This window comes from Paractinoplanes rhizophilus, assembly GCF_042664765.1.
In the GTDB taxonomy this organism is placed as follows: Bacteria; Actinomycetota; Actinomycetes; order Mycobacteriales; family Micromonosporaceae; genus Actinoplanes; species Actinoplanes rhizophilus.
In genome coordinates this window covers 279,243-336,913 of record NZ_JBHTBJ010000003.1, presented here as the reverse complement: position 1 = coordinate 336,913, position 57,671 = coordinate 279,243, and the positions used below count along the sequence as shown (strand labels likewise).

The following is a 57,671-nucleotide window of genomic DNA, read 5'->3' as shown; positions in this document are numbered from 1 at the left end:
GTCAGGCGTCAAGACTCCGAAACTGCCCACACCGAGCCAGAACCTTGTAAACCGCCGCAGATTCTGCGCCAATGGTCTGACCAATCGTCTGAGGAACGGTGTCCGAAGCTGGGAGATCAGGGCGCCAGCCAACGCTGGGCACGAGGGCGACTTCGAGGATGGCTCTCAACAACTGCGGTTCGATCACGGACCTAGAGATCCGGCGCGCAGGACACGACGCGGCCAACCTGGGAGCTGGTACCTCATCTGGAGCGCAGCAGGTCGCCGGCGGTGCGGATCTGTCGATGTAAGACATCGTCTGCAACTGATCGCCGAAATCCGTCCGGGCCAGCGGCAATGAGGCGGAGTAGCCAGGTTGCGCTCCAAAGCCGGTGCCAGCCGAGTGCCCAGTACTCCGCGCTGGAAGGCCACCGCGTGGGATCCGGGCGCGCCGGGTACCACCGTTGGCGATGTAGGCCTCGATCTGTTTGTGCAGCCGTCCGGGGTTGGGTGTCTGTCGTGTTCCTTGCCAGGTGGCGAGGTCGAGGATTTGCGGTCCGGTGAAGGCCATGCCGAAGTCGAGCAGTCGCCAGCCGGACGAGCCGACGTGTAGTGAGGTCGGGTGGAGTTCTCCGTGGACAAAGCCGAACGGCGGCGTTTCTGCTCCGGCGGCCAGCGGTGCGGCATGTCGGGCTAGATCCGTCAGGATTCGTACGACGTCGTCGGCGACGTGAAGGCGTTCGTCCGCGTCGAGTTGCCGGAGCAGCTCCAACATGGCATCCGGTAGGCCCGCGAGCGTGGGACCATCCCAGCGTTCCAGCCCATCGACAGGCAAGCGGGCGCGGTGTAGCCGGGCGGCTACCGTCGACGCGAGCCGGTCGGTCGGCTGCGCGACGGGATCGCCAAGGTCTTCGAGAAGCATGACCGTGGTGTCGTCGAGTGCCGTGGTGGCAAGGACAGCGGGTACTGGGATCCCGCGGTCGCTCGCTCTGCAGAGGAGCCGCGCCTCGGTTGTGAACGGCCGTCGTGCGTACTTGCAGATCACGGTGTTGCCGTCGAGGAGACGGACGCGTTCGACGGTGGACAGCAGCCAGGTCTGCATCGGGTGCCGGCTTGCGGGTGGCGCCAGTCCGGCACCAGCGCACAGTGTGGCGATCACCGCGTCGAGGTGGGCCGAGGTCATGATCGCGCTGCCTGTCGGCGGCGGGCGACAGCGGTGGCGGTGCCGAGCGCGTCCAGGACTTTTCCGAGGTCGGCGGTCATGCTCGCCGGCACCGCTCCGATGGCTGCCCGTCGGCACTTGCTGAAGTGGGTGAGCAGGTTCAACAGGGGTGTTCTGGTGGTGAAGAATGCGGCCGTGTCCCCGGAGAGGTGGGCGCGGCGTAACAGCGAGGTCAGCGCCACCACTTTGTCGGCGGTCGACAGCAGGATCAGGTTGACGTCGTCCGGGTCGGGGATGGTCGGCTCGTCCCGGTCGAGTGCGTCGTGCTCGAACTGCATACCGCGGATGAGTCGGCGAACCTCGGGGCCGTACTCGGTGCTCAGGAATCGGTCGAGGTCCAGGTCCGGCGGCGCGAACTCGGGGGCATCGTGCAAGAGGGCAGCGGCGATGATCTGCGGTGCTGCGATCGGCTGGTGGACCCCAATGGTGACGGCCACCCGGACGGCGTGTGCCAGGGCGGGCCGGTCGTCGATGATCTGCCCAGAACACCATCGGCGGGCGACGAGCAGGGCGCTGTCCACGAGGGCGTGACGTGGTGGACTGAGGATGGTCATCGGCGGGATCTTCCTGAATGGGCCGATACGATGGCGTGGTGGCGGAGCCTCTGCAACGCTGGTGCGACGAGACCTGCGGCATCTGTCCCGGCCAGGTCCTGGGACCGGGGGATTTCGACGTGGTGGCCCGCCCGCGTACCGAGCTGGCCTACCGGCCGCAACTCGGCTGGCGAGCCACACCGTCCGGGGTCCCGGTCTGTGTGCACCCATTCCGGGTCGGGATGCCGCCGGGCGCGTACGCCTCCGCGGGCCGACCGCTGCCGAACCTGCACACCGAGGCCGTTCCGGCGCCCCCGCCGGAGGCGCTGATCCTGCCCGAGGCGCTGGACGACCTCAGTGGCTGGATGGTGGCGCACCTGCGGTCGACGGACCGAGACGAGATGTTCTCGGTGGTGGCGCAGCTGGAACGGGAGGCGGGCGAGCGGTTCGCACCCGGCGAGGTCGTCACCGTCCTGCGCCGGGTGTTGTCCGTGGAACTGGCCCGCTCCTAGGCTGCGGTCGCAGTGGTGAACATCGTGTCGAAGTCGATGTCGTGGCCGCGTCCGCCGGCGGCGATGCCGACGCTGCCGTAGAGGCCGTTCAGATGCGCGATGCGCCGGTCGACCTCGACGGTGTCGAGCCAGTACCGCAGCGGCTGCCCACCCCAACCGGCGGCGGCGTAGAAGGTGTCGGTGTCGCAGCCGCGGTGGTAGGCGAAGTCCTCGAGGGCGGTGTCGTGCGGGAACAGCACGCCCAGGTCCCGCTCGATGTGGGACATGACGGTGTGCTGGGCCAGTACGGCGTGGACCATGTCGTCGACCGGCAGTGGCAGCAGCAGTTCGGAGATCTTCTCGTCGCCGCCGGTCAGCTCGTAGACGGCAGCCTTGAGCGCGAGTGCCCGCATCGCCTCGACCAGCAGCGGCTGCCCGTCGCGATCGAGGTCGAACTTGGAGATCGCCGGCATCCCGGTGTAGGTGGCCCAGCAGGGGCTGTACCTCATGCTGGAGGTGGTGAACCGTTCCCACAGCGGGTGGGCCTGCATTTGCTTCAGGATCTCGGCGCCGCGCCGGCCGACGGTGGTCGGGTCGAGCTTCGTGCTGGTGTCCATCGCTACTCCTCACGAACGGTGATGCGAGCGCGCCGGGCCGGTCGACCCGGGAAACTCGCTGATACACCGATCGTGTCCAGGCAATAGCTTTCGGTGAAGAGGCGAGTTGGCCTACCCGAAGGACGGCGGTAGGACGCCATGGCCTACAACCGGCGGAGAGCATGTCCTGATCGCTGCGGGAGGCGGTAGCTTGAGCAGGGATTCGTCGCGACGGGAGGCAACCGTGGTCAACGGGGTGCAGATCGCTCGACGGCGTACCCAGCTCGGCTTGACGCAGGAACAACTCGCCGAACGGGCAGGCATCGCGCTCGACACGCTCTGCCGGCTCGAACAGGGTCGCCGGACCAGCGCCCGGCTGAGCACGCTCGACAAGATCGCCCGAGCGTTGCAGGTCGAGACAGCCGCGATTCTTATCTGTCCGACACTGCCTCGATCATCGAGCACCGCCCATGCACCGGTGGCTGGAGCCGCGGGGGTGAGTGAAATGAAGCGCCGCGACCTGCTGCGCCTGGTCAGCGCCGCCACCGCCGCCATCTCGTTCACACCGCTGAGGCAGCGGCCTACCGAGGCGGCAAACAGACCACTGGACGCGACCGGACTCGCCGAGCTGATGCGGACAAACAGAAAGCTCTGGGCAGACTTCGCAACCGCGTCCTCAAAAACGAGCCTCTATCCGAGGGTTCATCGGCAGCTAAGCCAATTGATCACGGCCCTTCAGCGCCCGCAACGCGTCAGCGTCCGCCGAGACCTGCACGCGGCCACCGCGGATACGTTCCAGCTCGCCGGTGAGGTGATGTTCGACGCCGACCGGTACAGCGACGCCGCGCAGTGCTACACCCTCGCCGCCACCGCAGCCCGGGAAGCCAACGCCTGGGACCTATGGTCCTGCGCCCTGACCCGGCACGCCTACATCAGCCTCTACGAGGAGCGTTCCGCCGACGCAGTCCCGTTGCTCGAACTCGCCGTTCAGGTCGCCCGACGCGGCGATCCGGCGCGGTCAACGCGGCACTGGGCCGCCGCCGTCCTCGCCCAAAGCCTCGCCGCGATCGGAGACCACGCGGGCTGTGAACGCGCCCTGGAAAATGCCGAACGGGTGACCGGGCTCAGCCATCCATATCCCGGCGGCTGGCTCCGCTTCGACGGCAGCCGGCTGCCGGAGGACCGCGCCGCTTGCTACCTCAAACAGCAGCAGTCTCACCGCGCCGAACCGCTGCTCAATCAGCTACTCGCGGCTGGACAGCCGGGCCGGCGCCGAGGAATCACGCTCGTCGACCTCGCCGTCGTGGGCACCCAGCACAAAGACCCATTGCGCGTGGTCACGCACGGCTTCGCTGCTCTCGACCACGCCCGCAACACCGGCTCCGGCGTGATCGTCCGCAGACTCCACAATCTTCGTCCGCACCTGGTCCCGATGCGGTCCGACCCCCACGTCCGGCACCTCGACGAGGAAATCGCCCAGCTCACCGCCGTCCTGTAACCCTCGCCTTACCCAGGGAAGGAAACACGTGGTGCCCGACGAACCCGGCAGGCTGTTCCGCGACGCATGGATCGCCGGCGTCCACAAGCACTTTCCTGGCGCGCCCAAACCCGGGTACGTCACGCCGTGGGAGCAAATGCCCGACTGGGAACGATCCTGCGCCGCAGCGACGCAGGACCTCATCCAGGCCCTCGTACGCAGCAGTGGTAACGCCGCGCTGAACCTCGAACGTGAACAGAAGGGTCAGTTCGTAGCGGCGTGCTGGAACGCCCACATCTATCGACACATCCCCGACCCGAAACCCTCCTACGTAGCGCCGTGGGAGGATCTCCCGCCGTGGCAGAAAGAGGTCGACGCCGACATCTTCGACGCCGTTGCAACATCAGCCAGCGATGCTCGCTGAGCTACTGGCAGTGTGATCTTCTACCGGGGGTGATCTTCCGGTGCGGCGGCCTCAGCCGGCTTGTCGTTCGCCGAATCGTCGTCGCCGATGGCTTGGTCGTTGATGGTGTTCACTGGGATGCCTTCCACGGTTAAGAACGTTCGCAAGGTGGCAGCCAACGGTCCGACCTTGTCGTCCTCAACGAAGGCGTAGCCGGACTTGGAGAAGCAGTCGGCAACCCGTTCGGCGATCCACATCAGCGCGTCATCGGCCTGCGTGATCATTCATACCTCCTCTGCTGAACCTTCCCACCTGGGCTGAGGACCTCTGTTCCGGGATGGACGACCGGCCGGACGAACCGGTGACGTCCGGCCGGTTACCGCACGAACGCGACGGGTAGCCCGCCGCGTCGGTCGTCCACGGTTGCGGACCAGGGAACGACAGCAGCAAACCCAACTCAGCCTTATGCATAAAGTAACCTTCACATGCACCTTGCTGCCCCCTGATGCTTGCGGGCAGCGCTCCTCGCATGGTCCACTGGCTTTGCGGACCAGGGAGCAGACCAACGTGGCCAAATCAAAGACGCAGCAGCTCATCGACGACATCACCGCTCAGATCGAGTCCGGCCAGCTGCAGCCGGGAGATCGCCTGCCGAGCACTGCGCAACTCCGTACTCAATACGGGGTGTCCATTACGGTCGTGCGCAACGCGGTGCAGTGGCTCAAGGCGAAGGGCCTGGTGGAAGGCTTGTCCGGCGTCGGGGTCTTCGTCACCGAAGAAGACGGCAGAGCGAAGCCCTAACCCGGCGACCAGACCCACGGATGACCGTGGCCCGGGAGAGGGACACGGCCTGTGCAGCATGTCCGCCGCCCCCAGTAGGGTTGCCGCATGGCGGGATCGAATTCGTCGTTCGGGCTGGACGACTTCGGGGTCGACGACCGCCTCCGGCTGTTCAGCTACGTCAACGCCGATAATCGGCTCGCCTACCTGTGGCTGCTCCGTGCCTTCGACGCCGCCCGGTCCAGCTACCACGTGGTCCTGCACACCTCGGACGTGCAGGCCGCGCTGGCCGGTCTCGCGGAGGTGCATCGGGACTGCCCGGATCCGTCGACCCTGGAGCTGCCCCGGCTGCTGGACGCGCTGGTCGACTGGGGAGTGCTGGACCGCAGCCAGGACGGCGCCCGGGCGGCCACCCTGGCCGAGTACCGCAACCGGCACTCCGTCTACCAGTTCACCGAGGCCGGGTACCGTGCGCACCGCGCGGTCGAGTCGGTCCTCGCGGCGGGGCTGGACGACAGCACGCTGTCCCGGCTGGTCTTCGCGGACCTGCTGGCCGACCTGCAGGCGCTGGCGAAGGCGAACGCGGACGGCGATGCCGAGGAGGTCTACCGCAAGCTCAACCGTCTCGATCGGGCGCTGGCCGACGTCGCGGAACGGGCCGCGCGGTTCTATCACATGCTCGGCGATCTGAGCCGGACCCATGACGTACGCCCGGAGGTCTTCCTCAGTCACAAGGACGCGCTGCTCGCCCACCTCCGGGACTTCCACGACGAGTTGCAGCGGTACACGCCACGCCTGCGGGAAGCGGTCCACGACGTGGAGGCCACCGGTCTGGACCGGATGATCGAGGCGGCGGCCGAGGCCGACGAGCGGCTGTTCGCGACACCGGTGGAGCGGCTGGAGGACTGGCGACGCCGCTGGCAGGGCTTGCGGTCGTGGCTGGCGCCGGACAACGACCTGCCGAGTGAGGCCGATCGGCTGTCGGGCGCGACCATGGCGGCGATCGGCGACGTTCTCGCTCTGCTGCGGCGGGTCACCGAGGCGCGGCGAGGCGGCGTGAGCCGGGAGTCGCAGCTGCGCCATCTGGCGGCGTGGTTCACCGGCGCGGGCTCAGCCGAGGCCGCGCACGCCGTCTTCGACGTGGTGTTCGGGCTGGGGGCGGCACGGCACGTCGGCGTGGCCTACCCCGACCCGGAGGCCATTCCGGGGCGCCCGTCCTGGTGGGAGGCGCCGGCCGTGGAGCTGTCCCGGTCGTTGGTGCAGAGCGGCCGGATGCCGGGGCAGGGCAACGGCCGCATCGCGCGGATCGAGCGGTCCGAGTCGTCCCGGCGGGCGCTGCGGGACCGGCAGGTCGCCGAGGAACGCCGCCAAGCCGAGGCGGCCGCGAGCCTGATCGGGGCGGAGACGCTGACCGACGCCCAAGCCGGCGTGCTGCGCCGGCTGCTGGACATCGCCCTGTCGGCGCGCCAGGCCGGTCGGCCGGAGTCGAGCTTGGCGGCCGCGGCCTTCGGGGTACGGCTGACGCTCAGCCCGCGCCCCGGCCGATTCAGCACGGTGTGCACCGAATCGGGCCGCTTGCACATCGACGGCTTCGGGCTCACCGTGTCCCCCGCCGAGCACACCGCAGCCCGGCGAGCCGAGCCGGCCGCGCACACCGCAGCCCAGCGAGCCGAGCCCGCCGAGCACACCGCAGCCCGGCGAGCCGAGCAAGCAGAGTCGGTGGTCGCGTGAGGTTCGCCGCCGAGGTGTCCGATCTGGAGCTCGCCGACTATCAACGCACGGTCCGGCTGCTGCTGCGCCATCCGCTGATCACCGCGACCTGGCCGGACGAGAAGGCGCTCCCCCGGGTCCGCCGGTTCTCCGCCGAGCTGCGCCGCGACCTGTCCGAGGCGTTCGGCTACCGGCTGGAGCTGCACGGCGGCACGGCCCGGCTGGTCCGCACGGCCGACCGGCTGGCGACCGACCGGCCGGCGGTGTCCCGCACCGGGCGCCCGTTCGACCGGCAGCGGTACGCGTACCTGTCGCTCTGCCTGGCCACGCTCGGCCGGGCCGGCATCCAGATCACCCTCACCGAGCTGGCCGAGGCGGTGGCCGCCGACGCCGGCCGGATCACCGGTCTCGGGCTCGACCCGGACAGCGGGACGGATCGCCGGGCCTTCGTCGACGCGGTGGCCTGGCTGGAGGACCGCGGCGTGCTGCGGCTGGCCGACGGTTCGAGCACGGCCTGGGCCAGCGATCCCGGGGCGGGCGAGGCCCTGTACGACGTTGCCCGCGATGCCGTCTTCGCCGTGTTCCGGCCGGCCCGCGTGCTGCAGCACATCGAATCGGTGACCGCGCTGCTGGAGCGCTCGCTGAGCAGCAGCGGCAACGCCGAGCGCCGGGCCGCGGCGCAGGCCGCCCGCCGGGCGGCGGTCGAGCGCCCGGTCGTCTACTACGACGACGTGCCCACCGAGATCGCCAACCACCTGCGCGGGCAGGCGCTCCCCGCCGACCTGCAGCGGCTCACCGGGTTGCGGCTGGAGCGGCGGGCCGAGGGCGTGCTGCTGGTCGACACGGCCGGCTGGTCGGTGGAGCGGTTCCCGGGCACCGGATCGGTGGCGCAGGCGGCGGTCCTGCTGGCCGTGGCGATCGCCGACCGGGTGGCCGATTCCGACGGGCGCAGGACACGGCGCATGCCGGTGCCGGACCCGGCCGAGGAGCAGGAGAAGCTGGTCGGCCAGATCGATGCCGGCCTGCCAGCGAGCGTCCCGCTGACCGCCGACGCCGGCGACGCCGTTCCGGCGGCCCCGGCCGAGTCGGAGACCGAGGAGCGGCGACTTCCGCTGATCACCGACAGCGTGCTGCGGGACGCGACCGCGGAGATTCTGCGGACGTACGGGTCGGCGTTCGGCGCGGCCTGGCACGCCGATCCGGAGCGCCTGCGCGTCGAGGCGGTGGCGTTGCTCGTACGGTTCGGCGCCGTGCTCGCCGTGCCCGGTGGGGTGCTGGCCCGTCCGTTGATCGGCCGTTACCGCAGCACCGTGGCCCAGGTCAAACAACGCACTCTCTTCTGATCGAGGATTTCCGTGGCTCGTTTCGCCCCCACGCGCGCCGGCATCATCAACCTCTGGGACTACCGGGACGAGGAGTTCCTCTTCGTCGACGGGTGGCTCGTGCTGCGCGGCCCCAACGGCTCCGGCAAGACGAAGGCGCTGGAGGTGCTGTTTCCGTTCGTGCTGGACGGGCGGATCGAGCCGCGCCGGCTGAACCCGTTCGCCGGCGAGGACCGGACGATGAAGTCGAACCTGCTCTACCGGGGGCAGGAGTCGTCGCACGCGTACGTGTGGATGGAGTTCGGCGACGGCGCCCGGTTCGTGACCATCGGCATCGGGTTGCGGGCGCATCGGCACAACGACCGGGTCACCCGCTGGCATTTCGTGGCCGACGGCCGGGTCGGGGTGGATCTGTCGCTGCTGGACGACGGCGACCGGCCGGTGTCCCGGCGCGACCTGATCGACCGGCTCGGCGCGGAGGCAGTCCGCGACTCGGCCGAGGAGTACCGGCACCTGGTCGACGCCAAGCTGTTCGGGCTGGGACCGGCCCGCTACGAGCAGTTGCTCGACCTGGTGCTGACGTTGCGCAAGCCGCAGCTGGCGAAGGATCTCAATCCGGTGGAGCTCTCCCGCACGCTGCAGCGTGGCCTGCGGCCGGTGGAGGATCACCTGCTGGTCGAGGCGGCGCGCTCGTTCGACGACATGGAGGCGGTCGCCCGTACCCTCGAAGGTTTGATCGCGGCCGATGCCGCGACCACCGCGTTCCTCGCGGTGTACGCCACCTATTTGCGTACGCATGCCCGGGCCGCCGCCGACGCGGTCAGCGCACGCCGCGGCAGCATCGGGGAGCGCCGGGAGGCGCTGACCGCCGCACGGGCCGAGGCGGAAGCCGCGCGGGCCCGGGCCGAGGAGGCCGAGGAGCGGCTGCGTGCCGTGGAGGCCGAGCCGGCCCGCCTGCGCGCGCATCTCGACCGGTTGAAGAGCTCGGCCGCCTACCGGTCGCACGAGCAGCTCGCCGACCTGGAACGACACGTCCACGACCTGGCCGAGGCGGTGCGGCGTGCCGACGAGCTGACCCGCAGTGAGCAGGACAGTTCCGGACGGCGGCGGGCCGAGTCCGAGCGGGCGGCCGTGGCAGCGCACGACGCGCGGGCCAGGGTGGGCCGGGTAGCGGCCGAGCTGGCGTCGGAGGCGGAGGCGGGCGGCCTCGAGTGGGGAACCGGTGATGCGGACCCCGACGGGCTCACCGCGCGGCTGGCCGCCCGGTCGGAGGCCCGCCGCGCCGATCTGCGGGCCGTGCGGCAGCTGGCTGGTCGCCTGGCGGAGGCGGACCGGGAGCATGTGCGGGCGGCCGAGGAGGATCGGAATGCCCGGGCGGCGGTGGAGGACGCGGCCGCCGCGGAGGCGGCGGCCGTCGAGGCTCTCGAGGCGGCACGGGCGGAGACGGCCCAAGCCGTACGCGTCTGGGGCGCGGAGCATGCCGGGCTGCTGACCCGCTTGGACGTGCCCGATCTGCCCGACCGGCTGGCCGAATCGATCATGGACGCTGCGGACGCACCCCCGCTGCGGGAGCTCTACAACGATCGGGTGGCCGAGCCGGTCAGCGCGATCCGCGACCAGGCGGCCGCGCTCGGCTCGCGGGCCGACCGGCTGGCCGCCGAACGCCGGGAGGTGGTCGCAGAACGGGCCGAGATCGCGGCCGAGCAGGACGACGCTCCGCCGCCGTCGCCGACCCGGCCGGCGTCGCGCGAGAACCGCGCGGGCGCGCCCCTGTGGCGTCTCGTCCGCTTCGCGGACGGGATCCCCGAGCGGGAAGCGGCCGGGATCGAAGCGGCCCTGCACGCCGCCGGCCTGCTGGACGCCTGGGTGCACCCGGCCGCCGACGACACCGACCGGGCTCTCGCCGAGGGCGAGCAAGACGCCTACCTCCGGGCCGCCGCGGGCTCCGTCGGTGCCGCGACACTGGCCGACGTGCTGGTGCCCGAGGATCAGGAGATGGTGCCGGCCGAGCGGATCACGGCGCTGCTGCGGGGCATCGGCCTCGCCGACGTGACCGGCCCGTCCGCGGCTACCGCCGGTGGCCACTGGGCGCAGGGATCCGGCGTCGGCCGGTTCGCCAAGGAACGCTGCGAATACATCGGGGCCACCGCGCGGGCCGCCCGGCGGGCCGCCCGGATCGCCGACTGCGACCGGCGGATCGCGGAGCTCGATCACGAGATCGGCGACGTCACGGCCGCCCGGGAGGCCCAGCGACGGCTGCTGGACGCGGTGGACCGGGCGGGCGCGGCGCTGCCGCCGCGCACCGCGATCGCCCGGGCCGAGCGCGATCTGGATCGAGCCGCCACCCTTTCCCGCGTACGGCGTGAGGCGGCGCTCGAAGCCGCAAGCCGGCTCGACGCGGCCGTGGCCGAACGGGCTGCCGCGTCCACCGCGCTACGCCGGGCCGCCGCCGAGCGAATGCTGCCGGTCGAGCGGCTCGACTCGACCGCGGCCGCGCTGGACCGCTTCGACCGGCTCGGTCTGGAGTTGCGGCACGCCCACGACGGCGCGGAACGGACCGCCGCGCTGGCCGACGAAGCCGTCGCGCGGCATGCCGAAGCGGAGGAACGGTACGAGGCGGCCGCCCGGGCGGCGCGCGCGGCACACGCCCGGCACACCGAGAAGGACGAGGAGCTGCGCACCCTGTCGGCGGCGATCGGCAGCGAGGCGAGCCGGGTGCTGGCCGAGGTGGCCGAGACCACGGCGGCCGTGACGGCCGCCGAGCAGGCCCTGGACCAGGCACGAGAGGCGCACAGCCAGGCCCTGCAGAGTCGTGCGGGCGCCTTGGCCCGGGTCGAGGTCGGTGAGCGGGCGGCCTCGGAGGCGGTCGTGGAGGCACGGCGCGAGGCGGTGCGCCTGCGGCCGTACGCCCAAAGTGATCTTTTGGGTCTGATCCGCTGCCCGCCGCACCTGCGCTGGCCCGCCGCCGACGCCGCGGGCGACGATCTCGACCCGGCGGTCGTGCTGCTGCACGAGGCGATCCTCACCGCCACCCGGGAGCTGAGCCCGACCGAGACCTCGCTGAAGCAGAGCGCGACCCGGCTGACCGGCGCGCTCACTGACCTGCAGGCGCAGCTGCCGGCGGCCGGGCTCGACCACCGGCCGGAATGGGACACCGACGAGGGCGTGATCGTCGTACGGGTAGCCGACGAGCAGGGCCTGACCCCGGTCGCGACCTTCGCCGAACGCATCGCGGCCGAACGCCGGGACCAGGAACAACTGCTCACCGAGGCGGAGCAGCGGGTCTTCGAGGACGCCCTGCTGGGCCAGCTCGCCGGGCAGATCCACCGCCGTACGATCGAGGCCCGCGACCTGGTCGACGCGATGGACCGGCAGATGCGCGCCCGCAAGATGTCGTCCGGCCTGACCGTCGGGGTCGGCTGGCGGCTCTCCGACGACCTGGATCCGGAGCAGCGCGAGGTGTGCAAGCTGCTGGAGCGCGATCCCGCCCGGCTGGGGCCGACGCAACTGACGACTCTGCGACGGCACTTCGCGGCACGGATCAAGACCGCCCGGGCCCAGGCGCCGGAGAAGCCCTACCGCGAGCTGCTCGCCGAGGTGCTGGACTATCGGCAGTGGCGGGTCTTCGCGTTCACCCTGCACCGGCCCGGTGGAGTCAGCGAACCGCTGACCCGGGCCCGGCACAGCCAGCTCTCCGGTGGCGAGCAGTCGGTGTCGCTGCACCTGCCGCTGTTCGCCGCGGCGAACGCGCTGTTCGGATCGGCGCGGGCGGACGCGCCCCGGCTGCTCGGCCTGGACGAAGCCTTCGCCGGTGTCGACGACAACGGGCGCGGCGAGCTGATGTCGCTGGCCAAGCAGTTCGACCTGGACCTGTTCATGACCGGGTACGACCTGTGGGCCACCCACCCGGCGGTGACCGGCTGCGCGCACTACGACCTCTCGCACTCCACTGTGGAGCACACGGTCTCGACCGTTCTTCTGGTGTGGGACGGCGCCGCGAACGTGGCCGACTTCGACGGCACGCTTGCCGCCGCGCTGGGCTCACCGACGACCCGCACGGTCGCCGCCGATGCCTGAGCTGCGCTCCGATCCGGGCTGGCGGCGCCTGCTCGCCGCGGCTCGGCGCAGCCTGGAACGTACCGGCGGCAGCCTCGCCGGCTCGATCTCCCTGCCGGCCCCCGACGAGACCGAACGGCATGTCGTCATCGGGGTGACCGGAGTGCACCGGCCCGCCGGCGTCCGCCGGGTCACCGTCCGGCTGGCCGAGCTCGACACCTTCCTGCGGGACGTGCACGGCGTCGGCCTGGCCGAGGCGGTCGGCCCGTTCCGCGACCGGCCGGGTGAGCGCAGCCGGGAGGCCGCCGGGCGCGAAGCAGTGCTGGAGCTCGCCGCCACCAGCCGGCATGCCGGACAGCCGTGGTTCGACGGATGGCTCGCCTCGATGCGCCGCGACGGAACGCTCACCAGGATCGTCCGCGGCGGACTGCCGTTCCGGCACGTGCTGGCGGTCCTGGCGGCCTTGCCGGTTCCCGGCGAGCCGATGCCGGTGTTCGCCGAACGGGTTCTCGGCGACACCAAGGCCCTCACCGACGGCCCGCTGCGCGGGCTCGCCCTGCGGGCGCTGGCCGCCTGGCACGAGATGCCGGCGCCGGCGAGCGCGGAACAGGAACGGGCGCTGTGGGAGCTGGCCGGGGTGGTGCCCGACGACCTGGCCAGCCAGGTGCTGGTCCTCAACGTTCCGGCGGCGGGCGGCCTGCTCGGCGACTGGCTGTCCACCGCCGCGGAGGCACACGTGCCGTTCCGGGTCACCCTGCATCAGGTGCGGGCGGCCCGGTTGGTGGTGCCGGCCGAGGATATTTTCGTGTGCGAGAACCCGGCCGTGCTGCGAGCCGCGGCGGGACGCGCGACGGCGCCGCTGATCTGCACCGAGGGCGCGCCGGCCACCGCGGTCCACGCCCTGCTGGCGTGCCGGGTGCCGGGCGCGGTGTTCAGGTGGCGGAACGACTTCGACTGGACCGGGGTACGGCTCACCGCTTCCGCCCTGGCCCGCTATCCGGATGCCGTGCCATGGCGCATGTCGGGCGCCGACTACCTCGCCGCCGACGGGCCGGGCCTGCCGCTCACCGGCGCCCCCTCGGCCACGCCCTGGGATCCGTCGCTGGCCGAGGCCATGACCGAGGCGGGGCGATCCGTCATGGAGGAACGGCTGATCAACACACTTCTGGCCGATCTCACGACGCCCGGCGGCGCTGGGCCGCGGTAGCTCTCCACGTGGCCGGGGGAACCTAGTGGATCTTCTGGGGTGCCCCGCGGACTTCGAACAACGGGAAGGACGGTCACCGAACCCCGTTGGGGTGACCTCCCCGTCCCGGTCAGGCCTGCCACTCAGCCTGCCGGGTCGAAGAGGCTGGGCTGCGTTGCGACTGGTGTTGTCGGCTTGTCGGTGGGGATGCCGGCGGCTTCGCGGAGGGTTTCGAGGTCTGGCTGGTGGCCGAGGAGCCGTGTGACGAGCGTCGTGAGTAGCAGGGCGGAACCGGCAGTGTCCCAGAGGGCTCGGTGCGGGATGCTGCCTGGTGCGAGTCGGTGTACCTGGTTGGTGAGTTCGTACCGTTCGAGCAGGGCAGTGAGGCCGTGTTGGGCTTTCGGGTCGATCGTGCGGGCTAGGTGGAGGGTGTCGATGAGTCCGGCCGGGGTGACGGTCGGACAGCGGCGGTGAAGGAGGCGCCAGTCGACGCCCACGTTGTGGCCGACGAGATACCTCCCGTCGATCCGGTCGGCGAGCCCGGGTTCGACGGCCGCGATCGTAGGCGCTGTGCGGAGACTCCCGTCGGTGAGCCCAGGCGAGATCCATGGTCTGCGAGGGATCGGGCGTTGGGGGTTGACCAGGGTGCAGTAGGCCCTGCTCATGTCGGGTTGCCAGTCGACGATGGGCACGAGGGCGATCTCGAGGATGGCTTCGTGGTCGCGGTCTTGGGCGCCGCTGCCTTCGAGGTCGATCGCGACGAGTTCCACCTGTCTGCACCTCCGTGCCGAGTGTTCCATGACGGTCGCCGGCTGCGCCGCGTCCGGGACCGTATCGGTGGGGTCAGTCATCCTCGTAGCGGGTGGCGTTCTCGAAGTATTCGCGGATTTCGGCGAGGGCGGCGACCTGGGCGGGGTTGGCGGCGTGGCCGTTGAGGGAGCGGCCGTGGGCGTGCAGGTAGTGGGGTTGGTCGATTTCCCAGATCTGGTGTCGCAGGGTGTGCTGCATGGCGTAGCGGCGTTGTTCGCCGAGGCCGTGGGTCCAGACGTGGCCGTCTTCGATGAGGTAGTCGGTGGTGTAGGCGAGGTGAGCAAGGACGGCGTCCATGTCGGCGGGCGTTGGTTCTCGGTGATCGTCGGCGCAGCGTTGCTGCTGGGCGGCGGGGCAAATGTCGCAGAGTTCGCGGACGCCCCAGTGGCCGTTGTAGTCGGGGGCGGCGTGGGTGTAGGCGACGCCGCAGGAGGTCTTGCGGAACAGCGGGGTGGTGATGCCGGAGGCGCGCCAGGCGGCGACGACGCGGGCGTCGAGTTCAGCGGGCATGACTTTGCGGCGGGCGTAGTCGTCGGCGTAGGGCACGTCGACGCCGAGGTGGCGCAGGTGGTCGGCGTTTTCGGGTTTGTGGTAATAGCCGGTGAACACGATGGCGTCGACGTCGCGGCCGGAGTCGAGGACATGGGCCATGGTGTCGGGGGTGTCGTTCCAGCCAGGGACGATGGGCCGCCAGTAGAGCACCACTCCGGTTCGATTCTTGTGGCTGGTGGCGGTGCGGATCGAGCTGAGAGTGGTGTTGGTCTTGGCGATCGGCTCGATGCGGGGGTCGGTGATGCCGGAGTAGGTAAACAACAGCGTGACTCGGAGGTGGCGTAGCCGTTCGAGGACTGCCATGTCGGCGGCGGTGACCTTGAACCGGGTGATGACCAGGACGTGGTTGGTGAAGCCGCGCTTGTCGAGGGTTTGCAGGACCTGGAACAGGTGGGGTTTGACGCCGGGGAGGAACGGGTCGGTGGCCTTGTTGAACAGCTGGATCGGGGTGATGTGGGGTTGGAAGGCGTGGTGATTGACCAACTGCTCGATGGCCTGGTTGGTGGGGCAGAGCAGGTGAGGGATCTTGACATCGTAGTTGGCCCAGAAATGGCGTACGCAGTATCCGCAGTCGAGGGGGCAGCCGATGATGTGGTTCAGAGACAGGCCGGATTTGCGGTAGCCGACGATAAGCGCCATATACGGGTCAAGGCTGGCTTTGGCCTGCTCGGACAGCATGGGCAGCAGGCGCGGGCCGGTAGCGATCGTCACGATTGACCTCCTTGCGTGGGCGGGTGCAGCAGGTGCCGGTGGGCCGGGCCGTACCAGATGCCAAATTCGCGTTCGGCTCCGCCGGGGTCGTCGGAGGAGTGGATGACGTTCGCGATGAGCCGCTGCTCGGCTTGGGCCTGGCACAGCGAGTCCTGTCCGAAGCGGCCACGGATAGTCAGCAGGCCGGCGTGGGTGGGGTCGTAGTGGCCGAGCAGGTCGCGCAGGCGGGGCGCGGCGTTGGGGGCGTAGCCGAGGGCGATGCCGACGCGGCGGCCGACGTAGGTGCGGCGTAGATCAGCGGGGACGTCGACCCAGGTGAAATGGGCGCGTCGGGTGGTGAGCAGGTCGTCGTAGTGGGCGAAGATCTGCTGCTCGGTGGGGGTAACCAGGCGCTGGTCGACGAGGGTGACTTCGGTGCTGACCCAGGTGAGGACGGGTTCGACGAGGCTGCGAGCGATGCAGTCGGGTTTGAGGAGTACGACGGTCCAGCGGGTCCAGTCGACGTCGATGGCGGCGGTCACGGTGTCACTCCGGCGGGCATCCGATCAGGCCAGCGCTGCTCGACCAGCCAGCGATGGCCTGGCCGGAGCAGGGCGAGCGCTTCCGGGCTGACGGGCTGGTCGGGGTGGTGGGTGAGCTGCCGGTGGACCTCGAACAGCGCGATGACCTGCGACCAGTAGGAGTCCAGATCGACCGCATCGGCGGTGTAGATGGTCTGGTTACGCCGGAGCTTTTCTTCCCAGGCCAGGACGGTCTGCAGGTCGTCCCAGCCGGCGGTGGAAGGCATGGTCGCGTGGCCGAGGTCGGGGCGGGTCGGTTCGGCGAGGATGCGTTCGACCTTGGCGAGGTCGAGGGTGTTTATATGCATGGACCCGACGTGGTGGGCGTAGGTGCCGACCTCGACGTCGAGCAGGCGGGCCGCGAATTCCTGGATGAAGGTGAAGGCAAACGTGTCGCCGTACAGGCCGATCATGGCGTCGTTGCCCCGCATGTAGGCGATGGCGTGCAACCGCCCGGCGCGGAGCATGAACTGCAGGCCGAGGGTGCAGGCGACATCCGGGTTGGCGGGGTCGGCCAGTTCGTCCGGCCGCATGATCAGCATGGTGGCGCGTTTGGTGTCCGGGTCGTCGCCCAACATCGCCAAGACCCGGTCGAACTGTGACTGGCCGTCTGGGCCGATACGGGCGAACAGGCGAGGACCGTACGCGGTGCCGGTCAGCGTGGTGCCGTTCTCGGAAAGTCCACGCAGCCTCGGGGCGTAGTGGGCGACCATGTCGAGGTCGTCGTGGCCGGACAGGTACCAAAGCGCCTCGGCGTGGTTGAAGACGATGTTCCCCCGGCGGGCGGCCAGGTACGGGGTGCGGGCGACGGGGTCGCCAATGGTGAAGCTGACGTTCGGGGTTTCGATCGCGGTCTTGCCCCTGGTGACCGTGAAGTGGCGGGGTTGGTCGTGGATCTCGCGCAGGACGGCGAGGTACGCGTCAGTGAAGGTGCCGAAGACCGGGCCGGTGATCATGACAGTCCTTCCAGGACCGTGAGAGCGGCGGCGACCTGGGCAGAGCAGCGGAACGGCTCCAGCAGGGGCAGGCAGCCGGCGATCAGGTCGGCGTGCTCGGCGCTGCCGGCGATCGACTGAATCCAAATGAGCTTGTCGATCACGTCCTTGCCGGTGGTGACTTGCAGGTCGCGGGGTGCGTAGGCATCGGCGAACCGGATCTCGGCCGGGGTCAGGGGAAGGCAGCCGGCGAGTAGCGCTTCGAACCAGCGGGAAGTCATGTGTCCGGCGTGTGCGTACCGGTCAGGCAGCAGCAACACGGTGGCCAGGGCGCGGCGGTGAAGGTCCTCGACCTGCGTGAAGCCGCATCGGCCGGTGAACCGCACGTGGGGCCAACGCTGGGTTCGGGTCCATTTCCCCGCGACTTGGTGGGGCAGGCATGCCGCGGCGGGGGCGAAGTAGCGGTCGAATGCCTCGTCACGGTCGTACTGGTTTCCGACGTAGACCAGCGGAAGCGGACGGGAGAGGCTGGCGAGCAGTTTCGGGTCTGCGGTGTCCAGCAGCGCATCGGGCACTGGGCAGGACAGCGACACCGCGCCGGGCGTCGGCGTGAGGGCGAACTCGCCGACCATGACGTTGGTCAGCAGCCGCCGAGGGTCGTCGCCGGGGAGTTGCCGGTCGAGATCCCAGATCAACGTCGGTATGCCGGATTTCGTGTAGTGGTCGAACAGGTCGGTCTGCCGGTGCAGGTCACAGGTGTGCCCGGCAGCGTCGCAGTCGGTGGTGTTGCGGCCGGGCAGCGGCCACCGCCACTCGTACACGATCGCGTCGAGGTCAGGGAAGCCCGGATCCCAGCGGTAGCGACCCCGCGGTGTCTGCCCGGCCTCGGTCAGGTCGCGGTCGGGTTGGAGGAACACGACCGCGTGACCGGCGGCGATGAGCCCGTCGACGAACGGCCGCCGGAAGGCGCGGGAGCCGTCCGGGGTGTCCACGATGCCGTGGCCGAGGAAACCCCACATGCTGTAGCCGATACGCATGCATCGAGCAGACCCAACCGGTCCGGGTTTCGGGCAGGGGGTGGATGCGGACAACCGGCCTGTCCCCATCGCGGGTGACGGCGTCGTCTCGTGTCCGCGGTTTCATCGACAATAGACGTTTCCCGTTCGGTCCGATGGTGGTGGCGATGGGTCAGACCCCCAAGCAGTTGCAGCCGGCCCTGTCCGTGCTGCATTTCTTCGGGGCCGAAGTCCGGCGTCTCCGCCTGGCTCGGGGCATGTCGCAGGCTGATCTCGGCGCCGCGTTGTTCGTACACAAGGATCTGGTCCGCAAGATCGAGTCGGCGGAGCGGATGCCCACCGACGACTTGGTCGACGCCTGCGACCGAGTCCTGGGCGCCGATGGCGGTCTGTGCCGGCTCCTGCCGATCCTGCACCGGGAGCGAGTGCTCCGGCTGACCCGCGACACTGTCGGCGCGACGGCCGCGTTCCGGTCCGAGGCGACGGACCGGCCCGTGCTGGACTGGCTGCTGTCGACGACTCGCGACGCCCGGCGGGCCCGGGACGGTGATGACCGGTCTACCGCGGACCGGCTCCGTGACCTTCGCGGCGCAGACCACCGGCACGGCGCCGGATCCACCTACCCCGACCTCGTCGGCGTGCTCACGGATCTCGACGACCTGACCATCCGGGCGCCGCAGCTCGCGACCGGATGCCTCGAACTCGCCGGCTACGACGCGGTCGACCTCGGCGACGACGGACTCGCCCAACAGCACTATCTGCGAGCGTTGGATATCGCGACGAGGTCCGCAGATCGTCTCTATGGCGGCTACCTCATCGCGGTCAGCCTCGCCCACCTCGCCCTGCACTGTGGCGACCCGGATCAAGCCGCCCGGCTTGCCGCCGCCGCGCTACGCGGCACAGAACACGCCAGCACCCCGGCGGTACGGGCCGCTTGCCGTACGGTGCTGGCTCGCGCCTACGCCCGGCGCGGCGACGAACCCGCCTGCGCCAGCGCCCTGTTGCAGGCCGAAGCCGACCTGGCCCGCAGCCGGCCCGGCGACGAGCCGGCCTGGATCGGCTACTTCGGGGAAGCGGACCTGACCGACGAGAAAGCACACTGCTTCTTCGACCTCGGTCTGCACGAACTCGCCCAACGCGAGGCCACTCGAGCCGTCGACCTGCTCGAACCCCACCGGGTCCGCAGGTTGGCCATCGACACCGCCCTGCACGCCACCTCCCTGGCCCGCAGCCGTCAGATCGAACACGCCTGCGCGATGGCCCGCCAGGCGATCGACCACGCCGCGACCGTCGCGTCGTTCCGCGCCGCCCACCGCATCGTGCTCATGCTGGCCGAACTCCAACCGGACTTCGACCAGCCTGAGGTACAGGCGGTCACCGAGTACGCGCGACTCCGGCTGCCGGTGCTGTTCAGCCCGGCACCGGTAGGCCGGCGTCCTTGAGCACGCTCCGGTAGGCGTCAAGCTCCGCCTCCAACGCCGCCACCAGCCCGGTCCCGGACACGTAGTGCCCGACGTTCTCCAGCGCCAACAGGCCGGCCAACAGGCCGCGCCCGCGCAGCCCTTCCGCCAACTCGATCGTGTCACCGATGGCGACGATCTCATCCCGTACGCCGTGGATCAGCAGCACCGGCCGGCGCACCTGGTCGGCTCGGACCGTCGAATCGGGCGAGGCCAGGATCGCGGCGTGCGGCCGCTGGAACCTCGGCGCCGTCGTCATCCACCGCAGCGGATCGACGATCGCCGACCGGGCCACCGCCATCGCGAACGGCCCGTCCTCGCTGACCGCCCGCAACGCCGTATAGCCGCCCGCGCTGGCCCCGGAGATGAACACCGCACCCGGTATCGCTCTGCCGGTGTCGATCATATGCTCGGCTACAGCACGACAATCCGCCACGTCGACTCGGCCCCACTGCCCGTCGAGACCCTTCCGGAACGCACGCCCGTAGCCGGTGCTGCCCCGATAGTCGACATGGACCACCGCGAACCCCCGGCTGGTGAAGAACTGCACCTCACCGTCCAGCCGAAGATCGCTGTGGTAGGTCGGCCCCGCATGCGGGCGCACGATCACCGGCGCAGGACCGGCATCACCGGACGGCGGGTAGAGGATTGCCGTCACCTGGGCACCGCCGGACTGGACCTCAATCAGTTGCGGCACCGACACGTCATCGAACCGGTGATCCGCGCCGGCTCGGACCACCTCGACCCGGCCGGAGCCATCCGTGCTGACCAGCGCGATCTCCTGCATCCGAGTCGGCGAGGACCCGATCACCGCGACCCGGTCACCCACCACCGCCAGAAACGGCTTGATCGACGTGTACGGCACAGGCAGCCGCACTACCGCGCCGGAGGACACCACCGCCAGCTCGTGCACCGGGCCTCGCTGGATGGTCATCACGATCCGCCCGTCCGGCAGGATCGCGTAGTTGGCGTAGCCGGACTCCCACGGTGCGGTCGCACACTCAGCCTCGACCGGGGCGACCGGCTCGGTCCGCCCGTCGCGCCACCGGTAGAGATTCCACCACCCGGTCCGGTCCGACATGAAATACAGCCACCCATCGACGCCCCACTGCGGCTGGAACGCCGACTCGTCCGGTCCGCCGGCCACGCGCACGAGGCCCACCGGCTGCCCATCAGGCAGGTAGCTGGCCGCCCAGACCTCGCTGGAATCCCACGGCATCACACTCCGGCCCCAGCGCACCCAGGCCAGCCGTTCCCCGGACACTCTTGGTGAAGCGAGGAACCCGTCCGTCGCCTCCAGAACCCGGAGCCGTCCGGACGACATCTCGACCGCGACGAGCTCATCCCCGTTGGCGTCTTCCCGGACGCCCAGCAGCTCGAATCCGGACCAGGTCAAATCCCCATAGGTATGCGCGGTGGCAGACACCGTCCCAGCGCCGATGAGCTGCCCCGATTCCCCGTTCACCCGCACGACCTCACCCGACGGCAAGACCGCGTACGGCATCCCCCCGTAGGCGTGTAAGCCGCTGCCCACATCGTCACCGGGCAGAGCGGCGACCGACCCAGCCGACCAGGTCACCACCGCGTCCCGGTCGGCGTCCGGAGACGACTCCACCCAGTACAACGCGCCGCCGATGCTGGTCAGCCAGTCGTATGAGACACCCGCGCGGGCGACGTCGACAGCCGTCGGCGCTGATTCCCGCCCGTCGTCGATCACCAACGCCTCCACTCCGCTCCGCAAGCCGGCGACAGATGCGGACACCGCCAGTGTCCGCGTCCTACCGCTGGCGGCAACCTCGACCCACCGGATGAATGGAACCCATCACCTCACCGCTGTATCCGCCGCCCAGGCTGCGGCGGTGAGCGACACCGGCGGGCTCGCCAGCCCCGAGCAAGCAACCTGGCGAGCCCGCCCCTTCAACACCATCGCCCACAACCACGCGTCGGCGACCGCAAGCCCGAGGGGGATGTCACCCATGACGACAACCACGAACCGCCTCGTCCGCGGAGGTGAATCCCCATGGTGGTGATAGCGGCAATGTGCGCGCTCCTGGTGGGGTTCCTCGCGGGGTTGATCAGTTTCAAGGTCAAGAGCCGGTGGTGCCCGCAGTGCGGCGCGATGACCACGGCCGACTTGCCCGCGGCGGTCAATCCGCTACGCCCAGTGGGCACGCCGAGTTGGGCGACGCTACCGACGCAACCGGCTACTCGGCGACGACCGCCCGGAGGATGTCGACCTTCGCGGCCCGGCGCGCCGGGGCGATCGCGGCGACGACACCCGCGAGAGCCGCGACGAGCGCGCACACGACCGGCTGGGCAATCGGCACGTCGACCGTGACGATGCCGAGGGACGCCAGCGCTCGCGAGAACGCCGCGCCGAACGCCAGGCCCAGCACCAGTCCGAGGACGGCGCCGACCGCGGCGATGAGCACCGCCTCCCAGCGGACCGCCGACCGTACCTGTCGGCGGGTCATGCCGACCGCCCGCAGCAGGCCCAGCTCGCGGGTGCGTTCCAGCACCGACAGCGCCAGGGTGTTGACCACGCCCAGAAGCGCGATCACGACAGCCAGCAGCAGCATCACGTAGACCATGCCGAGCAACTGGTCCACGCTCTTGCGCTGGGTCTCTTTCAGATCGCCGGCATCCGAGATCGCGACGTTCGGGTACTCGGCCAGCGCCGTCGTGGCGAGCTGCTTGATCCGCGCGGTGCCGACGCCGTCCTTCGCGGCCACGAGCACGGCGATGTCGAGCCGGTCACTGAAGTTCGCGTTGTAGGTGTCCAGGCCGACCACGTAGGGCGTGCCGATGAGCGTGGTGTCGGTGAACGTGCCGATCACCCGGAGCCGGTGATCGCCAGTCTGAGCGAACGTGACGGTCAGGGGAGAGCCGACCCGCAGCCCCTTCGCCTTGGCGATGTCGGCCGACAGCAGGATCCCGTCGGCCCCGAGCGCGCCGACCGAGCCGGAGGCGACGCCGAGGTCGGCCACCCGGTCGACGGTGGCCGGGTCGATGGCGGCCACCGGCGCGGTCGTGCCGTCGATCCGCGCCATCCCCCAGCGCATCTCCGATACCGTGCCGGCCTCCGGCAGCGCGCGCAGCTTGTCGGCGACGCCGGCCGGGATGCCGGCCGCGAACTGGCTGCCGGCCTTGAGGATCAGATCGGCCTTGCTGGCCCGGTCGAGCACGTCCCCGACCGATGCCTTGATCGACGATGCGACCACCGTCACGGCGACGACGAGCGCGAGCCCGATGACGAGCGCGGTCGCTGTCGAGGCGGTGCGGCGCGGGGACCGGGCAGCGTTGAGCCGGCCCATGCCACCGGTGACGCTGCGGGAGATCGGGGCTCCGAGCACGCGTACCAGAGGCCGGACGGCGACCGGGGCCAGCATCAGCACGCCCGCGAAGGTCGCCAGCGTGCCAAGGCCCGCCGCAGCCGTCTGGGAGTCCGCGCTGATCGCCCGGGCCAGGCCGGCCACTCCCCCGGCGAGCAACAGGCCGCCGGCCACGACCCGAGCCCGGGCGATGCCCTTGACCGGGGCGGCCGCCTCGCGCAGCGCCGCGATCGGCGCGATCCGGGTGGCGCGCCAGGCCGGCACGAGGGCGGCGACCAGCGTGACGAGCACGCCGACGGCGAAGGCGGCGAGCACCGTACGGGGATGCAGCTGCAATGCCGTGCTCGGCATCTCCATGCCGACCGCGCCGAGCAGCCCGCGCAGGCCGGCGGCGACCGCCAGCCCGAGGCCGAGCCCGAGGGCCGCGGCGACCAGGCCGACGACGAGGGCCTCGGTCAGGACGCTGGCCAGGATCTGCCGGCGCCCGGCGCCGATCGCCCGCAGCAGGGCGTGCTCGCGGCCGCGCTGGGCGACCAGGACCGAGAACGTGTTCCAGATGATGAAGGAGCCGACCAGCAGTGATACCGCCGCGAAGCCGAGGAAAATCTTGGTGAACATGCCCAGTGCGCTCTGGACCGACTTGCTGGCCTCGCCGACGACCGTCGCGCCGGTCACCGCTTCGAGACCGGCCGGCAGCACGCCGGCGATCCGGGAGCGCAGCTGGTCCGGGGTGATCCCGGGCTCCGCGCGTACGTCGATCTGGTCGTACTGCCCGACCTTGCCAGCAGCTGCTCGGTTGGGTGGGCCGCGACGCCGAATTCATCGCCGGGCACGTCGCTGCCGCGGCCCTGTTCGCACGCCGTTCCGCGGGCGTACCGCGACGGTCGAATCCTGGGCTAGCGCCGGCCGCCCGGCGTGCGCCGATTACTGGGTGAGCACCGCCTGACGGAAGCCGCCTTCCGGGTCCGGATCCAGGTCCAGATTGATCAGATCTCGGCCCTTCATCCAGCGCTGGGTCACTTCGTACATCTCTTTCGTGTACGGCGAGAAGACGATCCGCTCACCGGGCCCGAAGCGCCGCACGTCGGCGACTTCGGCGAGGTCTTCGGGCAGCTCGCGTAGCCAGTACCGCTTGTACCGCTCCGGCTCCAGATCGATATCCCGCTGGGCCTTCTCCAGGGCCCGGAAATACCGCCGGACGTCCTCCGGATCGGCCGAGTTGGCGATGAGGAAGCCCATGACGAACGTGCTGTCCAGGAGCTTGCGGTAACCAAGTTGCTCGAGAAGGTAATACTGGGCGCCGAACACGTTCGCCGCCGGCACCTCACCCCGCATCATCAGCCGGACCCGGTCGTTCGGCAGTCCCGAGAACGCGAGCTGGATCTGCGACGGTTCCAGGAACGGTTCCAGGGCTTGGATCGCCGAGTAGTGGCTACCGGAGTGGTAGCCGACCGCCACCGACACCCCGGCCAGGTCCTCCGGACGCCGGTATGCGGAGTCCGGCGCCACGAATATGCCCGCCGGCGACACCGAGTACGCGTGGCCCCACATCTTGCCGGCGCCCTCCGCCGCCACGGCATTCACCGCCCAGTGGCAGGCGGCGGAGACGTCACACGCCCGCCCCTTCTCCATGTCTTCGAATGCTCCACGCTGCAGCTCGACCGGCACGGCATCCGCCGGCTGCACCGCGGACGTGGTGATCGAACTGCCCGCGAACCCGGCGGCCATGAACTCGTAATCGAGGCCCTCGTCGCCGAAGTAGCCGTGCTCTTCGGCCACCCACTCCTGCAACCTCACGTGCGGTTGAATGACGAATTTGCCCATCATCTGCCTCCCGCCAATCGGTACTGGTCGATCCCGGAATTGGAGATGTTCCGAGGCTACGTTCGGTGGGTGGCGGCCACAACGGGGCCAGAGAGGCGCCTACCAACATGCAGGCGCCTGATGCGCCCGCAGCAGCGCCACTTTCGCGGAGTCCGGCCCGGTCACCGCCGCCTCGTCCGGCGACCAGCGGTCGCCGACGGGAGAGGGCACCAATCGGCCGATTGCGATCGGTAAATCCAATCGGAACTGTGGAGGGACCGCACCGAGGCGGCTGAGAGGGGCATCGCGTGGGACTTACCAGGCGCACGATCCTCAGGGGCGCGCTCGGCGCGGCCGGGTTCACCGTTGCCGGAGCTGTGGATCCACTTACTCAGCGAGCCGCATCCGCAGGCGTCAACTCAGGCGCCAGTACGACTCTGACCCGCACCATCGTCCGGGGCGCGGCCGGCGCCGGCGGCTACGCGCCGTTGACTGCCGCGGCCGGCGAGCCTTTCCTGTTTCGCGGGGACCTGGCCGGCGTGCCCCGCCATGCCTGCCGCCGGCGGCGGGTGCTGACCTGCTTCGCGCAGCTCACCGACGTACATGTGATGGACGTGCAGTCGCCGGCCCGGTTCGAGTATCTCGATCAGTACAGCGCCGTCCCGGGCCTGTCGGATCTCGAAAGCGCCTACCGTCCACAGGAATTGCTGAGCGCCCAGGTGGCGGACGCGATGGTGGCCCAGTTGCGCCGGGTGCGCCGCGGCCCGGCGACCGGCGCGCCGGTGCGGTTCGCCGTGGTCACCGGGGACAACACCGACAACTGCCAGTTCAACGAGCTGCGCTGGTACATCGACCTGCTCGACGGCGGCCCGATCAGGCCGGATTCCGGGGACCCCGGACGGTACGAGGGCGTCATGGACGATGTGGCGCCGGACCCCTCCTTCTGGCATCCGGAGAGCGGGTTCGGCGTGCCCACCGCGGCGTACGGGTTCCCGCGCGTGCCCGGCCTGCTCGATGCGGCCCGCGCGCCGTTCCGGGCGGCCGGTCTGGACCTGCCGTGGTATGCCGTCTACGGCAACCACGACGGCCTGGTCCAGGGCAACGTACCCGGCAACGACCTGCTCCGACAGATCGCGATCGGCCCGGTGAAACTGACCAGCCTGCCGCCGTCGATCCTGGCGGCCCCGCTTTCCACGCAGGTGCAATTCATTGCCGGGCTGCTGCGGCTGGATCCGGCCGCGGTGGCGAAGCAGCTGGCCGAAGGCGGCCGGCGATTCGTCACCCCCGATGCCCAACGGCGGATCGTGGACCGCGCCACCACCATCGGCGAGCATTTCAAGACCACCGGAGGCCCGGTCGGGCACGGATTCACCGCCGCGAACCTGGCCGCCGGCACGGCCTACTACGCGTTCGACCGAGGACCGGTACGCGGCATCGTGCTGGACACCGTCACGAGCAGCGGCGGTTCCGAGGGGTCGATGGACCCGGTGCAGTTCGCCTGGCTGGAGGCGCAGTTGCGGGCGGCGAGCAGCCAATGGCTGGCCCCGTCGGGCGAGATCGTGCGCCGCCGCCGCGGCGGCCCGGACCGGTACGTCATGATCTTCAGTCATCACACCATCGAGACGATGACCAACGTGACCGACGGCAGCGGCCGGCTCGGCGGCCCGCAGGTGCGGGACCTGCTGCTGCGATACCCGAACGTGATCGCCTGGGTGAACGGCCATACCCACCGCAACCAGGTGTCGTCGCACGCCCGCCCGTCCGAGGCGGCCATCGGCGGCGGCTTCTGGGAGATCAACACAGCAGCGCACATCGACTGGCCGCAGCAGTCCAGGATCGTCGAACTGGCCAACAACCTGGACGGCACCCTGTCGATCTTCTGCACGATCATCGACCACAGCGGCCCGATCTCCCGGGGCAGCCGGCTGACCGAGACGGCCAAGCTGGCCTCGCTGTCCCGAGAGCTGGCTGCCAACGACGTGCCGAACCGAACGGACGCCCGCCGCGGCGACCTCTCGGACCGCAACGTGGAACTGCTCCTGCCGAACCCGAGCTCTGCGCACAGCCGGCATCGCGCCCCGGCCGCCGCGATCAGCGGGAGCTGACCGGCACGCCCTGGGGCATGGACAGGGTGTTGGGGTGCCCGGGGCGGGTCTCGAACCCGCACGCCTCTCTGAGGCAGCCGCTTTTAAGGCGGCCGTGTCTGCCATTCCACCACCCGGGCGGGCGAGTAACACCGTATCGGTTGCCGCCCGGGCGGTGGAATCCGACTAGCGGGCCCCCGCGCCCACCGTTTCGCGCTCTTCCGGGAGGTCCACCCGCGGGGTTACGTGGGTGAACTCCTCACGGGGCGTGTGCAGCTGGCCGAGGGCGATGGTCTCGCGCCGCAGCACGAAGGCGAGGGTCCAGTCGACCACGACCCGGACCTTTCGGTTGAACGATGGGATACGGCTCATGTGGTACGTGCGGTGCATGAACCACGCAGGCATGCCCTTGAGCTGGATGCCGTAGACGTGGGCGACACCCTTGTACAGGCCGAGGCCGGCGACGCTGCCGACGTACTTGTGGCGGTACTCCTTGGGCAGGCCGCCGAGGATGACCGTGCGGATGTTGTCGGCCAGGACGCGAGCCTGGCGGACGGCGTGCTGGGCGCTGGGCGAGCAGTAGGCGCCGGGGTTGGTCAGGTCGGGCACCTGAGCGCAGTCGCCGGCGCTCCACGCTCCGTCGAGCACCTTCCCATGGGAGAGGACCTGCAGGGTCGGCAGGCAGGTGACGTGGCCGCGGGGGCCGCGCGGGAGGTCGGTGCGGTCGAGCATCGGGCTGGGCTTGACGCCGGCCGTCCAGACCAGGGTCTCGGCGCGGAAGCGGTCGCCATCCGACAGGACGATCTCGCCATCGACGCACGACTCGAGGCGGGTGTCCAGGCGCAGGTCGATGCCGCGGGCGTCGAGCGCGCGGGCGGCGTACGCGCCCATCTGGGCGCCGACCTCGGGCAGGATCCGCTTGGTGGCCTCGACGAGCACGAACCGGACCTCGGACGGGTCCAGGTCGGGGTAGTAGTTCAGCGCGTCGCGGACTACGTCCTCCATCTCGGCGAGCGCCTCGATGCCGGCGAAGCCGCCGCCGACGAACACGAAGGTCAGCGATGCCTTGCGCACCGCCGGGTCGGGGGTGACCGCCGCGACGTCGAGCCGGTCCAGAATGTGGTTGCGCAGGTAGATGGCCTCGCCGATGGTCTTGAACCCGATGCCGCGGTCCCGCAGGCCGGGGATGGGCAGGGTTCGCGACACCGAGCCGGGCGCCACGATGATGTGGTCGTACGTCATCTCGGTGGACGGCCCGTCGATCGGCTGGATCGTGACCGTCTTGCGCGCGTGCTCGATCTTCGTGACCTCGCCGGACACGATGCGGCACTTCTTGAGCTCCCGCCGGAGCGGAACCACCGCGTGCCGCGGGCTGATGTTGCCGGCCGCTGCCTCGGGGAGGAACGGCTGGTACGTCATGTGCGGCTGCGGGTCGATGACGACCACCTCGGCGCGGCGCCGGTTGAGCTTCCTGGACAGGTGCAGGGCCGCGTACAGCCCGACGTGACCTGCCCCTACGACAACGATGCGCTGCGGATTCACCTGAATATTGTCGCGCGCGACGGGCCGCGGTGCCGCGTTCTGTGACGTAACACAAATCCGTTTGTCAAGTGCCGTGAGGCACATATTTCTAACAGATTTCAAGCTCTCTGCAAAAGCCGTGCTATGAGGACCGTGGCGCCCACCGCGCAGGCGATACCGGCGATCGTGGCCAGCACGAACGCGCCGCCGGCGAGATCGGCGGAGAGTCCCAGCGACACCACGGTGAGTACCGCGGAGATCAGCACGACCGCCCCGGCCCGGGCCAGCCAGCCGCCGACCATGTCCAACGTCACGACCGCGTCGTACGGGAGGACGGCGGCCAGCGCGGTCAGCGAGTGTCCGAGGTAGAGCAGGGTGGCGATGGTGAGCACCCGCCACAGCGCGATCTGGGACTCGAAGCCGGCCGTGTCGGCGATCCAGCCGGCCACCACGACCAGCGCGGCGAACGTCGCGCCCCGGCCGCGCGGCGCCACCGCGGGATAGACGGCGACGAGGACGAGAGCCACGTACCACTCGCTGGCCACGAGCGCCTGCGGCCAGGCCACGGTCATCGCGACCAGGCCGCACAGCGCGATGCCGAAACGGACCATGAACGGGATCGCGGTGGCCCGCGACACGACCGACCGGGCGGCGGCGATCTGCCTGTCCAGAAGCATCAGTGCCCCCGCGGAGCCGAGGCGAGGCGGGCCACGTCGCGCAGCACCAGGTCGAGGCTGCCGGCGCCGGCCCAGGCCACCACCGGCACGCCGTGCTCGCGCAGCCGGCCCAGCACGTTCTCCCGCTCGATCCGCCACAGCCGGGTGGCGAGCGGGGTCCACTGGTCGCGGTTGGCGGGCGCGGCGCCGGCCGGCAGGGTGTCGACCGCGACCACGTACCGGCCGGACTGGGTGAGCTGGGCGAGCATGTCGGCCGAGCGCGGGTCGACGAGCGGGGTCAGGACCATGACCAGCGCGTCGGACGAGACGTGGTGCATGCCGAAGACGTTCTGGTAGTCGTCCTCGCTGACCTCGACCGGGTCGGGGCGCACATCGAGCAGCCATTCGAGCACGGTCAGGTACTGGCGTCTTCCGGTGGCGGGGCGCAGGCGGCGGGCGGTCGCGCCGTACTCCAGCAGGGACACGCGGTCGCCGCGCTGGAGATAGTGCTCGGCGATCGCGGCGGCCGCGCGGACGGTCGTGTCGAGGACGGACGCGCTGCCGGCCACCCCGCCGGAGAGACCCACCTCGCCCAGCACGTCCAGCAGCAGCAGGACCTCGGCGTCGCGGTCCGACAGGGTGGAGGCGACGTGCAGATCGCGGGTGCGCAGCGAGACCCGCCAGTCGATGCGCCGCAGCCGATCGCCGGGCGCGAACGGCCGTACGCCCGCAAGCTCTCCACCCTCGCCGGGACGCCGCGACCGATGGTTACCCACCAGGCCGGCCGCGGCCGGCATCGCCTCGGTGGCGTTGAACGGATCCGTGTTCGGGTACACCCGGACGCCCTGACCGGAGACCACGACCGGACGGCAGGCCAGCAGCCCACCGCAGGCGGCGACGCGCGCGGCCGCGGGACCGACGTCCTGGCGGCCCCAGCGCAGCGCGTCGCCGGCCAGATCCACCGAGTACCAGCCGTCGCGCGGCACGGTGATCGCGAACGGGCGGTCGGCCCGCTCCAGCTTCAGCCAGGGCGAGGTGCGGATGCGCAGCACCACCAGGTCGTACGGGATCACGTCGGGGTTGCTCACGGTCACCGCGGCGTCGACGTGGCCGCCCTCGACGATGTGCTCCTCGTCGGCGGTGATCGCCAGCTCGGGCGCCGAGCGGGGCATCCGGCGCAGGCCGATCGCGGCGCCGATCGCGAACGGCGCGGCCAGCAGCACCAGGTCGACCCGGCCCAGCGCCACGCCGAGCAGCAGGAAGAGGCCGGTGAGCAGCACCGAGCGGCCGAGCGCACGGGTCGGCACCCAGACGGGCGCCGACCACGACTCGCTGTCGGCCGCCGCCGACTGCGGAACCGCGTGGCGAAGGGTCAGGCGGTCAGTCATGCCGCGCGTACGTCGGGAGCGCGCCGCTCGCCGGCGCCGGCACGTTGGTCAGCACCTCCTGCACCACAAAGGCGGGGTCGACGCGGCGCAGCCACATCTCGGGCCGCAGCGTGATGCGATGGGCGAGGGCGGGCACGGCGACGTCCTTGACGTCCTCGGGCACCACGAAGTCGCGGCCGGCCATCGCGGCCCGCGCCCGGGCGAGCAGCAGCAGCGCCAGCGAGCCTCGCGGCGACGAGCCGACCAGCACCGAGGCGTGCTCGCGGGTGGCCGCGGTCAGCGCCACGATGTAGCGGCCGATCGAGTCCTCCACGGTGATCGACTCCAGGGCGGCCTGCATGGCCTGCAGCATCCGGGCGTCGACCACGGGCTGCAGGAACGCCTCCTCCTGGCGGCGGGACATGCGCCGGCGCAGCACGTCCCACTCCTCCTCGGCGGTCGGATAGCCGAACGACACGCGGATCAGGAAGCGGTCGAGCTGCGCCTCGGGGAGCGGGTACGTCCCCTCGTACTCGATCGGGTTGGCCGTGGCCAGCACGTGGAACGGCGGGTCGAGGCGGTAGGTGACACCCTCGACCGACACCTGCTTCTCCTGCATGGCTTCGAGCAGGGCGGCCTGGGTCTTCGGCGGCGTCCGGTTGATCTCGTCGGCCAGCAGCATGTTGGTGAAGACCGGACCGGCGCGGAAGGCGAAATCGCCCTTGCGCTGGTCGTACAGGAAGGACCCGGTGACGTCGGCCGGGAGCAGGTCGGGGGTGAACTGCAGGCGGCGGAAGTCGAGGCCGAGGGACTGCGCGAAGGAGCGGGCCGTCAGCGTCTTGCCCAGTCCCGGCAGATCCTCGAGCAGCACGTGCCCACCGGCCAGGATGCCGGCCAGGACCAGCTCCAGCGAGTCGCGCTTGCCCACCACGACGCTGCCGACCGAATCCAGGACGGCACCGGCCAACCTGCCCACCTCGTACGGGGGAAGGGCGTTCTCGGTCACCGGCACACCTTTCTCACAGTCGTTCCAACACGGTCACGTACGCCTCGAGCTCGCTCGCCTTGGCCGTGCGCCGCCCCCGGTCGTGCAGGGCCGCCCACAGCGGGTCGCCGAGCAGCTCCCGGGCCCGGCGCGGATCCGAGGCCCGGGTGATCCCGTGCCGCAGCCGCAGCCGTTCGTCGGAAAGCTCGGCGAGCGCCGGCAAAACGTTACGCGCATAGAGATCCGGGTCGGAGTGGGCCCGGCCGAGGCTGCGCTCCCAGCGGCGCACGGTGGCGCGCAGCGAGTCGGCCTGGTGCCCGCCGTTCCCGGCGCCCGCGGATCGCCTCTTCGGCGCCGGGGGCGGCGCCACCTGGGCGACCGCGAACAGCACCAGCCGCAGCCCGGTGAAGAAGGCGATGATCAGCAGCAGCGAGACGTGCGTGTTCGCGGCGCGCAGCGCGGCCACGGTCACCGCGGTGGCCGCCGCGATCAGCAGCGCGTTGCGCAGGATCCACAGGCCGGTGGAGCGCCGCTTGACGACCGGCTCGGCCGGCTCGTCGACGGGCTCGTCGCCGAAGGTGAAGAGGTCGTCGAGGCCGCCGTCGCTCATGCCGAGACTCCCGCGCCGAGGTCGGCGCGCAGCCGTTCGAGGGCGCTGCGGGCCTGCCGGCGCATCTGGTCGTCGACCGTGTGGGTGGCGTAGCGGGCCTCGCGGTAGACCTCGAGCAGGGCGGCGAGCACCTGCGCGTCGACCCGCTGCTCGCGCAGCAGCCGGCCGACCAGGTCGGTGGGGCTGTCGCCCGGGCTGCGCGGGGTGCCGGCCGCCGCGGCGGCCTGCTCGAGGCGCACCCAGCAGGCGATGACCGCCCGGCGGGGATCCCGGTCGGTGTCGGAGAGCTCCTCGAGGCCGGCGTCGAGCGCGGCCGCGATCTCGTCCGCCGTACGCGTGCCCGGCTTGCGGCCGGCGGCGCCGAGCCGGCCCTTGCGGGCGCGACGGCGGGCCTGGTCGCGCACGATCGCCCAGACCACGACGACCACCACGACCAGCGCCACCACCAGGAGCAGGTAGAGCGCCGCGGTGCCGAGCCAGTCGGGCAGGGAACGGGCGACCTCGGGCGGCTGCCCGGCGCCGGCCGCGCTCGGCCGGGCCTCGGGCAGCAGCGGCGGGGGCGACGGGGTCTCCTCCGGATGGATCTGGTCGAGCTGCGGCGACGACCGGGTCGCCGCGAGCGCGGTCACGAAGAGCAGCACGAGGACGGCGGCCAATGGCCACCAGCGGCGCAGTGCGGCGAGATCCATGTCGTGCGGCTATCCCTTCGGCTGTGCCGAATCATGCCAGGCCCGCGAGCGTCTTCGCACGGGCGAACACGTCGTCGAGCATCGCGGGGGTGAGTCGTCCGGTGAAGGTGTTCTGCTGGCTGACGTGGAAACACCCGAGCAGGTCGGGCACCCCCGGCATGCGCACCAGCGCACCGTGCCCGAACTTAGGCCGAGGCACGGGCGCTTTTGTGCCATAAACGGCGGTCATCGCCGGCCACCAGGCGGCCCACGCGAACGCCCCGAGCGCCACCACCACCCGCAGCGTCGGACGAATCAGGTCAATCTCCCGATGCACCCACGGCGCGCAGGTGTCGCGTTCCTTCGGCGTCGGCTTGTTGTCCGGCGGCGCGCACCGGACCGCCGAGAAGATGCGGGTGTGCCGCAGCTCCAGCCCGTCGTCCACCGACACGCTGGTCGGCTGGTTGGCCAGCCCGGCGCGGTGCAGCGCCGCGAACAGCACGTCACCCGACCGGTCCCCGGTGAAGATCCGCCCGGTCCGGTTGCCGCCGTGCGCCGCCGGCGCGAGCCCCAGGATCCCGATCTCGGCATCGGCGTTGCCCCACCCCGGGACGGGCCGCGCCCAGTAGTCCCACTCCCGGAACGAGGCCCGCTTGACCCGCGCGACCTCCTCACGCCACGAGACCAGCCGCGGACAGGCAAAACAATCCGCGACCCGGGCGTCCAGCACGCCAAGTGACGCGGCGCCGGCCGCGTGCTTGACAACGTCTTCGGGGGTACGCGACCTCAGCTCACCCAAACTCACCAAGGCAGCACAGCATCCCGCCTCGCGGACCTCTCACCCGGGTAGGTCAAACTCGCCACCCTTCACCTGGGATGTCTCACTTCGCTCGCACTGCCGAGCAAGCGTATCAACGGAGTCTTGGCGATCAACTCTGTCGGCCCGACGCGAATTGTCCAGGGTGAACGTGCCGGTCAGGGCCCGCGTAGGCACTCCACACCATCCGGATGACGTGCGCGACATGTTCCGCCGGCACGTCGCCCCGCGGTGAGCCGTGACGGATGCTGGTCGGCATGGGCGTGACACTCGCGGAGATCCTGGATGCGGCGGCCGAGGGACGATTTCCCGTCGACGACGGGGAGACGGTCGTCGTGCCGCAGCCGAGCTGGCGGGATGCGGGCGTGGTGGCGTTCACCGGGCACTCCGTCGTGTTCGTCGACGAGGATCCGGCGTGGGTCAGGAGCGCGCTGGCCGATGTGGACACCGATCCGCTCGCGGCGGCCATGAACGCGCGGTTTCTCCACGCCCTCCTGGAGCGGACGGGCCGGCGGATGGACACGATCGATCTGCTGACCGTGGCTCCCCCGCTGGCCGGGCCGCCGCCGGTCGAGCTGGCCGAGATCCGCGATCCGGAGCATCCGCGGGTGCGGCGGGCGCTGCTGCACCGCGATGACGTACGGGTCTGGGCGACCGACGGTGGCCTGCTGGTCCTGGGGCGTGGGGTGGCCGGCCGGTGGGAGGCGGCCATCGAGGTGGAGCCGGCGACGCGGCATCGCGGGCTGGGCACGGCGCTGGCCGTGGCCGCCCGGCATCTGGTGCCGGGCGGGCTGCCGGTGTGGTCGCAACAGGCGGCGGGCAACGCGCGCAGCGTCCGGGCATTCCAGGCGGCCGGATACCGCCCGGTCGGCGGCGAGGCCCTCATGGTCCCCGGCGAGCACGGCCGCTAGCGCTGCGGGGTGTGGCGCCGCGGCCGGGCGACTGCCTGCGGTGCCGCCGGCCACGGCCGGCAGTGTCCGGGCACGGCGGGCGCGGGCGGCCGCGGGCCGGACATACCGGGCGCGGGCCCGCATGACGGGCGCGGGCGCACATGGCGGGCGCGGGCCCACATGGCGGACGCGCGCCGGACATACCGGGCGCGGGCACGCATGGCGAGCGGCGGGCGGGCTCGCGGGCATCGCGGCCGCCGACGGCATCGCGGGCGCTTGACGGGCATCGGAGGCGCCGACGGGTACGGCTGATGCGTCCGGTAGCGCCGATCGCCTGGCGGCCAGATCCCGCTATGTGGCGGCATCCACCGGATGGCGAGACGGTATCCCGCATCCCGGCGGACTGTCCCGAATCCTTGGACGAGCGCACCACATCGCGGGAAACCTTGCCGCTCCGACACAGAAATGTCCGGATATTTCGGTTGTCAGACGTGGACGGCCAACTAGCACTGATGACTTAGCGCGCGCATCGAACCGTGCTTCATCAAGATCGCGCCGGCGGCCGGCGATTTGCGTCTTTGGTGAAGGTACGGAAGCAACAACCAACGACGCGCTCCACGGCAATGGCCAGCCACAGACGACCGCAACCCGCCGCGGCGATCACCAGTTGTTGATCTCCGCAGCGCCCACAGTCCATCCCCCGCCCCGGCACTGGGTGGGGCTCAAACTAAGCGGGGGGTCCGACAATTCTGCGCGGTCGCCCACAAGCGTCAGTTCGAGAAGCTGGGCGACGCCCCTCGGCCCGGCGAAACTGTCGGCGCCGGCTGAGATGTGGCCGACGCGGAGGGCGCTCCGGAGCCGGCAGCGGAAGCCGACGGCTGGCCGGCGAACGGGGCGAACTGCGGGCAGTACGGATACCCGATGTTGCGCGAGCGCGTCTCCTCCCCCGTGGTCGGGTCGGTGCAGACGTTGGTGCCCAGCTGGATCGGGGAGCCGTCCTGGTCGTAGAGGCGCGCGTTCGGCACCAGGCGACCCTGTCCGTCGTACACGTAGACGTCGTTGACGTTGCTGTACGGGTTCTGGTCGTCGTAGTCGTTGTAGTTGGCGTAGTTCGCGTCGCGGTAGCCGGGGTCTCGGGCCCGGTCGTCGGCGTTGACGAAACCGGCCAGGGCGAAGATGACCAGCACGACGGTGCCGGAGCGCAGCGCGAGGCGGGGCAGGCGGGACAGGGTGGTCGTGCGGCGGCCGAGGACGATCGAGGCGATCACGCAGCCGGCCAGCAGGAAGAGGGCGACCAGCTCGTTGTTGCCGATCCGCGGGAGCAGGCCGAGGCGGGTGCCGTCGGAGAGGAGGAAGGCGAGCGCCATCGCGATCAGGTAACCGCGCAGCACCCACCAGCCGGGGCGCAACAGCACGAGGAACTGGCTGGCTCTCTCGTACCCGATGACGGGCCCGATTTTGCCGTCGGCCCGCTCGGCGAACTCCATGACCTGGTCGCGGAGCGCGAGAAGCTCCGCGAGCCGGGTGGGTGGTGGCGGCTCCGGGAAGCCGCCGACGAGGCCGGCGGAGGCCAGCAATTCCGACGCGTACGCCTCGGGGGCGCCCAATCGCTCACGCAGCGTGCCCGTACCCTCGGCCTGGACCTCCGCCAGGTGCTCCGGGAGATCTTCCAGCAACTCGGCGCGGGTGGTGCTGGCGATGCCGGCCAGCGCTCGCTCGACCGCCTCGACATAGGCGCTGATCTCGTCGTTCACGCCGCCCCCCGCTCGCGCAGCAGATCGTCCATCGTGGTCGCGAAGCCCTGCCAGATCTTGCCGTTGCGCTGCAACTCGGCGCGGCCGGCCGGGTTCACGCTGTAGTACTTCCGATGTGGACCCTCGTCGCTGGGCACCACGTACGTGTTGAGGAAGCCGGCGTTGAAGAGCCGGCGCAGCGTGCCGTAGACCGAGGCGTCGCCGACCTCGTGCAGGCCGGCCGCGCGCAGGCGGCGGAGGATGTCGTATCCATAGCCGTCCTCGTCGCGCAGGACGGCCAGCACCGCCAGGTCGAGCACGCCCTTGAGGAGTTGGGTCGTGTCCACGCGTTGCAAGGTACTGTGCACTGCGGAGTACCGTCAAGAAAAGAATACCGGCGCCGGCGCGCCGACGGTTCAGGCGGCCGGGAGGGCGATCGAGAGGGCGATCCCGTCGAGGATGTCGTGCTCGGAGGCGATCAGGACGTCGTGCCCGGAGCGCTCCAGGATGATCGACAGGATGAGCGCGCCGCCGCCGATCACGTCGGCCCGGCCCGGGTGCATCACCGGCAGCGCCCGCCGCTCGGCGTTGGTCATCGCCAGGAGGTCGCCGGTCACCTTCGCCACCGCCGCCCGGGACACCGTCGCGTGATGGATCCGCGAGGCGTCGTACGCGTCCAGCCCCAGAGCCAGAGCGGTCACGGTCGTGACCGTCCCGGCCAGCCCGACCACCGTTCGCGCGGAGCGGCCGGGCACGGCCGCCAGCGCCGTCTCCACCGCCGTCGTGATGTCCCGCGTCGCCGCCTCGATCTGCGCCGGCGTCGGCGGGTCGTCGTGCAGGTGCCGCTCGGTCATCCGCACGCAGCCGACGTCCATCGAGATCGCGTGCTCGACGCCCGCGCTGCCGGTCACGAACTCGGTCGACCCGCCGCCGATGTCGAAGATCAGATACGGCGGCTCGGCCGGCAGGCCCGCGACCGCGCCGGCGAACGACAGCCGCGCCTCCTCGTCCCCGGTGATCACCTCGGGGTCGACGCCGAGGACGCCGCGGACCATCGCGCGGAAGTCGGCGGCGTTCGACGCGTCCCGCGAGGCCGACGTCGCGCACATCCGCACCCGCGTGATGCCCAGTTCGGCGATCTCGGCGGCGTACCCGATCAGGGCCTTTCGCGTGCGCGCCAGCGCCGCGTCGGACAGCCGGCCGGTGCGGTCGACGCCCTCGCCGAGCCGGACGATCTCCATCCGCCGGGACACGTCGATGACCCGGCCGTCCACCACATCCGCGATCAGCAGACGGATCGAGTTGGTCCCGCAGTCGATCGCCGCGACTCTCATAGGTGCAGCAGCATTCTCGTGTTCCCCAGGGTGTTGGGCTTGACCCGTTCCAGGTCGAGGAATTCGGCGACGCCCTCGTCGTACGATCGCAGCAGTTGCTCGTAGACGGCGTGCGGCACGGGCGCGCCGTCGATCTCGGTGAAGCCGAACGAGCCGAAGAACCGGGTCTCGAAGGTCAGGCAGAAGACCCGGGCGACGCCCAGCTCACGGGCCACATCGAGGAGGCGGGACACCAGCTTGTGCCCGATCTTGCGGCCGCGGCAGGCCGGATCGACCGCAACGGTACGGATCTCCGCGAGGTCCTCCCACATCACGTGCAGGGCGCCGCACCCGAGCACGCGGTCCTGCTCGTCGACGGCGACCCAGAACTCCTGCACCGACTCGTAAAGCGTGACCGTGGCCTTGCTGAGCAGGCGGCGGTCGGCCGTGTACGCGTCGACGAGCGCCCGGATGGCCTTGATGTCCTTGGTCCGCGCCTGCCGGATCTCCACTACTTGTCCTCTTGGCCGGACAGCCGGACGCACGGCCCCTCGGCCCACCACGGCTCGACCGCGTCGCGCACCTCGTCGCCGAAGGGATTCACGCCGCGGCCGGCCGCCAGCGCGTGCCCGAGGTGGACGTGCAGGCACTTCACCCGGCCGGGCATGCCGCCCGCGGCCACGTGCGAGATCTCCGGCACGTCCTCGATCGCCTTGCGCCGGGCCAGGTAGTCCTCGGCCGCCTTGGCGTACCGCTCGGCCAGCTCGGGGTCGGTGGACAACCGCTCCTGCATGTCGCGCATCACGCCGGCCGACTCCAGCCGGCTGCACGCCGCCGTCGCGTGCGGACACGTCAGGTAGAAGAGGGTGGGGAACGGGGTCCCGTCGGGCAGGCGCGGCGCGGTCTCGACCACGTCGGGGTTGCCGCACGGGCAGCGGTGGGCGATCGAGCGGGTCGCCCGCGGCGCACGGCCGAGTTGGGCCGCCACGATCCGCAGGTCGGCTTCGGAGGGTGGTTCCATAGTCAGTTCGGTTGCTCCGCGTCGGCGGCTCGCACGCTGTTCCACAGCGTGTCGTACCAGCGGTCGGGGGCGGCCGCCGGCTGGTTTCCGGTGGTGCTCGCAGCCGCGCCGGACCCGGGCAGCAGCACCAGGGTCTTGTCGCCCGGGCGCACGTAGTTGAGCCGCTCGCGGGCCTGGGCACGGAGATACTCCGGGTCCTGCCACTTCTGCAGCTGCTGCTGCTTGTCGGCGATCGCCTTCTTCTGGGCGGCCTGGCCGGCCTCCATCTGGGCGATCTGCGACTCCTGGGCGAGATAGACGCGCAGCGGATACGTGTACGCCAGGGCCAGCGCCACGAACACGACGATCAGGACGGTCGCCCGGCCGGTCAGGGCGCGCGGCCGGGGCGCGGCCGTGCGTTTCGCCGGGCCGGTGCCGACGTTGACCGTGCGGCGGGTCGGCGCGGGCCGTGCCCGGGTGCGGGATTGCACCCGGGTGGAGCCGGTGGTGCGGGCGCGCGACGAGGCCGGGCGGCGGGACGGGCCCTGTCCGCTCGGCGCGCGTCGCTGTGTCGTCACCCCTGCTCCCCGCTCATGGTCGGTGGCACTCGTAAGAGAGTGCCACAAACTCCATGATGGTCGGGCCCGGCCTCAGCCGACCCGGTAACGCGGGAATGCGCCCGCACCGGCGTACCGGGCCGCGCCCTCCAGCTGCTCCTCGATGCGCAGGAGCTGGTTGTACTTGGCGACCCGGTCGGACCGGGCCGGGGCGCCGGTCTTGATCTGGCCGCTGCCGACCGCGACCGCGAGGTCGGCGATCGTGGTGTCCTCGGTCTCACCCGAGCGGTGCGACATCATCGTCTTGAACCCGGCCCGATGGGCCAGATCGACGGCGTCGAGGGTCTCGGTGAGCGATCCGATCTGGTTGACCTTGACGAGTACGGCGTTGGCCGCGCCCTCGGCGATGCCCCGGCCGATGCGGGTCGGGTTGGTCACGAACAGGTCGTCGCCGACGATCTGGATCTTGTTACCGAGCTGGCCGGTCATCGCGCTCCAGCCGGCCCAGTCCTCCTCGGCCAGGGGGTCCTCGATCGAGACGATCGGGTACTCGTCGGCCAGCTTCGCGTAGTACGTGATCATCTCGTCGGTCGACTTGGGCGAGCCCTCGAACACGTACGACCCATCCTTGTAGAACTCGGTCGCCGCGACGTCCATGGCCAGCACGATGTCGGTGCCGAGGGTGAAGCCGGCCGCCTTGACCGCCTCGGCGATCAGGTCGAGCGCGGCGGCGTTGGCCGGCAGGTTGGGGGCGAAGCCACCCTCGTCGCCCAGGCCGGTGGAGAGGCCCTTCTTCTTCAGCACCGACTTGAGCGCGTGGTAGACCTCGGCGCCGGTGCGCAGCGCCTCGCGGAAGGTCGGCGCGCCGATCGGGGCGATCATGAACTCCTGGACGTCGACGTTCGAGTCGGCGTGCGCGCCACCGTTCAGGATGTTCATCATCGGCACGGGCAGGACGGCCGCGTTCGGGCCACCCACGTACCGGAACAGCGGCAGCTCGGCGGAGAGCGCGGCGGCCTTGGCCACGGCCAGCGACACGCCCAGGATCGCGTTCGCACCCAGCTCGGACTTGTCGGGGGTGCCGTCCAGGTCGAGCATCTTCTGGTCGATCAGGCGCTGCTCGCTCGCCTCGTACCCGACGAGCTCGTCGGCGATCTTGTCTTCCACGTTGGCGACGGCGCTCTCCACGCCCTTGCCGAGGTACCGGCCCTTGTCGCCGTCGCGCAGCTCGAGCGCCTCGAAAGCGCCGGTCGAGGCGCCCGAGGGCACCGCGGCGCGGCCGACCGTGCCGTCGTCGAGCCCGACCTCGACCTCGACGGTCGGGTTGCCCCGGGAGTCGAGGATCTCGCGGGCGACGATTGCTTCGATGGTGGCCATTGTCGTGTCGCTCCTTCTGAATTAAGGCTGCTGTGCGGATCGTTCACGACGGCGGAGACCATGTGGTGCACCGGCGCAGACGCGGTGGTCAAGGTAGGTCGTGAACGACCCTCAGTCTTCGACCGCGACCCTGCGGCCGACCACGGCCCTGAGCGTATCGGGGCGGCGCGGCGGGCGTACGCGCGGCCGGTGAACTTCCGCCGCCGGACGCCTCAACCAGGCCTCGCGGGTGCCGATCACCCAGGCACTATGAGTGCTTCCATGCTCCCGCCGGACGGGTCGTTGATCGAGATGACCTCGTACGGCGAAACGCTTCCCGGGGTGCGGGTCGTGCACGCCTCGGGAGCCGTGATCACTCTCTCCCTCGCGCTCGCCCAGGTGCCGCCGGCCAACTCGACGGTCGAGCTGCGCTGGGCCGCCGCGCCGCGCGGACGGTACGCGCAGCAGGGTTACGTGGTCGCGGTGGACGGCAACCGGGTGGACGTCCGCTTCACCGGGTCGCCGTCGGTGCTGCAGAGCCGCTCGTACGTGCGCGGCGGTGGCGGGGAGCAGATCGTGATGGTCCGGCCGGACCGCGAGCCGGCCGAGGGTGTGGTGCACGACATGAGCGAGCGCGCCGTGCGGGCGCATTTCACGGACATCGAGCTGGCGAGCGGCGAGGAGATGGTGCTGCGCATCCTGCTGGACGAGGAGGAAGTGGCGTTCCCGGCCACGGCGCTGAAGGTGAGCTCGATGCGGCAGCAGGTGCCGGTGCGCGGCCCGCTCTCGGTGGAGATGGTGGCGATCTTCGACGATCAGGACGAGGCGCAGGCCACGGTCATCCGCCGCTACATCATGCGGCACCAGCTGCTGGCCCGGCAGCGCGGCAGCGCGGTGTGAGGCTCAGCGCGGTGTAGCCGGCTCATTACTCGTTTGCGCAGGTTGCGCCCGTAGGCCAAGGTGTCAGTCGTGCGAACCCGTCCGCGCCTCACCGTGCTCAGCTTCGCCGCCGCGGCGACGTTGTTGCTGGGTGCGACCGCGTGCACGGACCTCGACACGGCCAACGCGGCCGGCATCGGCCGCGACGACATGGTGTCCGAGCTGGCGATCCAGCTGGCTCGTGTGACTGGTCTCACCTATACGGCGAAATACCAGCTGACCGGCGGCGAGACGGCCACCGTCACGCAGGCGCAGAAGCCGACCCGGACGGCCTATCTCCACCCCGGCGGCCGGCTGCTCGAGACGGTGACCGGGACGGTCCGCTGCGACCGGGCCCTGAACTGCACCGAGACCGACCCCGCCCCGCCCGCTGCCGGGCCGCTGACCGGCAGCAACCTGATCACGCCGGAGTCGGTGCTGGCGATGCTCAACGCGGCCGCGCTCGACCAGGTGGTCGAGGCCGGCCAGCACGACACGACGATCGCCGGCCGGCACGCCACCTGCCTCGACCTGACCGGAGTCGACCGGGCCGCAGCGTCCGCATTCGGCGTGTGCGTCACCAATGAGGGCGCTCTGGCCAGTTTCACCGGCACGATCGCGGGCGAGCGCTTCGATCAGGCGCTGACGGCGTACGAGGATACGGCCGATCTCGCCGCGCTCGAGCTGCCGGCCGCGGCAAAGCTCACCGACAAGCGCTCGAAATAGCCGGGCCCGCACACGTCATCGCCGGCCGCACGGACGCACCGCGCACGGCCGCACCGCGCACGGACGCACCGCGCTGAGACGCCGCCCGCTCAGACGCCCAGGAGCGTGCGCAAGTGGCGCGGGGGCGGTGACCCGTGGGCGAGCATCTTGTCGTGCCACGCCTTGGGGGTCGCGCCGAACGGGCGGGCCGCCGCGATCGCGGCCACCTCGGTGTACCCCACGAAGTATGTGCTCAGCTGGGTCGAGGTGAGCAGGGCGCGGCGCCACTTGCCGGCGGCCTCGCCCTCCTCCTGGAAGCCGGGGCCGGTCATCAGGGCCATGGCCTCGGCCTCGGGCAGCTCCTCGCAGTGCACCAGCTGATCGATGATCGCGTTGAGGCTCATCCGCAGCTGCATCTTGAGCTGCTGGAGCCGGACCGGCAGGCCGCCGAAGCCGAGGTCGGCCATCAGCTCCTCGGCGTAGACCGCCCAGCCCTCGACGAACGGGCCGGACCAGCCGAGCGCCCGCACCCGGGTCTCGGCCCGGAAGCGCCGGGAGTGGGCGAGCTGGAGGAAGTGGCCGGGCATCGCCTCGTGGACGGTGAGATCGCGGAGCATGTGGTCGTTGTATTCGCGGTAGAACGACTCGACGCGCTCGGGTGACCAGCCCGCGGGGGTCGGCGAGATGCAATAGAACGTGGGCACGTCGGCGGTCTCGAGCGGGCCAGGCGGGTCGCAATAAGCGATCGCCACGCCGCGGGCGAACTCGGGCATCTCCTCGATCACGCACGGGTCGTCGAGCAGCGTGAGGACGTCGTGCTTGCGGACGAACTCGGTCGCCTCGTCCATCGTCGCGCGGGCCAGGCCGACGATCGTGGCGTCGTCGGGGTGGTCGGCGGCGAGCGTGTCGAGGGCGCGGCGGACCGTCTCGTCGGTCTCGGGGCCGCCGACCAGCTCGGCCGCGGCGGCGCGCAGCTCGGCGCCGACCCGGTCGACGCGCTCGCGTGCCCGGGACAGCACCTCGGCGGCGGGCAGCTCGGTGTCGAGGGTGTGCCACAACCGCGCCTCCCACAGCGGGCGGCCCAGGCGCGGGTCGCGGCCCGGCTCGCCGCTGTCGAGCCGGGCGCGCAGCCAGCCGTCGAACTCGCCGAGCGCGGCCAGCGCCGCCGACGCGGCCGGCTCGACCGCGGCGCGCATGCCGGGCTCGTGCGCGAGCAGCGCGGGCACCTCGTCGCGGATCAGGGCGGCCGTGCCGGCGAACTGGCCGACCGCCGTCTCGGCGTGGATGCGCGGCACGTCGCGCAGCACCGCCCGGGCCGTGGCCAGCGCATCCGGGATCGCGGCGAGCCGGCCGCCCAGGCTGGCCAGCCTCTCCTCGGCCGGGGCGAACTGGCGGGAGATCAGCGCGTGCAGGAGCGGGCCGGGGTTGTGGTGCAGCGGGTTCCACTCATGTTCGCGTACGTCGGAAAGCTCGAAAAGCCCGCGCTCGACGATGGCCGAGAGAATCGCGTGGTCGGTCTGATCCTCGGGGCCGAAGGCCTCGGGATCGATGCCGGACAGCGCGTCGGCCGCGTCGCGGAGCATGGCCACGCGCTCGGAGACCGCGCCCGGTGAGAGATCGGGCATGCGGTCGTCGAAACGGTGGTCGCCCGTGAAGGTGGCGAGACCTGGATCGCTGCGCAGGATGGCGTCGACGATGCTCTCGGCGAGCGGAACGAATTCCGGCATGCCGTGAAACCTACTCGGCCGGTCCGACAATTTTCGGTTCGGCGCTCCGCACCCCGATCCTTTCCGTGCTCCGCACTTGTTCCGCGTAGTCCAGCGCCGCCCGGCGTACCTCCGCCTCGGCGTCCGCGCCGGCGGCGCGAGCCTCGGCAACCAGCCGCAGCAACGCCGGGCCGAGTTCGTCGCCGGCCGGCAGCGGTACGTCGAGGCCGGCGCGCTCCACCCGCTGCAGGATCTTGGCCGCCAGCGCCAGCGCGGGCTGGCTCAGCGCGATGCCGTCGAGGACCGAGTCGCGGGACTTCTCGGCCTTCTTGATCCGCTCCCAGTTGTCGGTGATCTCCTCGATGTCGGCCACCTCGGCGCCCGCGAACACGTGCGGGTTGCGGCGCACCATCTTGTCCACCAGGCCGCCGGCCACGTCGTCGATGCCCCAGGCCGCGCCGTCCGGCAGCTCCTCGGCCAGCCGGGCATGCAGCACGACCTGCAGCAGCACGTCGCCCAGCTCCTCGCGCAGCGCGGCCAGGTCGCCGGTTTCGATCGCGTCGTAGGCCTCGTACGCCTCCTCGAGCAGGTACGGCGCGAGCGTGCGGTGGTTCTGCGCCCGCTTCCACGGGTCGCCGCCCGGCGAGACCAGGCGGTCCAGCACGGCGACCGCGTCGAGCAGGCGCGCGCCGGGCGGGTCCCACGAGCCGTACATCAGCTCCAGCTCGGCCAGCTCCGGCGAACGGGTCAGCCGCAGGCCCAGCTGGCGGGCGAAGTCCTGGTCGCCGGCCGGCCCGGCGAGCCAGACGACGGCCTCGCGATCTCCCAAAGCGTCGATGACGAGCGAAGGATCCGGGTCGATCACGGTCACCGGGACGCCCGACTGCCGCAGCACGGCGGCCTGCTCCGACTCGGCCGCGGCGAACACCGGGTACGCCCGGAGGGCGTCCCACGCCGCGGCGGTGAGCAGACCGGCGGGCAGACGCGGGGACGTGACCAGCAGGATGATCCTGGCTGTCATCGGCCTCCGGAGACGGCGCTGACCGGCACGGTGTCGTCGGCGCCGAGCGGCGCCGTCACCAGCGGGCGGACCGCGCCGTTCTGCGTCTGGAACTCGAGCACCGAGATGGATGCCGGCTGGTACCGCGGGTTGACTCGGATCTTCATCGGGCCGGTCACCTCGTTGATCTCGTTGCGCACCGCGGCGGCGCTGGTGACAAGCTGTTTGTTCTGCGCCGGGAGCTGCGCCTTGAACTGCTCGAACTGGCTCGCGTCGGCCTCGCCGTTGGCCACCAGGACGTCGAAAACCTGGTGCATGTCGGCCTCGGTGGGCTCGCCGGTGGCCGGCGCGTCCTGCCGGAGCAGCGACACGTACGTCTTCGCCGTCGCGTACAGCCGGACGTACTCCGCCGTGGCGGGCAGCCGCAGGTCGGAGGCGGCCTGCTCGAAGTTCAGGTCGGCCGGGGGCGTCAGGTTGCGCGCCTTGACCACCTTGCCCAGCACATCGGCGCTGACCAGCGCGTTGACCACATCGCCGCGGGTCACCGCGGGCGCCGGCGCCTCGCCCTCCCGGGCCGGGACGGCGGCGGCGCGCGCCTCGTCGAAGACGGCGTCCACCCGGTCCTCAGTGATCTTGGTGTCGCCGATGTAGGCGGCCACCGAGGGCTCGGAGCGGCAGGCGGAAAGCCCGGCCACGGCCAAGGACGCGACCACGGCGACGGATGCGAGTCGGCGAGCACGCTGCATGGGCATGACTCTCTCACGTCTGCCGCGGCACCCGTCCGCGACCCCCGGAAGTCGGCTCAACCAGCGGCCTTTGCCGCGATCGCGGCGATCAACACCAGCGTCACGAGGGCCAGGACGACCGCTTGCGCTATTTCGCGTTTCCGAGGAGGCGCGTACGCGAGACCGAGCGCGACAACCGCACCCGTGAGCAACCCGCCGAGGTGGCCCTGCCAGGACGTGAACCCCGCGGCGAGGACGAGCCAGATCACGAACGTGAACAGCAGCCGGTTCCGGTCGATCGGATACTCGTGCAGTTTCCGGGTGATCACGAAGTACGCCGCGGCCATGCCGAACCCGGCTCCGGAAGCCCCGATCGCGCCCTGATGCGGATCGATGATCACGACGAACACCGAGCTGCCGAGCGCCGAGATCAGATACAGCGCGAGAAACCGCCACCAGCCCAGCTGCCGCTCGAGGAAGACGCCGAGCGTGGCGATCCACATCATGTTGAAGACGATGTGCGTGAGGCCGAACCCGCTGTCGCCCGGAAGCTGGTGCAGGAAGGCCCCGGTGAACAGCCGCCACACCTCCCCGTGCAGCACGCCGATCGCCTGATACCCCGGCGCCGGCACCCCGTCGTTGACGTAGTACCGCCCGGCCGCGTCGACCAGCCCGGTCCCGAACACGTCGAACCGGTTGATCACCGCCGGGTGCACCAGCTCCACCACGTACGCGATCACATTCAGCGCGATGATCGTGTACGTGACGTAGGCCGTTCCGCCGTGCCGGACCACCGCCCCGAAGATCGTGCGAGCCTGCCGGACGGTCTTGTTCTCGCCCTTCACGCAGTCCGGGCAGCGCTGCCCGACCGGCGCCTCGCGCATGCAGTCCGAGCAGATAAACCGATCGCACCGGCTGCACCGGACAAACGTCTCCCGCCGCGGATGGCGATAACAGGTGGTCTCCGCACCCACGGTCCCCACGAGACACTCCCCGGTTCAGCGATGATCAGGCCCGGAGATTCTGCCCGCTCGACGCCCGCCCCCGCACTCCCCGATGCACACCTGCAACCGACACCCGCGCGCCCGCACCGCCGCGCCGCCCGCACCGCCCGCACCGCCGGCACCGCCCGCCCGCACCGCCCGCCCCTCGGCACCGCCGGCACCGCCGGCACCGCCGGCACCGCCGGCACCGCCGGCACCGCCCGCGCGGATCTTGATGTCTTGCCGTGCACCTGACGCCGAAAGTCATCACAGCCCGCGGCCCGCCGCCGAGCGCCGCCGAACCTTGATGAACTGGCGCACCGAGCAGTCGGCAACTCATCAAGATCGACAGCTCAGCGCAGCCCAGCCCAGCGCGGCGCAGCCCAGCCCAGCGCGGCGCAGCCCAGCGCGGCGCAGCCCAGCGCGGCCCAGCGCGGCGCGGCCCAAGGCGGCGCAGCGCAGGGCAACCAGCCACTCGCCGCGGGGCGGGTGATTTGTCAGGCGGGGGTCTTGGCCGGCGCCTCGCCAAGGACGTCCTTCAGGAGCTGGACGCACCACTGCAGCAGCGCCTGGTCGCGCAGCGGCTCGCCGCCCAGGCGGCGGGTGGCCGGCCGGGGGACGCTCACCTGGTCGGTGGCCTGCTTGTAGACCGCGTCGGGGTGGTAGCGCTTCAGACGTAGCTGCTTGGAGTCGGGCAACGGCAACGGGGAGAAGCGGATGTGCTTGCCCTGCATCGAGACGTCGGTCAGGCCGTACGCGCGGGCCAGCTGGCGGAAGCGGGCGACGGCGATGAGGTTGGCGACCTGGGCGGGGGGCTCGCCGTAGCGGTCGGTCATCTCGGCGACCACCTCGTCGAGCTGCTTGGTGTCCCGGGCCTCGGCCAGCTTGCGGTACATCTCGAGGCGCAGGCGCTCGACCGCGATGTAGTCGACCGGCAGGTGGGCGTCGACCGGGAGGTCGATCTTCACCTCGGGCTCCTCCTCGGGGCGCTCGCCCTTGAAGGCCTGCACGGCCTCGCCGACCATCCGGACGTACAGGTCGAAGCCGACGCCCTCGATGTGTCCGGACTGCTCGCCGCCCAGCAGGTTGCCGGCGCCGCGGATCTCGAGGTCCTTCATCGCCACGTACATGCCGGCGCCCAGCTCGGTGTGCTGGGCGATGGTGGCCAGCCGCTCGTGGGCGTGCTCGGTGAGCGGCTTTTCCCTCGGGTAGAGGAAGTACGCGTACGCGCGCTCGCGGCCCCGGCCGACCCGGCCGCGGATCTGGTGCAGCTGGGCCAGGCCGAGCAGGTCGGCCCGCTCGACGATGAGGGTGTTGGCGTTCGGGATGTCGATGCCGGACTCGACGATCGTGGTGCAGACCAGGACGTCGTACTCCTTCTCCCAGAAGCCGACCATCACCTTTTCGAGCTGGTCCTCGCCCATCTGGCCGTGCGCCACCGCGACCCGGGCCTCCGGAACCAGCTCGCGCAGCTTGCGGGCCGCCCGGTCGATCGACTCGACCCGGTTGTGCAGGTAGAAGACCTGGCCGTCGCGGAGCAGCTCGCGGTGGATGGCCGCGGCCACCTGCTTGTCGTCCTGCGCTCCGACGAAGGTGAGCACCGGGTGGCGCTCCTCGGGCGGGGTGGCGATGGTGGACATCTCGCGGATGCCGGTGATCGCCATCTCGAGCGTGCGCGGGATCGGGGTGGCCGACATGGTGAGCACGTCGACCGACGCGCGCAGCGCCTTGAGCTGCTCCTTGTGCTCGACGCCGAAGCGCTGCTCCTCGTCGACGATGATCAGGCCCAGGTTTTTGAACCTGGTCGAGTTGGCCAGCAGGCGGTGGGTGCCGATGACGATGTCGGCGGTGCCGTCGGCGGCCTGCTCGAGGGTCAGCCTGGCCTCGCTCGGGGTCTGGAAGCGGGACAGCTGCTTGATGGTGACCGGGAACTGGCCCATCCGGTCGGTGAACGTGTTGAAGTGCTGCTGGGCGAGCAGCGTCGTGGGCACCAGCACGGCGACCTGCTTGCCGTCCTGCACGGCCTTGAAGGCGGCCCGTACGGCGATCTCGGTCTTGCCGTAGCCGACATCGCCGCAGATCAGCCGATCCATCGGGACGGCGAGCTCCATGTCGTGCTTGACCTCGCTGATCGCGGCCAGCTGGTCGGGGGTCTCGGTGTACGGGAACGCGTCCTCCAGCTCGCGCTGCCAGGGCGTGTCGTGGCCGAAGGCGTAACCCTTGGAGGCCTGGCGGGCCGCATACAGCTGGATGAGCTGCGCGGCGATTTCGCGTACGGCCTTGCGGGCGCGCGCCTTGCTCTTCTGCCAGTCGGAGCCGCCCATCTTGTGCAGCGAGGGCTGCTCGCCACCGACGTACCGGGACAGCTGGTCGAGCTGGTCGGTCGGCACGTACAGCCGGTCGCCGGGCTGGCCGCGCTTGGACGGCGCGTACTCGATCACCAGGTATTCGCGGTCGGCTCCGTTGACCGTGCGCTGCACGAGCTCGACGTACTTGCCGATGCCGTGCTGCTCGTGCACGACGAAGTCGCCGGGCTTGAGCTCGAGCGGGTCGATCATGTTGCGCCGGCGGGACGGCAGCTTGCGCATGTCCTTGGTGGACGCGCCGCGGCCGCCGCTGATGTCGTTGCCGGTGATGACCGCCAGCTGCGAGGCCGCGTCGACGAAGCCGTGGTTGAGCCCGCCGCAGGTGACCAGCAGCTGGCCGGGCTCGATGGCGGCCGGGATCGACTCGACCGGGGTCACGCCGAGGCCGGAGTCGCGCAGCACCTCGGTGGCGCGCTCGGCCGTGCCGTGCCCCTCGAAGACCAGCGCGATCGCCCACCCGTTGCCCGACCATTCGGAAATGTCGGAGACCAGCCGAGCGGTGTCGCCGTGATAGAGGGCGACCGGCTGCGCGGCGAGCGCAATGGCATCCCCGAGATCGGGCGAGACGTCGGTGACGGCAGGCGCCTCGAGCCAAGGCTGATCATCGGAGGCGGGGACGGAGTCCGACGAAGCCAGGCCGAAGGGGGAAACCGTCCACCACGGCTGCGACAGGGTCGCGGCGTGGGCGCGTACGTCAGCAAGGGTTTTGAAAGCGGCGGCCCCGACGTCGATCGGCGCCTGGCCGCCGACGGCCGCGGCGGCCCAGGAGGCCTCGAGGAACTCATCCGAGGTACGGGTCAGGTCGTGCGCCCGGGTGCGGATGCGCTCGGGGTCGCAGAGCAGCACGTGCGTGCCGGCCGGCATGCAGTCGAGCAGCAGCTCCATGCTGTCGGTGCCGTGCAGCAGCGCCGGGGCCAGCGACTCCATCCCCTCGACCGGGATGCCCTCGGCCAGCTTGTCGAGGATCTCGGCGATCTCGGGGTGGGCCTGGCTCAGCGCCGCGGCCCGCGCCCGCACGTCGGGCGTCAGCAGCAGCTCGCGGCACGGCGGCGCCCAGAGCCGGGTGACCGGGTCGATGGTGCGCTGGTCGGCCACGGCGAAGGTGCGGATCTCCTCGACCTCGTCGCCCCAGAACTCCACCCGGGACGGGTGCTCGTCGGTCGGCGGGAAGACGTCGAGGATGCCGCCGCGCACCGCGAACTCGCCGCGCTTGGTGACCAGGTCGACCCGCGCGTAGGCCATGTCGGTGAGCCGGCGCGCCACCTGCTCGAGCTCGGCCGAGCCGCCGGTGACCAGCTCCACCGGCTCGAGATCGCCCAGGCCCTTGAGCTGCGGCTGCAGCACGCTGCGCACCGGCGCCACGACCACCTGGATCGGCGGGCCCTCGGGATGGGCGAGGCGCCGCAGCACCGCCAGCCGCCGGCCCACCGTGTCGGAGCGCGGGGAGAGCCGCTCGTGCGGCAGCGTCTCCCACGACGGGAAGACCGCCACCCGCGAGGAGTCGATCAGGCAGCCCAGCGCGTCGGCCAGGTCGTCGGCCTCGCGGCTGGTGGCGGTGACCGCGAGCACCGGCCGGGCCGCGCCGCCGAGGTCACTGCCGCCGGCGACGGCGGCCACCACGAAGGGGCGCAGCGCGGCCGGCGCGGTCAGATCGAGGGAGTCCGAGTCGACAAAGCCTTTGCGAGCGAGGTCGCGCGCACGCGCGAGCCCCCGGTCGCGAAGGGCGGCGGGAATCAGGCCCGAGAGTTGCATTACACCCACATCCGAACACGTCGAATAACCCCAAGCGCCCAGACGGGCGGGGGTATGCGACGAAGTCTAGTCCGGCCCTCCGACATTCACCGGCCGCACAACATGTCCGACATGGCTGCCGATAACCGGAGAAAACTCCCGGTTCGTTGTCGGTGCGGCTCCCAGGGAGGGACAACGTGCGGATCCTGCTGCTGGTTACGGCGTTCAACGGATTGACCCAGCGGGCGTGGTGCGCCCTGCGTGAGGCCGGGCACGACGTCGGCGTGCTGCTGGCGACCGGCGAGCGAGACATGATCGAGGGCGTCACGGCGGCCGACCCCGAGCTGATCGTCTGCCCGTTCCTCAAGGACCGGGTGCCGCAGGCCGTCTGGCAGCACTGGCGCACGGTGATCATCCACCCCGGCCCGCCCGGCGACCGCGGGCCGTCCTCGCTGGACTGGGCGATCGCCGACGGCGCCCGCAGCTGGGGCGTCACCGCGCTGCAGGCCGTCGAGGAGATGGACGCCGGACCGATCTGGGCCAGCCGCACGTTCGCGCTGCCGGCCGCTCCCCCGCGCAAGTCGTCGCTGTACAACGGCCCGGTCGCGGACGCCGCCATGGAGTGCATCGCCGAGGTGGTCGGCAAGGCGCAGGACCTCGGCTTCGCTCCGGCCGAGCCGCCCGCCGCGCCGCCGCGCGCGCTGATGCGGCAGGCCGACCGCGCCTTCGACTGGGGCGACCCGACCGAGCACATCCTGCGGAAGATCCGGGCCGCCGACGGCGCCCCGGGAGTGCGGACCGAGGTGGGTGGGCTGCCGGTTTTCGCGTACGACGCCCTGCCCGGCCTGCCCCGCGCCGGCCGGCCCGGTCAGCTGCTCAGCCGCCGGCAGGGCGCGGTGCTGGTCGGCACCGGCGACGGCAGCATCTGGCTCGGTCACCTGCGCCCGGCTGATTCCACCCACGGCCGTGCCGGCATCAAGCTGCCCGCCACCACGCTGCTCGGCACCCGGCTGCGCGGCGTGCCGCACTCGCCGCTGCCGCCCGGCAGCGAGCCCGAGCATCCCGGCTCCTACCGGCAGATCCGCTATCGGCGCAACGGCGCGGTGGGCTGGCTCACCTTCGACTTCTACAACGGCGCGATGGCGCCCGGCCACTCGCGCCGGCTGCTGGCCGCGTTGCGTCACGCGGCCGGCCAGGACACCGAGGTGCTGGTGCTGCGGGGCGGGACCGACGCGTTCAGCAACGGCATCCACCTCAACGTCATCGAGGCCGCGCCCGACCCGGCCAGCGCGGCCTGGGCGAGCATCCGGGCGATCAACGAGGTGTGCCGCGAGATCATCCGGTGCGCCCGGCAGGTGGTGATCGCCGGGTACGCGGGCAGCGCCGGCGCCGGCGGCGTGATGCTCGGCCTCGGCGCCGACATCGTGGCCGCCCGCGACGGGATCGTCCTCAACCCCTACTACGACATGGGGCTGTACGGCTCGGAGCTGCACACGTTCACGCTCCCCCGCCGGGTCGGCGCCAATCGGGCGCAGCAGCTGATCGACGAGAAGCTCCCGGTGAGCGCGGCCCGGGCGCGATCGATCGGCCTGGTCGACGAGGTCGGGCCGCGCCACCCCGACGCGTACGCGGAATGGCTCGCGGCCCTGGCCGACCGCGAGAGCAACGTGCGGACGGCGCGCAACCGGCGCCAGGCCAAGGCCCGGCGGCTGGCCGCCGAACGGGTGCCGCTGGAGGTGTACGAGGCCCGCGAACTGGCCGAGATGAGCCGCGACATGTACGCCGACCGGTCCGGTTTCGCGGCCGCCCGGCACGCCTTCGTCCGCAAGGTCAAGCCGTCGGAGACCCCGGCCCGGCTGCTGCTCGGCGGCGCCGCGCCGCGCCCGCGCGCCTCGGTCCTGCGCCCGGCGGTCCCGGTGTCCGCCTGAGGCATTCCGCGGTGGAAGGTGAGACTTGCCTCAATCCACCCGGTCCATGAGCCGCGCCGATACGATCGGCGGAGTCGGGACAGCGCCGTCCTGGAACACCGAAAGGTTAAAGGAGCGCCCCCGATGACCGACCAGCACGGCCACCTCGACCCCGACGGCCCCGACGCGGCGCTACGCGCCGACATCCGGCGCATCGGCACGCTGCTCGGCCAGACCCTGGCCCGGCAGGAGGGCCGTCCCCTGCTCGACCTGGTCGAGGAGGTGCGGGCCCTGGTGCGGCAGGACGCGGCGGCCGCCGCCGAGCGGCTGGCCGCCATGGACGTCACCACCGGCACCAAGCTGGCGCGCGCGTTCTCCACGTACTTCCAGCTGGCCAACATCACCGAGCAGGTGCATCGCGCCCGCGACCTGCGCCGGCGCCGGGCCCGCGACGGCGGCTGGCTCGACCAGGCCGCCAAGCGGATCGCCGAGCGCGGCGTGCCGGCCGACGAGATCGCCGCGGCGGCCCGCCGGCTCGCGGTGCGCCCGGTCTTCACCGCGCACCCGACCGAGGCCTCCCGCCGCTCGATCCTGTCCAAGCTGCGCCAGGTCGCCGACGAGCTCGACCACGAGGCCGCCGCCCAGGTGCTCTACGGCGCCTCGGACACGACCGCGTCGAACCGGCGCTTCGCCGAGCTGATCGACCTGCTCTGGCAGACCGACGAGCTGCGCCTGGACCGGCCCGAGCCGACCGACGAGGCCCGCAACGCCGTCTACTACCTGCGCGACCTGTACGCCGAGGCCGCCCCTCAGGTGCTCACCGACCTGGCCGAGACGCTTCGCAACCTGGGCGTCGAGACCGCGCCGACGGCCCGCCCGCTGACCTTCGGCTCGTGGATCGGCGGCGACCGGGACGGCAACCCGTTCGTCACCCCGGCGGTCACCCGCGACGTCCTGATGATCCAGCACGAGCAGGGCATCCAGGCCACCGAGCAGGCGATGGACAAGCTGATCGACGAGCTGTCGGTCTCCCGGCGGCTGCGCGGCGTCTCCCTCGACCTGTCCGCCTCGCTCGCCCGGGACCTGGACAACCTGCCCGAGGTCGCGCCCCGGTTCCGCAAGACCAACGCCGAGGAGCCGTACCGGCTGAAGGTGCGGGCGATCAAGGCGAAGCTGGCGAACACCCGCGAGCGGCTGCGCCGCAACACCCCGCACGTGCCGGGCCGCGACTACCTCGGCAACGACGAGCTGATCAGCGACCTCGAGCTGATGCGCGCCTCGCTGGCCCGCAACTCCGGCCAGCTCACCGCGGTCGGCGTGGTGGCCAGCGCGATCCGTACGGTCTCCGCCTTCGGCCTGCAGCTGGCCACCCTCGACGTCCGCGAGCACGCCGAGAAGCACCACGAGGTGCTCCAGCAGATGTACGCGCAGGTCGGCGAGGTCGACGACTACGCGGCGCTGGACCGGACCGAGCGCACCAAGCTGCTGGCCGCCGAGCTCGGTGGCCGCCGGCCGCTGTCCGCCGCCGACACCCCGCTCACCGACTCGGCCCGCAAGACGTTCGACGTCTTCAACACGATCCGCCAGGTGCAGGAGCGGTTCGGGATGGACGTCGTCGAGACGTACATCATCTCGATGACCCTGGGTGTCGACGACGTGCTCGCGGCGGCCGTGCTGGCCCGCGAGGCCGGCCTGATCGACATCCACACCGGGCGCGCCCGGGTCAACATCGTGCCGCTGCTGGAGACCCCCACCGAGCTGGACGCGGGCGGCGAGCTGCTGGACGAGATGCTGTCGCTGCCGGCCTACCGCGAGATCGTGCGGGCCCGCGGCGACGTGCAGGAGGTCATGCTGGGCTACTCCGACTCCAACAAGGAGGGGGGTATCACCACCAGCCAGTGGGGCATCCACAAGGCCCAGCGCAAGCTGCGTGACGTGGCGGCGCGGCACGGCGTACGCCTGCGGCTCTTCCACGGCCGGGGCGGCACCGTCGGCCGGGGCGGCGGCCCGACCCACGAGGCGATCCTGGCCCAGCCGTACGGCACGCTGGACGGCGCGATCAAGGTGACCGAGCAGGGCGAGGTCATCTCCGACAAGTACACGCTGCCGGCGCTGGCCCGGGAGAACCTGGAGCTGACGGTGGCGGCCGTGCTGCAGGCGACGCTGCTGCACACCTCGCCGTCGGTCGACCGACAGCGGCTCGAGCGCTGGGACGCGACCATGGACACCGCGTCGGACGCGGCGTTCGCGGCGTACCGGTCGCTGGTGGAGAACCCGGACCTGCCGGCCTACTTCTGGGCGGCCACCCCGACCGAGCTGCTCGGCGCGCTGAACATCGGCTCCCGGCCGGCCAAGCGGCCCAACACCGACGCCGGGCTGGGCGGGCTGCGGGCCATCCCGTGGGTCTTCGGCTGGACCCAGACCAGGCAGATCGTGCCCGGCTGGTTCGGCGTGGGCTCCGGCCTGGCCGCGGCCCGGGCGGCCGGCAAGGGCGAGGTGCTCAAGGAGATGTACGCGGACTGGCAGTTCTTCCAGACGTTCCTCTCCAACGTCGAGATGATGCTGACCAAGACCGACCTCGGGATCGCCCGGCGCTACGTGGAGACGCTGGTGCCGGCCGAGCTGCACCCGATCTTCGAGCAGATCATGGCGGAGTACGACCGGACCGTCCGCGAGGTGCTGGCGATCACCGGCGGGGACGACCTGCTGGCGTCGCAGCCGGAGCTCAAGCGGACCCTGGGCGTGCGGGACACCTACCTGCTGCCGCTGCACCACCTGCAGGTGGCCCTGCTGCGGCAGTATCGCGAGCTGGGCGCGGCGGATCGGCAGCCGGCCACCGCGCCGGGCGCGCGGCGGGCGCCGTCGGATTCGACGGCGCTGGAGCGGGCGCTGCTGACCTCGGTGAACGGCATCGCCGCCGGCATGCGCAACACCGGCTGATTTTTCGCGTACGGGGGCCGGGCCGCACCCTCTGGGAAACTGAGAGGAAGCTGAGAGACCCCGAGAGGGTCCTCAGGGATCCTCCGGATCCGCCGGGGTGCGCTCGGTTCCTAGGCTGAGCCCGTGACCATCATCGCGACTCAGGCGCTGACCAAGACCTACGGCGGCGGGGTGACGGCGCTCGCCGACCTCACCGTCGAGGTCGACGCGGGCGTCATCGGGCTCGTCGGCGCCAACGGCGCCGGCAAGAGCACCTTTATCAAGATCATGCTGGGGCTTCTCGCGCCCAGCTCGGGTGACGTGCGGGTGTTCGGCCTCGACCCGGTGACCGAGACCGACAAGGTGCGGACCCGGGTCGGCTACATGCCCGAGAACGACTGCCTGCCGCCCGACGTCTCGGCGTCGGAGTTCGTCACCCACGTGGGCCGGCTCAGCGGGCTGCCCAAGGTCGCGGCGCGCGAGCGGGCCTCCGAGGCGCTGCGGCACGTCGGCCTCTACGAGGAACGGTACCGCCAGATCGGCGGCTACTCGACCGGCATGAAGCAGCGGGTCAAGCTGGCCCAGGCGCTCGTGCACGACCCCGACCTGCTGCTGCTCGACGAACCGACCAACGGCCTCGACCCGGCCGGCCGGGACGCCATGCTGACGCTGGTCCACCGCATCGGCAACGAGTTCGGCATCTCGGTGGTGGTCTGCTCGCACCTGCTCGGCGAGGTCGAGCGCATCTGCGACTCGCTGATCGCGATCGAGGGCGGCCACCTGCTGCGCGCCGACCGCATCTCGTCGATGACCGCGGCGTCCGACGTGCTCGCCGTCGAGGTCAGCGAGGGCACCGACGAGCTGGCCGCGGCGCTGCGCGACCTCGGCCTCCCGGTGACCCCCGAGGGCCGGGCGCTGCTGGTGCCGCTCGAGTCCGACGCCGCGTACGACCGCATCCTGCAGGCGGTCGCCCAGCTCGACCTTCCCCTGCACCGGCTCGACCAGCGCCGTCACCGCGTCGCCGAGCTCTTCACCACGAAGGAGACCGCCGATGTCTGAGGCCGGCGTCATCCATGACATCGGATACCAGCGGTATCAAGGTCCCCGCCTGGGCCGGGGCGCCGCCCTGGGCGCGCTCTACACGCACGGGCTGCGCACCGTGTTCGGGCTCGGCCGCAGCGCCAAATCCAAGATCTTCCCGTGGGGCGTGGCCGGCATCATCCTGCTCGTCGCGGTGATCAACGCGGGCGTCCGCTCGCAGACCGGCACGTGGCTGTTCGACTACTTCGCGATCGCCGACCGGATGAGCCTGCTGGTGATCTTCTTCGCCGCGATCGCGGCGCCCGAGCTGGTCTCCCGCGACATCCGCTCCGGCGTGCTCCCGCTCTACTTCAGCCGGCCGCTGCGCGCCGCCGACTACGCGACCGCCAAGGTGGCGGCGCTGGTCACCGGCATCTGGCTGCTGCTCGGCGTGCCCCAGTTCGTCATGTTCCTGACCGGCGCGTTCACCACCAAGACCGGGATGAAGGGAGTGTGGCACGAGCTCGGGCTGCTGATCCCCGGCTGGGGCTACAGCCTGCTCTGGGCGCTGCTGTTCGCGAGCATCAGCCTGCTGGTCGCCTCGCTCACCGGCAAGCGCGCGTTCGCGGCCGGCGGCATCGTCGCGCTGTTCCTGATGACGACGCCGGTGGTCGGCGTGCTCAACCTGCTGCCGTCCCAGACCGCGCACCACCTCTCCGGGCTGGCCAGCCCGATCACGCTGATCAGCGGGGTCGAGATCTGGCTGCGCGACCGCACCGACATCGGCCTCGACATCGGCGACCTCGGCCCGGTCTACGCGATCGAGGCGGTCTGCCTGATCGCCGCCTGCCTGCTGCTGTTGCTGGCCCGCTACCGGAAGGTGGCCTCGCTATGAGCACCGTGGAACTTCAGAACGTCTCCCGCTGGTACGGCAACGTAGTGGCGGTCAACGACATCAGCATGACCCTGCAGCCCGGGGTGACCGGCCTGCTCGGCCCGAACGGCGCCGGCAAGACCACGGTGCTGCACATGATGGCCGGCTTCCTCGCCCCGTCGCGCGGCACGGTGACCATCGACGGCTCGCCGACCTGGCGCAACCCCGGCATCTACCGCGCCCTCGGCCTGGTCGCCGAGCGCGAGGCGGTGCACGGCTTCCTCACCGCCCGCCAGTTCGTCGAGGCCTGCGCCAAGATGCAGAAG

49 protein-coding genes and 1 tRNA gene (1 of these 50 only partly in view) are annotated in these 57,671 nt (G+C 71.2%); 18 read left to right on the top strand and 32 right to left on the bottom strand.

All coding sequences use genetic code 11. The features are described from left to right. Position 1 precedes the first annotated feature (1 nt). Positions 2 to 1,162, bottom strand: a complete 1,161-nt coding sequence (locus ACFQS1_RS07430; protein ID WP_378965406.1) for a phosphotransferase — start codon at positions 1,160 to 1,162, stop codon at positions 2 to 4. After that, positions 1,159 to 1,722 (bottom strand): hypothetical protein, encoded by a 564-nt coding sequence (locus ACFQS1_RS07425; protein WP_378965404.1) that lies wholly within the window; start codon positions 1,720 to 1,722, stop codon positions 1,159 to 1,161. The genes ACFQS1_RS07430 and ACFQS1_RS07425 overlap by 4 nt, the downstream gene beginning before the upstream one ends. A 71-nt stretch (positions 1,723 to 1,793) precedes the next feature. Here ACFQS1_RS07425 and ACFQS1_RS07420 point away from each other — a divergent pair, with 71 nt between their 5' ends. Beyond that, positions 1,794 to 2,246, top strand: coding sequence for a hypothetical protein (locus ACFQS1_RS07420; protein WP_378965403.1), 453 nt, complete (start codon positions 1,794 to 1,796; stop codon positions 2,244 to 2,246). On the opposite strand, the gene ACFQS1_RS07415 is transcribed toward ACFQS1_RS07420, so the two are convergent. Further along, positions 2,243 to 2,842, bottom strand: a complete 600-nt coding sequence (locus ACFQS1_RS07415; protein WP_378965401.1) for a hypothetical protein — start codon at positions 2,840 to 2,842, stop codon at positions 2,243 to 2,245. The two genes, ACFQS1_RS07420 and ACFQS1_RS07415, sit on opposite strands and share 4 nt — an antisense overlap. A 223-nt stretch (positions 2,843 to 3,065) precedes the next feature. Between ACFQS1_RS07415 and ACFQS1_RS07410 the strand changes: the two genes are divergently transcribed. Both ACFQS1_RS07410 and ACFQS1_RS07405 read left to right on the top strand, forming a co-directional pair. After that, the gene (locus tag ACFQS1_RS07410) at positions 3,066 to 4,319 is read left to right on the top strand and encodes a helix-turn-helix domain-containing protein (RefSeq protein ID WP_378965400.1); all 1,254 of its coding nucleotides are present in this window, start codon (positions 3,066 to 3,068) and stop codon (positions 4,317 to 4,319) included. A gap of 31 nt (positions 4,320 to 4,350) precedes the next feature. Next, positions 4,351 to 4,722: a hypothetical protein gene (locus ACFQS1_RS07405; RefSeq protein ID WP_465263195.1), complete on the top strand. Its 372-nt coding sequence runs from the start codon at positions 4,351 to 4,353 to the stop codon at positions 4,720 to 4,722. Between the two features lie 20 nt (positions 4,723 to 4,742). Here the strand turns inward: ACFQS1_RS07405 and ACFQS1_RS07400 are convergent, their stop codons facing one another. Continuing rightward, a complete protein-coding gene (locus ACFQS1_RS07400; protein WP_378965398.1) occupies positions 4,743 to 4,985 on the bottom strand; it encodes a hypothetical protein in 243 nt (80 codons plus the stop codon). 253 nt (positions 4,986 to 5,238) lie between these two features. Here ACFQS1_RS07400 and ACFQS1_RS07395 point away from each other — a divergent pair, with 253 nt between their 5' ends. The 5 genes from ACFQS1_RS07395 to ACFQS1_RS07375 all read left to right on the top strand — a co-directional run bounded on the left by ACFQS1_RS07395 (position 5,239) and on the right by ACFQS1_RS07375 (position 13,776). Then, positions 5,239 to 5,502, top strand: coding sequence for a winged helix-turn-helix domain-containing protein (locus ACFQS1_RS07395; protein ID WP_378965432.1), 264 nt, complete (start codon positions 5,239 to 5,241; stop codon positions 5,500 to 5,502). 87 nt (positions 5,503 to 5,589) lie between these two features. Next, entirely contained in the window at positions 5,590 to 7,212 is a 1,623-nt protein-coding gene (locus tag ACFQS1_RS07390; protein ID WP_378965397.1) for a TIGR02677 family protein, read from the top strand. Continuing rightward, positions 7,209 to 8,534, top strand: a complete 1,326-nt coding sequence (locus ACFQS1_RS07385) for a DUF2398 family protein (protein WP_378965396.1) — start codon at positions 7,209 to 7,211, stop codon at positions 8,532 to 8,534. Before ACFQS1_RS07390 ends, ACFQS1_RS07385 begins: the two co-directional genes overlap by 4 nt. Before the next feature lie 12 nt (positions 8,535 to 8,546). Next, positions 8,547 to 12,590: a TIGR02680 family protein gene (locus ACFQS1_RS07380; RefSeq protein ID WP_378965395.1), complete on the top strand. Its 4,044-nt coding sequence runs from the start codon at positions 8,547 to 8,549 to the stop codon at positions 12,588 to 12,590. Beyond that, positions 12,583 to 13,776 (top strand): TIGR02679 family protein, encoded by a 1,194-nt coding sequence (locus ACFQS1_RS07375; RefSeq protein ID WP_378965393.1) that lies wholly within the window; start codon positions 12,583 to 12,585, stop codon positions 13,774 to 13,776. The genes ACFQS1_RS07380 and ACFQS1_RS07375 overlap by 8 nt, the downstream gene beginning before the upstream one ends. 122 nt (positions 13,777 to 13,898) lie before the next feature. Here the strand turns inward: ACFQS1_RS07375 and ACFQS1_RS07370 are convergent, their stop codons facing one another. The 5 genes from ACFQS1_RS07370 to ACFQS1_RS07350 all read right to left on the bottom strand — a co-directional run bounded on the left by ACFQS1_RS07370 (position 13,899) and on the right by ACFQS1_RS07350 (position 18,360). Continuing rightward, complete coding sequence (locus ACFQS1_RS07370) at positions 13,899 to 14,525, bottom strand: 3'-5' exonuclease (protein ID WP_378965392.1); 627 nt, start codon at positions 14,523 to 14,525, stop codon at positions 13,899 to 13,901. A gap of 73 nt (positions 14,526 to 14,598) precedes the next feature. Continuing rightward, positions 14,599 to 15,828: a hypothetical protein gene (locus ACFQS1_RS07365; protein WP_378965391.1), complete on the bottom strand. Its 1,230-nt coding sequence runs from the start codon at positions 15,826 to 15,828 to the stop codon at positions 14,599 to 14,601. Beyond that, positions 15,825 to 16,349, bottom strand: coding sequence for a nucleoside-diphosphate kinase (locus tag ACFQS1_RS07360; RefSeq protein ID WP_378965390.1), 525 nt, complete (start codon positions 16,347 to 16,349; stop codon positions 15,825 to 15,827). Before ACFQS1_RS07360 ends, ACFQS1_RS07365 begins: the two co-directional genes overlap by 4 nt. Beyond that, entirely contained in the window at positions 16,346 to 17,344 is a 999-nt protein-coding gene (locus tag ACFQS1_RS07355; protein ID WP_378965389.1) for a thymidylate synthase, read from the bottom strand. The genes ACFQS1_RS07360 and ACFQS1_RS07355 overlap by 4 nt, the downstream gene beginning before the upstream one ends. Then, complete coding sequence (locus tag ACFQS1_RS07350; protein WP_378965388.1) at positions 17,341 to 18,360, bottom strand: CgeB family protein; 1,020 nt, start codon at positions 18,358 to 18,360, stop codon at positions 17,341 to 17,343. The genes ACFQS1_RS07355 and ACFQS1_RS07350 overlap by 4 nt, the downstream gene beginning before the upstream one ends. A 146-nt stretch (positions 18,361 to 18,506) precedes the next feature. Here ACFQS1_RS07350 and ACFQS1_RS07345 point away from each other — a divergent pair, with 146 nt between their 5' ends. Beyond that, the gene (locus ACFQS1_RS07345; protein WP_378965387.1) at positions 18,507 to 19,781 is read left to right on the top strand and encodes a helix-turn-helix domain-containing protein; all 1,275 of its coding nucleotides are present in this window, start codon (positions 18,507 to 18,509) and stop codon (positions 19,779 to 19,781) included. Here the strand turns inward: ACFQS1_RS07345 and ACFQS1_RS07340 are convergent. The 3 genes from ACFQS1_RS07340 to ACFQS1_RS07330 all read right to left on the bottom strand — a co-directional run bounded on the left by ACFQS1_RS07340 (position 19,750) and on the right by ACFQS1_RS07330 (position 24,928). Further along, positions 19,750 to 21,516: a S9 family peptidase gene (locus tag ACFQS1_RS07340; RefSeq protein ID WP_378965431.1), complete on the bottom strand. Its 1,767-nt coding sequence runs from the start codon at positions 21,514 to 21,516 to the stop codon at positions 19,750 to 19,752. The genes ACFQS1_RS07345 and ACFQS1_RS07340 overlap by 32 nt on opposite strands. Before the next feature lie 487 nt (positions 21,517 to 22,003). Next, positions 22,004 to 23,830: an ABC transporter permease gene (locus ACFQS1_RS07335; RefSeq protein WP_378965386.1), complete on the bottom strand. Its 1,827-nt coding sequence runs from the start codon at positions 23,828 to 23,830 to the stop codon at positions 22,004 to 22,006. 225 nt (positions 23,831 to 24,055) lie between these two features. Beyond that, a complete protein-coding gene (locus ACFQS1_RS07330; protein WP_378965384.1) occupies positions 24,056 to 24,928 on the bottom strand; it encodes an ABC transporter substrate-binding protein in 873 nt (290 codons plus the stop codon). 383 nt (positions 24,929 to 25,311) lie between these two features. Here ACFQS1_RS07330 and ACFQS1_RS07325 point away from each other — a divergent pair, with 383 nt between their 5' ends. After that, complete coding sequence (locus tag ACFQS1_RS07325; RefSeq protein WP_378965383.1) at positions 25,312 to 27,039, top strand: TIGR03767 family metallophosphoesterase; 1,728 nt, start codon at positions 25,312 to 25,314, stop codon at positions 27,037 to 27,039. A 35-nt stretch (positions 27,040 to 27,074) separates the two neighbouring features. Here the strand turns inward: ACFQS1_RS07325 and ACFQS1_RS07320 are convergent. From ACFQS1_RS07320 to ACFQS1_RS07285, 8 genes are all read right to left on the bottom strand, one after another. After that, a tRNA-Leu gene (locus ACFQS1_RS07320) sits at positions 27,075 to 27,158 on the bottom strand. 46 nt (positions 27,159 to 27,204) lie between these two features. Then, the gene (locus ACFQS1_RS07315; protein WP_378965382.1) at positions 27,205 to 28,560 is read right to left on the bottom strand and encodes an NAD(P)/FAD-dependent oxidoreductase; all 1,356 of its coding nucleotides are present in this window, start codon (positions 28,558 to 28,560) and stop codon (positions 27,205 to 27,207) included. A gap of 98 nt (positions 28,561 to 28,658) precedes the next feature. Continuing rightward, the gene (locus tag ACFQS1_RS07310) at positions 28,659 to 29,216 is read right to left on the bottom strand and encodes a hypothetical protein (RefSeq protein ID WP_378965381.1); all 558 of its coding nucleotides are present in this window, start codon (positions 29,214 to 29,216) and stop codon (positions 28,659 to 28,661) included. Further along, on the bottom strand, positions 29,216 to 30,583 hold the full coding sequence (locus ACFQS1_RS07305; RefSeq protein WP_378965379.1) for a DUF58 domain-containing protein: 1,368 nt from the start codon (positions 30,581 to 30,583) through the stop codon (positions 29,216 to 29,218). The genes ACFQS1_RS07310 and ACFQS1_RS07305 overlap by 1 nt, the downstream gene beginning before the upstream one ends. Beyond that, entirely contained in the window at positions 30,576 to 31,574 is a 999-nt protein-coding gene (locus tag ACFQS1_RS07300) for an AAA family ATPase (protein ID WP_378965378.1), read from the bottom strand. The genes ACFQS1_RS07305 and ACFQS1_RS07300 overlap by 8 nt, the downstream gene beginning before the upstream one ends. A gap of 7 nt (positions 31,575 to 31,581) precedes the next feature. Next, entirely contained in the window at positions 31,582 to 32,157 is a 576-nt protein-coding gene (locus ACFQS1_RS07295; protein WP_378965377.1) for a hypothetical protein, read from the bottom strand. Beyond that, entirely contained in the window at positions 32,154 to 32,846 is a 693-nt protein-coding gene (locus tag ACFQS1_RS07290; RefSeq protein ID WP_378965376.1) for a DUF4129 domain-containing protein, read from the bottom strand. The genes ACFQS1_RS07295 and ACFQS1_RS07290 overlap by 4 nt, the downstream gene beginning before the upstream one ends. Positions 32,847 to 32,877: 31 nt before the next feature. After that, positions 32,878 to 33,615, bottom strand: coding sequence for a uracil-DNA glycosylase (locus ACFQS1_RS07285; protein WP_378965430.1), 738 nt, complete (start codon positions 33,613 to 33,615; stop codon positions 32,878 to 32,880). 284 nt (positions 33,616 to 33,899) lie between these two features. On the opposite strand from ACFQS1_RS07285, the gene ACFQS1_RS07280 reads away from it, so the two are divergent. Beyond that, the gene (locus ACFQS1_RS07280; protein ID WP_378965375.1) at positions 33,900 to 34,553 is read left to right on the top strand and encodes a GNAT family N-acetyltransferase; all 654 of its coding nucleotides are present in this window, start codon (positions 33,900 to 33,902) and stop codon (positions 34,551 to 34,553) included. Positions 34,554 to 35,302: 749 nt separating this feature from the next. On the opposite strand, the gene ACFQS1_RS07275 is transcribed toward ACFQS1_RS07280, so the two are convergent. The 7 genes from ACFQS1_RS07275 to eno form a co-directional block, all read right to left on the bottom strand. Further along, positions 35,303 to 36,286, bottom strand: coding sequence for a hypothetical protein (locus tag ACFQS1_RS07275; RefSeq protein WP_378965374.1), 984 nt, complete (start codon positions 36,284 to 36,286; stop codon positions 35,303 to 35,305). Next, positions 36,283 to 36,612: a PadR family transcriptional regulator gene (locus ACFQS1_RS07270; protein ID WP_378965373.1), complete on the bottom strand. Its 330-nt coding sequence runs from the start codon at positions 36,610 to 36,612 to the stop codon at positions 36,283 to 36,285. The genes ACFQS1_RS07275 and ACFQS1_RS07270 overlap by 4 nt, the downstream gene beginning before the upstream one ends. A gap of 69 nt (positions 36,613 to 36,681) precedes the next feature. Further along, positions 36,682 to 37,599, bottom strand: coding sequence for a Ppx/GppA phosphatase family protein (locus ACFQS1_RS07265; protein ID WP_378965370.1), 918 nt, complete (start codon positions 37,597 to 37,599; stop codon positions 36,682 to 36,684). Continuing rightward, a complete protein-coding gene (locus tag ACFQS1_RS07260; protein WP_378965368.1) occupies positions 37,596 to 38,090 on the bottom strand; it encodes an amino-acid N-acetyltransferase in 495 nt (164 codons plus the stop codon). The genes ACFQS1_RS07265 and ACFQS1_RS07260 overlap by 4 nt, the downstream gene beginning before the upstream one ends. Beyond that, a complete protein-coding gene (locus tag ACFQS1_RS07255; RefSeq protein ID WP_378965365.1) occupies positions 38,090 to 38,599 on the bottom strand; it encodes a DUF501 domain-containing protein in 510 nt (169 codons plus the stop codon). Before ACFQS1_RS07255 ends, ACFQS1_RS07260 begins: the two co-directional genes overlap by 1 nt. A gap of 2 nt (positions 38,600 to 38,601) precedes the next feature. Next, complete coding sequence (locus tag ACFQS1_RS07250) at positions 38,602 to 39,156, bottom strand: FtsB family cell division protein (protein ID WP_378965363.1); 555 nt, start codon at positions 39,154 to 39,156, stop codon at positions 38,602 to 38,604. Between the two features lie 72 nt (positions 39,157 to 39,228). Then, complete coding sequence (gene eno, locus ACFQS1_RS07245) at positions 39,229 to 40,512, bottom strand: phosphopyruvate hydratase (protein WP_378965361.1); 1,284 nt, start codon at positions 40,510 to 40,512, stop codon at positions 39,229 to 39,231. 249 nt (positions 40,513 to 40,761) lie between these two features. On the opposite strand from eno, the gene ACFQS1_RS07240 reads away from it, so the two are divergent. Both ACFQS1_RS07240 and ACFQS1_RS07235 read left to right on the top strand, forming a co-directional pair. Beyond that, positions 40,762 to 41,391: a hypothetical protein gene (locus tag ACFQS1_RS07240; protein WP_378965359.1), complete on the top strand. Its 630-nt coding sequence runs from the start codon at positions 40,762 to 40,764 to the stop codon at positions 41,389 to 41,391. Between the two features lie 69 nt (positions 41,392 to 41,460). Then, the gene (locus ACFQS1_RS07235) at positions 41,461 to 42,135 is read left to right on the top strand and encodes a hypothetical protein (protein WP_378965357.1); all 675 of its coding nucleotides are present in this window, start codon (positions 41,461 to 41,463) and stop codon (positions 42,133 to 42,135) included. Between the two features lie 89 nt (positions 42,136 to 42,224). Here ACFQS1_RS07235 and ACFQS1_RS07230 read toward each other — a convergent pair whose 3' ends face one another. The 5 genes from ACFQS1_RS07230 to mfd all read right to left on the bottom strand — a co-directional run bounded on the left by ACFQS1_RS07230 (position 42,225) and on the right by mfd (position 50,646). Then, entirely contained in the window at positions 42,225 to 43,841 is a 1,617-nt protein-coding gene (locus ACFQS1_RS07230; protein WP_378965356.1) for a DUF885 domain-containing protein, read from the bottom strand. 10 nt (positions 43,842 to 43,851) lie between these two features. After that, the gene (locus ACFQS1_RS07225; protein WP_378965355.1) at positions 43,852 to 44,841 is read right to left on the bottom strand and encodes a nucleoside triphosphate pyrophosphohydrolase; all 990 of its coding nucleotides are present in this window, start codon (positions 44,839 to 44,841) and stop codon (positions 43,852 to 43,854) included. Continuing rightward, the gene (locus tag ACFQS1_RS07220; RefSeq protein WP_378965353.1) at positions 44,838 to 45,566 is read right to left on the bottom strand and encodes a hypothetical protein; all 729 of its coding nucleotides are present in this window, start codon (positions 45,564 to 45,566) and stop codon (positions 44,838 to 44,840) included. The genes ACFQS1_RS07225 and ACFQS1_RS07220 overlap by 4 nt, the downstream gene beginning before the upstream one ends. A gap of 56 nt (positions 45,567 to 45,622) precedes the next feature. Next, complete coding sequence (locus tag ACFQS1_RS07215) at positions 45,623 to 46,429, bottom strand: rhomboid family intramembrane serine protease (protein ID WP_378965351.1); 807 nt, start codon at positions 46,427 to 46,429, stop codon at positions 45,623 to 45,625. Positions 46,430 to 47,025: 596 nt separating this feature from the next. Further along, entirely contained in the window at positions 47,026 to 50,646 is a 3,621-nt protein-coding gene (mfd, locus tag ACFQS1_RS07210) for a transcription-repair coupling factor (protein ID WP_378965350.1), read from the bottom strand. 176 nt (positions 50,647 to 50,822) lie between these two features. On the opposite strand from mfd, the gene ACFQS1_RS07205 reads away from it, so the two are divergent. The 5 genes from ACFQS1_RS07205 to ACFQS1_RS07185 all read left to right on the top strand — a co-directional run. Further along, entirely contained in the window at positions 50,823 to 52,553 is a 1,731-nt protein-coding gene (locus ACFQS1_RS07205) for a hydrogenase maturation protein (RefSeq protein WP_378965348.1), read from the top strand. 123 nt (positions 52,554 to 52,676) lie between these two features. Next, on the top strand, positions 52,677 to 55,472 hold the full coding sequence (gene ppc / locus ACFQS1_RS07200; RefSeq protein ID WP_378965347.1) for a phosphoenolpyruvate carboxylase: 2,796 nt from the start codon (positions 52,677 to 52,679) through the stop codon (positions 55,470 to 55,472). A 123-nt stretch (positions 55,473 to 55,595) separates the two neighbouring features. Next, a complete protein-coding gene (locus ACFQS1_RS07195; RefSeq protein ID WP_378965346.1) occupies positions 55,596 to 56,510 on the top strand; it encodes an ABC transporter ATP-binding protein in 915 nt (304 codons plus the stop codon). Further along, positions 56,503 to 57,366 (top strand): ABC transporter permease, encoded by an 864-nt coding sequence (locus ACFQS1_RS07190; RefSeq protein WP_378965344.1) that lies wholly within the window; start codon positions 56,503 to 56,505, stop codon positions 57,364 to 57,366. The genes ACFQS1_RS07195 and ACFQS1_RS07190 overlap by 8 nt, the downstream gene beginning before the upstream one ends. Further along, positions 57,363 to 57,671 carry the 5' end (the start) of an ABC transporter ATP-binding protein gene (locus ACFQS1_RS07185; protein ID WP_378965343.1) on the top strand. The gene runs 603 nt beyond the window's last position, so 309 of the gene's 912 nt are visible here — the first part of the coding sequence; it begins with the start codon at positions 57,363 to 57,365; its stop codon lies beyond the right edge, outside the window. The genes ACFQS1_RS07190 and ACFQS1_RS07185 overlap by 4 nt, the downstream gene beginning before the upstream one ends.

What these genes read in the sequence shown, in the direction of transcription:
- ACFQS1_RS07265 (WP_378965370.1), bottom strand. Translation starts at nt 37,599, where the DNA reads ATGAGAGTCGCGGCGATCGACTGCGGGACCAACTCGATCCGTCTGCTG.
- ACFQS1_RS07390 (WP_378965397.1), top strand. Translation starts at nt 5,590, where the DNA reads ATGGCGGGATCGAATTCGTCGTTCGGGCTGGACGACTTCGGGGTCGAC.
- ACFQS1_RS07215 (WP_378965351.1), bottom strand. Translation starts at nt 46,429, where the DNA reads ATGCGCGAGGCGCCGGTCGGGCAGCGCTGCCCGGACTGCGTGAAGGGC.
- ACFQS1_RS07240 (WP_378965359.1), top strand. Translation starts at nt 40,762, where the DNA reads ATGAGTGCTTCCATGCTCCCGCCGGACGGGTCGTTGATCGAGATGACC.
- mfd (WP_378965350.1), bottom strand. Translation starts at nt 50,646, where the DNA reads ATGCAACTCTCGGGCCTGATTCCCGCCGCCCTTCGCGACCGGGGGCTC.
- ACFQS1_RS07295 (WP_378965377.1), bottom strand. Translation starts at nt 32,157, where the DNA reads ATGAGCGACGGCGGCCTCGACGACCTCTTCACCTTCGGCGACGAGCCC.
- ACFQS1_RS07415 (WP_378965401.1), bottom strand. Translation starts at nt 2,842, where the DNA reads ATGGACACCAGCACGAAGCTCGACCCGACCACCGTCGGCCGGCGCGGC.
- ACFQS1_RS07190 (WP_378965344.1), top strand. Translation starts at nt 56,503, where the DNA reads ATGTCTGAGGCCGGCGTCATCCATGACATCGGATACCAGCGGTATCAA.
- ACFQS1_RS07220 (WP_378965353.1), bottom strand. Translation starts at nt 45,566, where the DNA reads ATGCAGCGTGCTCGCCGACTCGCATCCGTCGCCGTGGTCGCGTCCTTG.
- ACFQS1_RS07430 (WP_378965406.1), bottom strand. Translation starts at nt 1,162, where the DNA reads ATGACCTCGGCCCACCTCGACGCGGTGATCGCCACACTGTGCGCTGGT.
- ACFQS1_RS07290 (WP_378965376.1), bottom strand. Translation starts at nt 32,846, where the DNA reads ATGGATCTCGCCGCACTGCGCCGCTGGTGGCCATTGGCCGCCGTCCTC.
- ACFQS1_RS07280 (WP_378965375.1), top strand. Translation starts at nt 33,900, where the DNA reads ATGGGCGTGACACTCGCGGAGATCCTGGATGCGGCGGCCGAGGGACGA.
- ACFQS1_RS07350 (WP_378965388.1), bottom strand. Translation starts at nt 18,360, where the DNA reads ATGCGTATCGGCTACAGCATGTGGGGTTTCCTCGGCCACGGCATCGTG.
- ACFQS1_RS07255 (WP_378965365.1), bottom strand. Translation starts at nt 38,599, where the DNA reads ATGGAACCACCCTCCGAAGCCGACCTGCGGATCGTGGCGGCCCAACTC.
- ACFQS1_RS07230 (WP_378965356.1), bottom strand. Translation starts at nt 43,841, where the DNA reads ATGCCGGAATTCGTTCCGCTCGCCGAGAGCATCGTCGACGCCATCCTG.
- ACFQS1_RS07305 (WP_378965379.1), bottom strand. Translation starts at nt 30,583, where the DNA reads ATGACTGACCGCCTGACCCTTCGCCACGCGGTTCCGCAGTCGGCGGCG.
- eno (WP_378965361.1), bottom strand. Translation starts at nt 40,512, where the DNA reads ATGGCCACCATCGAAGCAATCGTCGCCCGCGAGATCCTCGACTCCCGG.
- ACFQS1_RS07355 (WP_378965389.1), bottom strand. Translation starts at nt 17,344, where the DNA reads ATGATCACCGGCCCGGTCTTCGGCACCTTCACTGACGCGTACCTCGCC.
- ppc (WP_378965347.1), top strand. Translation starts at nt 52,677, where the DNA reads ATGACCGACCAGCACGGCCACCTCGACCCCGACGGCCCCGACGCGGCG.
- ACFQS1_RS07310 (WP_378965381.1), bottom strand. Translation starts at nt 29,216, where the DNA reads ATGCTTCTGGACAGGCAGATCGCCGCCGCCCGGTCGGTCGTGTCGCGG.
- ACFQS1_RS07345 (WP_378965387.1), top strand. Translation starts at nt 18,507, where the DNA reads ATGGGTCAGACCCCCAAGCAGTTGCAGCCGGCCCTGTCCGTGCTGCAT.
- ACFQS1_RS07375 (WP_378965393.1), top strand. Translation starts at nt 12,583, where the DNA reads ATGCCTGAGCTGCGCTCCGATCCGGGCTGGCGGCGCCTGCTCGCCGCG.
- ACFQS1_RS07225 (WP_378965355.1), bottom strand. Translation starts at nt 44,841, where the DNA reads ATGACAGCCAGGATCATCCTGCTGGTCACGTCCCCGCGTCTGCCCGCC.
- ACFQS1_RS07400 (WP_378965398.1), bottom strand. Translation starts at nt 4,985, where the DNA reads ATGATCACGCAGGCCGATGACGCGCTGATGTGGATCGCCGAACGGGTT.